Here is a 49,141-nt window from a genome sequence, read left to right as displayed (position 1 = left end):
GCGCTGACCCGTCCTGCGCTGACCCGTCCTGCGCTGACCCGTCCTGCGCTGACCCGTCCTGCGCTGACCCGTCCTGCCCGACAAGGAATCGGAGCATTTCGGGCATGACCGTAAAGAGTTGGTCAGGAGATGTCCTGACCGACAACCGTCGCCGGGGCGCGGCGGTCTAGTGGAGTGAGGCGCTCAACGGGGAGCGCCTACAGGGATAGGTGATCATCCATGAGAGCTCCACGCCTTCTCGTCGCCCTCGCCGCGGCCGCCCTCCTCGGGCCTCTCGGCGCCACGACGGCCTCTGCCGCGCCGACCAACGACACCTCCGCCGGGGCCACGGCCGTCACGTCGCTGCCGACCACCGTCACCCAGGACACGAGCACGGCGACGACCGATGCGCTTGACGCCACCCTCAACGAGCAGTGTGGCGCTCCGGCGACGAACGGCAGCGTCTGGTTCACCTACACCGACCCCACCGGCGACGGGCTCCTCGTCGACCTGGCGCAGTCCGACTTCACCGCCGGCGTCATGATCGTCCAGGGCGATCCGACCGCGGGCGGCTTCCTCGTCGCGTGCGGTCCGGAGGCGGTGGCGGTCCGTGGCGAGGCAGGCACGACCTACTACGTCATGGCCTTCTCGGACACGCCGGAGAGGATCGGCGGCACCCTCGTCGCCTCGTTCGAGCCGCTCCCGCCGGCCCCGGTCTCGACGCTCACCGTCGACCCACGTGCCACGGCCTACAAGGACGGCTCGTTGAAGCTGACCGGCTCGTACTCGTGCTCGAACGCCAACGGCTTCTTCAGCGACATCGAGGGCCAGGTCGTCCAGCGCGTCGGTCGCGTCAAGATCGCCGGCTTCTTCTTCACGTCGCCGCTCGAGTGCGACGGTGCGGTCCACCCGTGGGAGGCGTTCGCGTTCAGCGACAACGGTCTCTTCGCCGGCGGCAAGGCCGCGAACGTGAGCATCGTCTTCGCGTGCGGTGACTTCGACTGCGCGACCACCGCCGTCGAGCAGTCCGTCCAGGTCAGCCGCAACGGCAAGTGACCTGACCAGAGGGGGCGGCGCGTCACGACAGGGGTCGTGACGCGCCGTACCGGTCGGTCACCAGAACCGTTGCAGCCGAAGGCCGCCGGCGTATGCCGTCAGCTCGCGACCGTGGGCGCGCCGAGCAGGCGCACGCCCGCCTCTGTGAGCTGCGCCAGGGCCGCGTCCGTGGTGGGCCGGGCCACGCCGGCGGTGAGGTCGAGCAGCACCGTCGTCTCGAAGCCCTCGCGGCGGGCGTCGAGAGCCGTCGCCCGGACGCAGTGGTCCGTGGCGATGCCCACGACGTCGACACGGGAGACTCCGCGCTCGGTGAGCCAGGTCGCGAGCGCCACCCGCTCGTCGTCGGCGGAGCGACCCTCGAAACCGCTGTACGCCGCGGCGTGCTCGCCCTTGCGGAAGACCGCCTCAACGTTGTCGAAGGCCCCGACGAGGTTGGGGTGCAGGTCGGCCCCGTCGCTGTCGGCGACGCAGTGCACCGGCCACGAGTCGACGTAGTCGGGGGTGGACGAGAAGTGGTCGCCCGGGTCGATGTGCCAGTCCGCCGTCGCCACGACGTGGTCGTAGTCGGCCACGTGCGCGTTGACGTGGTCGCCGATGCGGCGGGCGACGTCTGCGCCGCCCCCGACGGCGAGGGATCCGCCCTCGCAGAAGTCGTTCTGCACGTCGACGATGATCAAGGCCCGCCCACCGTCCGGCTGCGTCGATGTGACCGATGTGACCATGGCTCAGTCCTCCTCGTAGATGGTGGGGATCACGGGCTCGCCGCGCGAGAGCTGTGCCGCCGCCCGGGGCAGCTCGGCCCGCGACGCCTCGTGGCGGGCGCGCGCCTCGTGGATGTCCTGGTGGTCGACGACCTCCCCGTCGCGGACGAGGTCGATCATGAGCGGGCGGTCGTTGCCGTCGTCGCGGGGGCGCTCGCCGATGCCGATGACCTCGGCCTGCGCCACGCCGGACGGGCTGAGCCGTCGCAGGGCCCACTTGCGGCCTCCGACCGACGTCTTGTCCTTGCTCTTCTTCGCGACGCCCTGCATGTGCCCGGACGCGTCCTCGCGTTGGACGAGCTTGTAGACCATGGAGGCGGTCGGCGCGCCCGAGCCGGTCACGAGCGCCGTGCCGACCCCGTATCCGCTGACGGGACCGGCCGCGAGCCCGGCGATGGCGTACTCGTCGAGGTCGGAGGTCACGATGATGCGCGTGTCGGTGTTGCCGGCCGCGTCGAGCTGGGCGCGCACCTCGGTGGCCTGGATGAGGAGGTCTCCCGAGTCGAGCCGGACCGCCCCGAGCTCCGGGCCGGCGATCTCCATCGCGAGCTCGACGGCAGTCCTGACGTCGTAGGTGTCGACGAGGAGCGTCGTGCCCTTGCCGAGCGACTCGACCTGCGCCGTGAACGCCTCCTTCTCCGAGTCGTAGAGGAGGGTGAAGGCGTGGGCCGCGGTGCCGGTCGTCGGCACGCCGTAGCGCCGGCCGGCCTCGAGGTTGCTCGTCGCCTCGAAGCCGGCGACGTAGGCCGCGCGGGCCGCCGCGACGGCCGACTCCTCGTGCGTGCGCCTCGAGCCCATCTCGATGCACGGCCTGCCGATGGCGGCCGTCGTCATGCGCGAGGCGGCGGACGCGATCGCGGTGTCGTGGTTGAGGATCGAGAGCACGAGCGTCTCGAGGATGACGCCCTCCGCGAAGGTCGACTCCACGACGAGCACCGGGGACTGCGGGAAGTAGCACTCACCCTCCGCGTAGCCACTGACGTGACCGGAGAAGCGGTAGCTCTCCAGCCAGTCGACGGTCTGCCGGTCGACGACCTCGTGGTCGGAGAGGAAGCGCAGCTCGTCGTCGCCGAAGCGGAACTGCTCGAGTGCCTCGAGCACCCGGCCCGTGCCGGCGATGACGCCGTAGCGCCGCCCGTCCGGCAGTCGACGGGCGAAGGCCTCGAAGACGCACCGTCGGTGCGCCTCGCCCGAGGCGAGCGCGGCCTGCAGCATCGTCAGCTCGTAGTGGTCGGTCAGCAGCGCCGTGCTCGCGGCGCGGGGGCTCGTCGGGCTCACGAGCCCCACCCTAGGCGCGAACGGCGGTCGGGGACCGTCTGCCTCGCGGTCGCCGGTGGACCTAGGGTGGCCCTGTGACCGCACCCACGCTCTCCCTCGCGCCCGTCGAGCAGGAGGTGACCTCCACCGACGAGGTCGTCGCCCCCGACGTGCCGTGGGTGACGATCGTCTGGAACGACCCCGTCAACCTCATGACGTACGTGACGTGGGTCTTCGAGACGTACTTCGGCTACGCGCGAGCCAAGGCCGAGAAGCTGATGATGGACGTGCACGTCAAGGGCCGCGCCGTCGTGTCCAACGGCGCCCGCGAGACGATGGAGCGCGACGCCGAGGCGCTCCAGGGCTACGGGCTCTGGGCCACGTTCGAGAAGGACAGCTGATGGCCCGCGCCTTCCTGCGCGAGCAGGACCGCTACGTCGGCCTGCTGGAGTCGACCGAGCGCATCGTGCTGCAGGGGCTCATGCAGCAGACGCGGCTGCTGCTCTCCCCGGAGATCGAGCCCACCGGTGACGCGTTCGACGACCTCGTGGCGACGATGGGCCTGTCCCTGAGCGCTGCCGACCAGGAGCCGTCGGCTGCGAAGGACGGTGCCGCAGAGGCGGACTCGTCGTCGTTCGCCGAGCGGGACCCTGCGCTGGACCGGCTGCTGCCGACGGCCCACCGGGGCGACGACCAGATCGCCGCCGAGTTCCGCCGGCTGACGGAGGAGGGGCTGCGCCAGCGCAAGAGCGGCAACCTCGACGTCGCGCTCGAGTGCGTGGAGCAGGCCGTCGGCAACCGCGTCGTGCTCGACGAGACCCAGGCTCCAGCGTTCCTCATGGCACTCACCGACGTGCGGCTGCTGCTCGGCGAGCGCATGGGCATGCGCACCGAGGAGGACGCCGAGGCCCTGCACGACGCGATGGACGACATCGACGACGACGACCCGCTCGGCTACGCGATGGCGTGGTACGACTTCCTCACCTGGCTGCAGGAGACCCTGACGCAGGCGCTCATGGGCACCGACCTGCGCGACGTCGTGGCGGCATACGACGACGACCTCGAGGACGACTCGGACGACGAGGGTCCCCGGGACGGCTCGGTGTGACGCAACCGACGCGCGGGCGCCCGGCCGTCGTCGGCGCAGGCACCTAGGCTCGTCCCGTGGACGTCACGATCGTCGGGTGCTCGGGATCCTTCGCCGGGCCACGCTCGCCCGCCTCGTCCTACCTCGTCCGCGCCGAGCACGAGGGGCGCACGTGGAGCATCGTGCTCGACCTCGGCAACGGTGCGCTGGGAGCTCTCCAGCGCCACATCGAGCCGTATGCCGTCGACGGCGTCCTGCTCAGCCACCTGCACGTCGACCACTGCATCGACATGTGCGGGCTCTACGTCATGATGCGCTACGTCCCCGGCGGTCCGGGCCGCTCGACGATGCCGGTGTGGGGTCCGCCCGGCACCGGGGTGCACCTGGCACGCGCCTACGGCAGCGGCGAGGCCGAGGACGTCCTCGGGGTCTTCGACTTCCACGACCTGCGCCACCGCGACCCCGTCACCGTCGGGCCGTTCACGATCACCCCGGTCCGCGTCAACCACCCGGTGGAGGCCTATGGCTTCCGGGTCGAGGCCGGGGGCCGGGTGCTGGCCTACACCGGCGACACCGACACGTGCGACGAGCTCGACGAGCTGCTGACGGGCGCCGACCTCGTGCTCGCCGACTCGGCCTTCGTCGACGGTCGTGACACCGTCCCCGACATCCACCTGTCCGGTCGCCGGGCGGCCGAGGCCGCGGTGCGCGCCGGGGGAGTCCGGCGCCTCGTGCTGACCCACATCCCTGCCTGGAACGACCCCGAGGTGTGCCGGGAGCAGGCTGCCGCCGTCTGGCCGGGTGAGGTCGAGCTCGCCCAGGCCGACGCCACCTACTGCCTCTGACGTCCGGTCCGTCCTGCGGACGGGTGACGGGAGACGCCTCGCGCACCCGGGTATGGAACGTGACGGTGCGGCGCGCGCCCGGCACTCGTCGGGAGGGCGCCGGCCAGCACCGACCGAACCAAGGAGGCACCGTTGCAGCAGCGAACCATCGGATCGAGGAAGGTCAGCGCGATCGGGCTCGGGGGCATGCCGATGTCCATCGAGGGCCGGCCCGACGAGGACCGGTCGATCCGGACCATCCACGCCGCGCTCGACGCCGGCGTCACGCTCATCGACACGGCCGACGCCTACCACCGGGACGCCGGCGAGGTGGGCCACAACGAGTCCCTCATCGCCAAGGCGCTGTCGTCGTGGTCGGGCAGCGCGTCCGACGTGCTCGTGGCCACCAAGGGCGGCCACCTGCGCCCCGGCGACGGGTCGTGGACCAAGGACGGGCGTCCCGAGCACCTCAAGGAGGCGGCCAAGGCCTCGCTCCAGCGGCTCGGGGGCGACGCCATCGGTCTCTACCAGTTCCACCGTCCCGACCCGGACGTGCCCTATGCGGAGTCGGTCGGCGCCCTGGCCGACCTGCTCGACGAGGGCGTCATCGAGATGGCCGGCATCTCCAACGCGGACCCCGCCCAGATCCGCGAGGCCCAGGAGGTGCTCGGCGGACGGCTCGTGTCGGTGCAGAACCAGTTCTCACCGGCCTTCCGCAGCAGCCGTCGCGAGCTCGACCTGTGCGCCGAGCTCGGCATCGCGTTCCTGCCGTGGAGCCCGCTCGGCGGCATCAGCAAGGCCGGTGACCTCGGCAGCCGGCACGACGCGTTCGCCGAGGTGGCCAAGGCCCACGACGTGAGCCCGCAGCGGGTCGCGCTCGCCTGGGAGCTCGCCCTCGCCCCGGTCGTCGTGCCGATCCCCGGCGCGTCGCGACCGGAGAGCATCGAGGACTCGGTGCAGGCCGTCGACCTCGAGCTCTCGGCGGACGAGGTGGAGCGGCTCTCCGCCGAGACCCTGGACTGACCGACCGTCTGACCGAAGGTCTGACCGACGGTCTGACTGTCGGACGAGGCCCTCGCAGGCGCCGCGGGGACGGGTCCTTACGGTTCGCGAACGAGCGGCCCGGGCCCGTCCCCGCGACGGCGATGCAGGCCTAGCGTGGAGTCATGGCTAGCCTCGTGGGCATGACTGAACGACATGACGGCCGTGCCATCGACGAGACGCGCGAGGTGCGGATCACCCGCAACTGGCTCGACCACGCAGAGGGCAGCGTCCTCATCGAGTTCGGACGCACGCGCGTGCTGTGCGCGGCGTCCTTCACCGAGGGCGTGCCCCGCTGGCTCAAGGGCAAGGGCACCGGCTGGGTCACCGCCGAGTACGCCATGCTGCCCCGCGCCACGAACACCCGCTCCGACCGCGAGAGCGTCAAGGGCCGCATCGGCGGCCGCACCCACGAGATCAGCCGACTCATCGGCCGGAGCCTGCGAGCGGTCATCGACACCAAGGCGCTCGGTGAGAACACCATCGTCCTCGACTGCGACGTGCTCCAGGCCGACGGCGGCACCCGCACCGCTGCCATCACCGGGGCCTTCGTGGCCCTGGCCGACGCGATCGAGCACGCCCGCTCGAAGGGCCTCATCGCCAAGAAGGCCCAGCCGCTCACCGGGTCGGTCGCCGCCGTCTCCGTCGGCATCGTCGGCGGGCAAGCCGTCCTCGACCTCGACTATCCGGAGGACTCGACCGCCGAGACCGACATGAACGTCGTCATGACGGGCGACGGCCGCTTCATCGAGGTCCAGGGCACGGCCGAGGGGGAGCCGTTCGACCGCGACCTGCTGGGCCAGCTGCTCGACCTCGCGACGAAGGGCTGCGCCGACCTCACCGACCGCCAGCAGAAGGCGCTCGCCGAGGGAGTCGCACCGTGACCACGGTCGTCCTCGCCACCCGCAACGCGCACAAGGTCGAGGAGCTGCGCGAGATCCTCGCCGACGTCAGCGCCGACCTCGGGCTGGACATCGTGGGCCTCGACGGCTTCCCCGACGCGCCCGACGTCGTCGAGGACGGCGTCACGTTCGAGCAGAACGCGATCCTCAAGGCAGCGTCGGCGGCCAACGCCACCGGTCTGCCAGCCCTGGCCGACGACTCCGGCCTGGCCGTCGACGTGCTCGGCGGCGCCCCGGGCATCTTCAGCGCCCGGTGGTCCGGTGGCTGCGGTGACCGCGGCAACCTCGAGCTGCTCCTCGCCCAGCTCAGCGACGTGCGCGACGAGCACCGGGCCGCGGCCTTCGTCTGCGCCGCTGCGCTCGTGCTCCCGGACGGACGGTCCGCGGCCGAGCTCGGACGCTTCCCCGGCACCGTGGCCCGCGAGCCCCGCGGCGAGGGCGGCTTCGGCTACGACCCGATCTTCGTGCCATCCGACCAGCCGGACGGCAACGAACGCACACTGGCGGAGTACGCCCCCGACGAGAAGAACCACGTCTCGCACCGTGCTCTCGCCTTCCGCGCCCTCGCGCCACACCTGAAGGAGCACCTGAGGCCATGACCACGACCAGCCCGGCCACCCGTCCCGAGACCGCCCCCGAACCGCCGGCCCGTCCGCTGTGGTGGGGTGCGCTCGACGGGGTGGTGGCCGGACTGCTCACGGTCGGGATCGCGACCCTCGCCGCGTCGTTCCTCACGGCGGTCGGTGCGTCGACCGGCCAGCCCGCGCCGATCGCCGCGGTGAGCGGCGCCTTCATCGACCGCACGCCCCCGTGGCTCAAGGACTTCGCCATCGCGACGTTCGGCACCAACGACAAGCGTGCGCTGCTCGTCGGGACCGTCGTCGTGCTCACGCTCGCGTGCGCGGCCATCGGCGTCCTCGCCGGTCGGCGCCTCGTCGCGGGCCTCGTGGTGTTCGCGGTCGTCGGTGTCGTCGGCGCCGCCGCGGTGCTGACCCGGCCGGGTGTGAGCCCCGCCGACGTCCTGCCGACAATCATCGGCGCGGCCGTCGGCCTCTGGTTCCTCAGCCGCGCAGCGGCGCCGTCGTCGACCGCTCCCGGCGCCGCGAACCCCGGCCGACGCTGGCTCATCGGCGGAGCGGTCGGCGCCGTCGCGGCATACGCGGGCAGTGCCTTCGGAGGGGACTCGGCGGCGGCCACGGTGTCGCGGGACGCGCTGAAGAGCACGCCGCTCAAGGGCACGAAGCTCGCCATCCCCGAGGGCGCCGACCTCAAGGTCCCGGGGCTCTCGCCCTACATCGTCCCGAACGCCGACTTCTATCGCATCGACACCGCGATCGTCGTCCCGCGCATCGACGCCAACGAGTGGGAGCTCAAGGTCACCGGCATGGTCGACCACGAGGTCGAGATCGACTGGAAGACCTTGCAGGGCAAGCAGATGCAGGAGGCGCTCGTCACGCTGACCTGTGTCTCCAACGAGGTCGGCGGCGACCTCGTCGGCAATGCCGTGTGGACGGGGTGGCCGGTGCGCGAGCTGCTCGCCATGGCCGGGCCCAAGGCGGGCGCCGACATGGTGCTCCAGACGAGCATCGACGGCTTCACCGCGTCGACACCCCTCGGCGCGCTCACCGACGACCGCAACGCACTGCTCGCGATCCGGATGAACGGCGAGCCGCTGCCCTTCGAGCACGGCTTCCCCGTCCGGGTCGTCGTGCCCGGCCTCTACGGCTACGTGTCGGCGACGAAGTGGGTCACCGAGCTGAAGGTGACGACGTATGCCGCCGACGTGGCCTACTGGACGCCGCGCGGCTGGTCGGCGACCGGGCCGATCAAGACGGCCTCACGCATCGACGTCCCGCAGGCGGGTGCCGTTGTCAAGGCGGGCACCGTCGCCGTCGCCGGCGTCGCGTGGGCCCAGCACACCGGCATCTCGAAGGTCGAGGTGCAGGTCGACCAGCAGCCGTGGACCGAAGCGCGACTCGCCGCGGACGCGAGCATCGACACGTGGCGCCAGTGGGTCTACGAGTGGCAGGCGACGCCCGGCAGCCACGACATCCGCGTGCGCGCCTACGACGCCAAGGGCCAGGTGCAGTCGCCGCTCGAGGCGCCCCCGGCCCCGGACGGCGCCACCGGCATCCACGTCGTCAACGTCAGGGTGGAGTGACCTCGTCGGTTACCGAGCCGACGACGGCCTCGGCCTCGATCTCGACGAGCAGGTCGGGGTCGATGAGGGCGCTGACCTGCACCATCGTCGAGGCCGGCCGCACGTCGGAGAAGACCTCTCCGTGCGCTCGGCCCACGGCCTCCCAGTCACGGATGTCCGTGACGTACATCCGGGTCCGCACGACGTCGGCGGGGGAGGCCCCGCACTCCGCGAGCGCCTCGACGACGATCTCGAGCGCGACCCGCGCCTGGGTGTACGCGTCGCCGGGGGCAACGACGCGTCCGTCCCGGATGGCCGTGGTCCCGGCCACGTGGACCGCGTCCCCGACGCGCACGGCTCGCGAGTAGCCGACGACGCCCTCCCACGGGCTGCCCGTGCCGACGTTCTGCCTCATGAACGCAGGCTAGCCGGAACCTCCGAGCGTGCGGACACGCTCGTCAGCGAGGCCGTGGGCAGCAGGAACCAGTGCCGTGCCAGGCAGACGACCCGGGCGTGCTCGACCGGTCCGTCGGTGCTCTCGAGCACGGCCCGCTCCGTGACCTCCGCGACCGCGCCGCACTCCGGACACGTCGTCGTGTCGAGCGCCCCTCCGGCCCCGTTGCCAGCCCTGTTGGTCATCCTGTCCATGGCACACCTCCTCGTCCGCACCTCTCAGGGACGGAGGTGCGGACGCGGCGGCTGATACCAGCGCGGCGCCAACTACAGTGGGGGCCGCGCACCCCGCGAGCGGACGTGGTGGAACTGGTAGACACGCAGGATTTAGGTTCCTGTGCCCTAGGTGTGCGGGTTCGAGTCCCGCCGTCCGCACTCGGCAGCACCCAGCCGGTCCTCCCCGCACCCGCCCGCACCATCCGCAGCCGTCGGGCGCTCGGAACGGGTACGAGCCCGGCACACCACGACGAAGGAGCCCCGCGTGACGTCCAGACTCGAGCCCGGCGAGCAGGCCCCGGCCTTCACCCTCACCGACGACGCCGGCCAGACGGTCAGCCTCGCGGACTTCGCCGGCCGCAAGGTCATCGTCTACTTCTACCCGGCCGCCATGACCCCCGGCTGCACCAAGCAGGCGTGCGACTTCAGCGAGTCCCTCGACTCGCTGAAGAAGGACGGCTACGAGGTCGTCGGGATCTCCAAGGACAAGCCGGCCAAGCTCGCGAAGTTCCGCGAGCGCGACCACCTCACCATCCCGCTGCTGAGCGACGAGGACCTCGCGGTCCACACGGCATACGGCGCCTGGGGTGAGAAGAAGCTCTACGGCCAGACCGTGGAGGGTGTCATCCGCTCGACCTTCGTCGTCGACGAGGAGGGCAAGGTCAGCCACGCGTTCTACAACGTCAAGGCGACCGGCCACGTGGCCAAGCTCCGTCGCGACCTCGGCATCGCCGACTAGAGTCGCAACCGTCCCCCGAAAGGAAGCCAGATGAGCGACACCGCACGCATCGAGAAGGACATCCAGGCCGCCCGCGCGCGCCTCGAGGGCACCGTCAACGAGCTGGCGTACCGCGCCCAGCCCCAGGTCATCGCGCAGCGCCAGCTCCAGGGCCTGCGACTGCGGCTCGACGCCGCCACGCACACCGAGGACGGCGAGCTTCGCGTCGAGCGCATCGGCGCCGTCGTCGCCGCGGCAGTCGTCGTCGTGGTGGCCATCGGGCTGCTCCGCCGGCGCCGCTGAACTCGACCGTCCCCCGACCGTCCCCCGACCGTCCCAGGGCCCGGCCACGTCTGACGTGGCCGGGTCCTGTCGTTCCCGGCGAAGGTAGGGCAGACGACAGCCCGGGGGAATGGGAGAGGCCCCCGTCCGGATCTCTCCGAACGGGGGCCTCTCTGAAGTGCGCCGCCAGGGACTCGAACCCCGAACCCAGTGATTAAGAGTCACTTGCTCTGCCAATTGAGCTAGCGGCGCAACGAGGTGAAACGTTAGCAGCCGTCCCGGGCCGGGACAAAATCGGCCGTCGCGGAGCCGTCGGGAGCCCGGCCTCGACCGCCTGCGGGCAGCTCCACGGGAGGCTGCGAAGCGCGAGCGTCCCGGTGCTGCGGGCGGATTCGCCGGCCTAGGGCGTCGCCGACGCCGACGAGATGAGCGACAGCGCGAGGCTCACCACCATGACGCCGATGATGACGCCGACCGTGATCCGCTGGGCCTTCTTGTTCCCCATGAGCATGCGCCCCATTGTGCGGCATCGGACCCGACGGGGTCGAAGCGACAGCACGGGATGAGCGGGGCCGCACATGACTGTGGCCCGGTCCCCACGAGGGGGACCGGGCCACAGTCTGCGTCCTGCGGGGCAGGACCATGGGGTGAGTGACGGGACTTGAACCCGCGGCCACCTGGACCACAACCAGGTGCTCTACCAGCTGAGCTACACCCACCATGCACAACACGAGCCGGGCCCGAGGGCTCGGCGCCGTGTCACGGCGTCGACAATGCTACAGGCTCTCGTCAGGTGCTCGTGACCACCCCGGCCGGACGGCATACGCCATGCGTGGTCGTATGCCGTCCGGCGCGGTCGGCGAGCTCAGTGCTCGATGACGTGGGGCGACGCGAGCGCCTTGGCGGTGGCGCTGTCGGGCCCGGGCTGCGGCACGAAAACCGCCTCGCGGTAGTAGCGCAGCTCGGCGATCGACTCGCGGATGTCGGCCAGGGCGCGGTGGCCGCCGGACTTCTTCGGGGCGTTGAAGTAGACGCGGGGGTACCAGCGGCGCGACAGCTCCTTGATCGAGCTGACGTCGATGATCCGGTAGTGCAGGTAGGACTCCAGCACCGGCATGTCGCGCGAGAGGAAGCCGCGGTCGGTCGCCACGGTGTTGCCGCCGAGCGGAGCCTTGCGCGGCTCGGGGACGAACGTGCGGATGTAGTCGAGGACGATGTGCTCGGCCTCCTGCAGCGTCACGCCGGAGTCGAGCTCGGTGATGAGGCCGGAGCTCGTGTGCATGTCGCGGACGAAGTCGTCCATCTGCTCGAGGGCCTCGTCCGGCGGCTTGACGACGACGTCGATGCCGTCGCCGAGCTGGTTCAGCTCGAAGTCGGTGACGAGGGCCGCCACCTCCACCAGGGCATCGGACTTCAGGGACAGGCCGGTCATCTCGCAGTCGATCCAGATGATCCGGTCGGCGATGGCTCGGTGGTTGGTGTCGCTCACCGGTCCACCATAGAGGCTGCGGGGGAGGCGCCCCCGCGAGTCGCACACGCACGGGCACGCACAGGCGGGTGCGCAGCCGCCCTGCTGCACTAGCCTGCCGTCATGACTTCAGGGGACGTGACGACGCAGGGTCCAGGCTCGAGCCCGGGCGGTCAGGCGCAGCAATGGAGTCCGGTGCGCAACCCGACCCGGCGACCGCTGCTGCGCACGGCCCTGACGATCGGCGTCGCCGCCTCGGTCTTCCTCGTCTGCCTGCTCATCCTGCTCGGCATCCTCGGCGAGCGGCTGACGACGCAGACGCTCGTCACGTCGGCACTCATGGCGATCATCCCGGTGCTCGTCATCGTCCCGACCTTCCTCTGGCTCGACCGCTACGAGGCCGAGCCGGTGCGCTACATCGTCTTCGCGTTCCTCTGGGGCGCGCTCGTGGCCGTCGTCGGCGCCTTCTTCCTCAACACCTTCGGGCTCAAGCTGCTCGTCGAGTCGCGCTGGACCGACCCGCTCGAGACGGGCGCGGTCTACCTCGCGCCGGTCACCGAGGAGACCCTCAAGGGCCTCGGCATCCTGCTCATCTACCTGCTGCGTCGCCGCGAGTTCGACGGAATCATCGACGGCATCGTCTACGCCGGGCTCATCGGCGCCGGCTTCGCGTTCAGCGAGAACATCCTCTACCTCGGCCAGGCCTACAACGAGTACGGCAGCGAGGGCCTGACCTCGACCTTCCTCGTCCGGGGCCTCATGGGCCCGTTCGGTCACCCGCTCTTCACCTCGTTCACCGGGATCGGCATCGGCATCGCCGTGACCGCCCGCCGCCCGGCGGTGCGCGTCCTCGCCATCCTCGTCGGGTGGGTCTGCGCGATGCTGCTCCACGGCTTGTGGAACCTCTCGGCCCTCGCCGGGATGGACGGCTTCTTCGCGGCCTACGTGACCTACCAGGTGCCGCTGTTCCTCGCGTTCATCGGCTTCCTCGTCTGGCTCCGGCGCCGTGAGGGCCGGCTCATCGGGCGCTACCTCTCGCCGTACGCCGACGCCGGGTGGCTGACGCACGCCGAGGTCGCGATGCTCTCCAACCTCCGGCTGCGCCGGGCGGCGCGGTCCTGGGCCCGGCAGACCGGCGGACGGGTCGCGAAGCAGTCGATGGACGCCTTCCAGGACAGCGCGAGCGACCTTGCCCTGCTGCGTTCCCGGCTCGTCCACGGGACGGCGGAGGACGAAGCCTCGGAGCGGGAGATGGTGCTGCTCGAGTCGATCACGGCCCACCGCCGCGACTTCATCGGCTCTCCCGTGACGTGATCGGCCCGCCCGCCGGAGGTGCCTATCATTGGACGGCGCCCGGATCGGGCGACGGCCCCTGTAGCTCAGCGGATAGAGCAAGAGCCTTCTAATCTCTTGGTCGCAGGTTCGATTCCTGCCGGGGGCGCCTGCAGGACCGTGCCGGTGGGAGGCTGCGAAGCGCGTCCGACGGGACGGTCAGCGAGGCGGCCGGGCAGGAATCGGGAGGAGCGTGCGACGGATCCTGCCGGGGGCGCCAACGGAGAAGGCCGATCCGATGGCGCGAAGCGCCGCTCGGTTCGGCCTTGTCCATTGCGCTCCCCGAGGGACTCGGGGAGGCGTCCTCCGAGGGACGAGGAGGACGCCGGAGTCCTTCCGGGGTGCCGGCCGGTCCCAGCGGAGCCGCGCCGTCGGCGTGGTGACGTTGAAGGCTGACCCGGCCACACGGCATACGTCGTCGGGAAACCCCCGTGACGCAGGGTCGTTCGAGGACCGACGCGGTATGCCGTGACCCACCCTCGGCGCGCAGGTGCAGGCCGCGCGGGGGACCGTCAGGTCACGACTCGGGGTACGTCGTGGGGGCGCGCCGCCTTTCGGTTTGGTTGTGCCAACGCGACACGAAAGGATACGGGCGTGACAGGTGATTCAGGGGTGGGCAACGCCCGGCTCCTCGCGGGCGTGCAGGCACTTCGGGCTGCCGTCGCCGAGACGACCCTGCCGCTCGACCTCGCCGCTGCTCCATCGGCTCGGACGGCTCGAGCCCGGCTGCTCGCCCAGCTCGACGACTACGTCATCCCGCGGCTGACGTCGCTGGACGCGCCGCTGCTCGCCGTCGTCGGCGGATCCACCGGCGCGGGCAAGTCCACGCTCGTCAACTCCGTCGTGGGGCGCGAGGTGACGCTGCCCGGCGTCCTGCGCCCGACCACGCGCTCGCCGGTGCTCATCCACCACCCGTCGGACGCCGCCTGGTTCTCCGGGCCGCGCATCCTGCCGGGGCTCGCCCGCATCACCGGACGGCACTCCTCGTCCGACGGCCCGGGCGCCGTGCGCCTCGTCTCGACGGACGAGGTGGCCGCCGGCCTGGCCCTGCTGGATGCGCCGGACATCGACAGCGTCGTCGAGGCGAACCGCGACCTCGCGGCGCAGCTGCTCGCCGCCGCGGACCTCTGGGTCTTCGTGACGACGGCCGCCCGCTACGCGGACGCGGTGCCGTGGGAGCTGCTGCGCGACGCGTCCGAGCGCGGCACGGCCGTCGCGGTCGTCCTCGACCGAGTGCCCCCGGCCGCCGTCGACGAGATCCGCACGCACTTCGCCTCGATGCTGCGCGAGCAGGGTCTCGACCAGTCGCCGATCTTCACCGTCGTCGAGTCCGAGCTCGAGGACGGGCTCCTGCCCGCCGAGCAGACCCAGCGGCTGCGCGGGTGGCTCGCGGCGCTCGCCGGTGACGCCCAGGCGCGCGCCGACGTCGTGCGCCAGACGCTCCAGGGTGCGCTCGTCTCCCTCGACGCCCGCACCGCGTCACTGGTCGATGCCTCCAAGGAGCAGACCGCCGCAGGGCAGGCGCTCGTCGACACCGCCGCGGACGCCTACGCCCAGGCCAAGGAGCAGGTGCACGAGGGCATGCTCGACGGCACGCTGCTGCGCGGCGAGGTGCTCGCTCGCTGGCAGGAGTTCGTCGGCACGGGCGAGTTCTTCCGCCAGGTCGAGTCCACCGTCTCGCGGGTGCGCGACCGCTTCACCTCCTTCCTCCGGGGCGAGCCGGCCCGCGCCGACCACCTCGGCGAGGCACTCCAGTCCGGCGTCGAGTCGCTCGTCGTCAACCACGCCGAGCTCGCAGCGGGCTCGATCGCGCGGGCCTGGCGCACGCTGCCCGGCGGCGACCAGCTGCTGACGGCCGACCCGTCGCTCGGGCGCTCCGGCGCCGACGTCGACCGGCGCATCCAGCGCCTCGTGCGCGACTGGCAGGGAGACATCCTGCAGATGGTCCGCGACGAGGGCCGCGACCGCCGCACGACGGCGCGGATCATGGCCTACGGCGTCAACGGCCTCGGCGTCGTCCTCATGCTCGTGACGTTCGCGAGCACCGCCGGCATCACCGGTGCCGAGGTCGGCATCGCCGGCGGTACCGCCGTCGTCGGCCAGAAGCTGCTCGAGGCGGTCTTCGGCGACCAGGCCGTCCGCGAGCTCGCCCGGAAGGCGCGCGAGCAGCTGACCGACCGCGTCGACGAGCTGTATGCCGCCGAGCTCGCCCGCTACCAAGGAGCTGTCACGACGTTGCAGGTCGACACCGACCAGACCGAGCGCCTGACCACGGCCGCCGCTGCGGTGAGGGACGCGCGATGAGCCCCATCAGGATGGGCCGCGCCACGGTCACCCCGGTCTCGGCCGCCGAGCTCGGCAGCCGCACCACGGAGCTGTCGATGGCGCTCGTCTCCGGCGCCGACGAGCTCGACCCGTCGGGCGTCGCGGTCGCGCGGCGCGTCGTCGACAAGGCGGTCGAGCGGTCCGGGATCGCCGGCGACCACACGGTCGTGGCGCTCGCCGGCGCGACCGGCAGCGGCAAGTCCTCGCTCTTCAACGCCCTCGTCGGGGCCGACGTCGCGACGATCGGTGCGCGCCGGCCGACGACGTCGCGGCCGACCGCCGGCCTGTGGGGCGACTCCGACCCGTCCGAGCTGCTCGACTGGCTCGGCGTGGCCGCCCGCCATGTCGTCGAGCTGCCCGGCACTGCCCCGAAGGGTGAGGGCGGCAAGGCGGCGCCTGCCGCATCGACCAAGCCAGCGGCGGCAGGTCAGGTCGTGGGCTCGCTCGACGGCCTGGTGCTCCTCGACCTCCCCGACTTCGACTCCCGTGAGCTGGAGCACCGGCGCGAGGCCGAGCGGGTGCTCGAGCTCGTGGACGTCTTCGTCTGGGTGACCGACCCCCAGAAGTACGCCGACGCGCGGCTGCACGACGAGTTCGTCAGCCTGCTCTCGCAGCACGACGCCGTCACCCTCGCGGTGCTCAACCAGTCGGACCGGCTGGCGCCCGACGCCGTCAAGACCCTGACCCAGGACCTCGGCAAGCTCCTCGTCGCCGACGGCGTGACCGACGCCAAGGTGCTCGCGACGTCGACCGTGACCGGTCAGGGCATCCCCGAGCTCAAGCAGCGTCTGGCCAATGCCGTTGCGGGACACGCCGCTTCGCGCCAACGACTCAAGGCGGACATCGTCGGTGCGTCGTTGCGACTGCGCCCCGGCGTCGCCGACTCCGAGGCCGACGTGGGTCGGGTGCCGCGCGACGAGCTCGACGCCTCGCTGGCCCGCGCGGCCGGCGTGCCGATCGTGCTCGACGCCGTCGCGCGCGACTACCGCCGCGAGGCGTTCGCGCACACCGGTTGGCTCTTCGCCCGGTGGACCAAGGGCTTCGCCGCCGACCCGCTCCGACGTCTGCGCCTCGACCGCACCGGCGGTCGACCGCCCATCCACGTCGAGATCGACGGGGCCGACGTGCGCGCCGTGCTCGGTCGGTCCTCCATCCCGGCGCCGACGGTCTCGACCGTGTCGGCGGTCGACCTCGCGACTCGTAGCTTCGTGCGCGAGGCGTCCGAGGGCCTGCCGGTGCGCTGGGCCCAGGCCGCCGAGGAGGCCGTCGACCGTGGTGACGGCGCCCTGACCGACTCGCTCGACCGTGCGGTCATCGGCACGTCCCTGCGGGCACGCCGACCGGTCTGGTGGTTCGTCGTCAACATCCTGCAGTGGGTGCTCGGGCTCGTGGCCCTCGCCGGCCTCGTCTGGTATGCCGTCCTGTGGGGTTTCGCGCTCCTGCAGCTCCCGCGTCCGGAGACCCCGTCGGTCGGCATCCTGCCGTTGCCCCTGGTCATGCTCGTCGTCGGAGTCCTCATCGGCATCGGGCTCGGCGTGCTGTCCCGGTGGTGGGCACGCATCGGAGCCCGGCACCGCAGGACCGTCGTCGGCAAGCGGCTCACCGAGTCGGTGGCCACGGTCGCCGACGAGCACGTCCTCATCCCGGTCGACGAGGTGCTCCTGCGCCACCGTGAGACCCGCGAGCACCTCGACGCCGCTGCCGGCTGACGTCGGCTGACGTCGGCTGACGTCGGCCGCTGCCGGCTGACGCCGGGAATCACGCGGCTCCACGCTCTTCGTCCACATCCCCGCGGCGAGACGTGGCGGTGTCCACAGGCTGGGGTCGGGCCCTGTCGGGAGCGACGGCTGGGTTCGAAGGTGGGTCCAGGCGGCGCGAGGCCGCCTCTGGAACCTCCCTGAGGAGCACCGATGAACGAGATCCGCATCACCCTCCACGGCAACGTCGTGAGCGAGCCCGTCGAGCGACAGGCCCGCAACGGCAGCCCCTACACGACCTTCCGCGTCGCCACGACGCCCTACCGCCGCACGGCCGACGGCCGTTTCGTCGACGGTGACACGAGCTTCTACGACGTCATCGCGTTCAACGCGCTCGCCGCCAACGCCGCCTCGGCCCTGCGCAAGGGGCAGCCCGTCCTCATCGAGGGCACCCTGGCCATCAAGACGTACGTCGGCAACGACGGGACGCCCGGCAAGTCGCCCCAGATCGATGCCGCGCGCATCGGTCACGACCTCTCCTGGGGCCGGGCCAGCTTCGAGCGGGTCAGCCGTGCAGCTGCCCTCGGCCACGACCGGACGGCCGACCCCGACGTCCAGGCGACGATCCGCGCCATGGCCGAGGGCGAGTCGGCGTCCACTGGTCTGCGCCCTGCCCACGTCGACGCGGACGGCGTCGTCGACGACGACTACGACCCCGAGTCGGACGTCCTGTCGTCGGCGCACGACGGCGGCGACGCGGCGCTCGCGACCGGCGACCCCGAGACCGACGACTACGAGGTGGTCGAGCGGGTTTCGGCCTGACGGCGGCGGTGGTCGGCGGGTGCGGACACCGATTCGGTGCCGCGCTCGCCGACAGATAGCCTTCTGCGCATGGCCGAGTACATCTACACCATGACCCGTGCGCGCAAGGCACACAACGAGAAGGTCATCCTCGATGACGTCTCGATGTCCTTCTACCCCGGCGCGAAGATCGGCATGGTCGGCCCGAACGGCGCCGGCAAGTCGACGATCCTCAAGATCATGGCCGGGCTCGACCAGCCGAGCAACGGCGAGGCTCGTCTGGCCCCGGGCGCTACGGTCGGCATCCTGCTCCAGGAGCCGCCGCTCAACGAGGACAAGACCGTCCTCGGCAACGTCGAGGAGGGCGCCGGCGAGATCAAGGCGAAGCTCGACCGCTACAACGAGATCTCGGCCGAGATGGCCGACCCCGACGCCGACTACGACGCGCTGCTCGCCGAGATGGGCAAGCTGCAGGAGGACATCGACCACGCCGACGCGTGGGACCTCGACAGCCAGCTCGAGCAGGCGATGGACGCCCTGCGCTGCCCGCCGCCGGACTCCCCGGTGACCAACCTCTCCGGTGGTGAGCGCCGCCGCGTGGCCCTGTGCAAGCTGCTCCTGCAGAAGCCGGACCTGCTGCTGCTCGACGAGCCCACCAACCACCTCGACGCCGAGTCGGTGCTCTGGCTCGAGCAGCACCTCGAGACCTACCCCGGCGCCGTCATCGCAGTCACCCACGACCGCTACTTCCTCGACAACGTCGCGCAGTGGATCGCCGAGGTCGACCGTGGCCGGCTCTACCCCTACGAGGGCAACTACTCGACCTACCTCGAGAAGAAGGCCGAGCGCCTGACGATCCAGGGCAAGAAGGACGCCAAGCTGGCCAAGCGTCTCAAGACCGAGCTCGAGTGGGTCCGTAGCAACGCCAAGGGTCGTCAGGTCAAGAGCAAGGCGCGTCTGGCCCGCTACGAGGAGATGGCGGCCGAGGCCGAGCGCACCCGCAAGCTCGACTTCGAGGAGCTGCAGATCCCGCCGGGCCCGCGTCTGGGCTCGACGGTCATCGAGGTCAAGAACCTCAAGAAGGGCTTCGGCGACCGCGTCCTCATCGACAACCTCTCGTTCTCGCTGCCGCGCAACGGCATCGTCGGCGTCATCGGCCCCAACGGTGTCGGCAAGTCGACGCTCTTCAAGACCATCGTGGGCTTCGAGCAGCCCGACGGCGGCGAGGTCAAGATCGGCGAGACCGTCAAGATCTCCTACGTCGACCAGGGCCGCGAGGGCCTGGACCCGAAGAAGAACCTCTGGGAGATCGTCTCCGACGGCCTCGACCACATGAAGGTCGGCAACGTCGAGATCCCGTCGCGCGCCTACGTGTCGCAGTTCGGCTTCAAGGGCCCCGACCAGCAGAAGCTCTCGGGCGTCCTCTCCGGTGGCGAGCGCAACCGTCTCAACCTCGCGCTGACCCTCAAGCAGGGCGGCAACCTGCTGCTCCTCGACGAGCCCACCAACGACCTCGACGTCGAGACCCTCGGCTCGCTCGAGAACGCGCTGCTCGAGTTCTCCGGCTGCGCCGTCGTCATCACCCACGACCGGTGGTTCCTCGACCGGGTCGCGACGCACATCCTCGCCTACGAGGGCACCGAGGAGAACCCCGCGAGCTGGTACTGGTTCGAGGGCAACTTCGAGTCCTACGAGGCCAACAAGGTCGAGCGCCTCGGCCCCGAGGCCGCGCGGCCGCATCGCGTCACCTACCGCAAGCTGACGCGCGACTGACGGACCGGTCCCGACCGGCCGACGGTGGGGCGACACGGCACGAGCAGGAGGGCCGGGGTGCATCGCACCCCGGCCCTCCTGCGTCAGATCCAGCCGTCGGATCCAGCCGTCAGACCCAGCCGTCAGACCTAGCCGTCAGACCTAGCCGTCAGATCCAGCCCTTGCGCCGGAAGACGCCGTAGAGGGTGACCGCCACCGCGGCGATGACGGCCGCGCTGAAGAGCACGCCCCACGGCCGGCCGAACCCGGGATAGGGCACGTTCTGACCGAACCAGCCGGTCACGGCGGTCGGCACCGCGATGATGGCGGCCCACCCGGTGAGCTTCTTCATCACGGTGTTGAGGCGCGCGTCCTGCAGTGACAGGTTCGTCTCGAAGATCGTCGTGACCATGTCACGCAGCGACTCGGTCCACTCGGCGGCGCGCAGGACGTGGTCGTAGAGGTCGTCGTAGAAGCCGTCGAGCGCGGTGTGCCGCTGGTCGAGCTCGCCGCGGTGCCGCAGCACGGCGTTGACGACGTCGCGCATCGGCAGCACGACGCGGCGTAGCTCGACGAGCTCCTTGCGCAGGCGGTAGGTGCGCACCTGGACGGTGTGGACCTGCCCGCGCTCGTCGAAGAGCAGGTCCTCGAGCCCCTCGATGGCGTCGTCGAGCTGCTGGATGGAGTCGAAGTGCCCGTCGACGACGGCGTCGAGCAGCCCGTGCACGAGCGCCCCCACCCCGAGCTGGAGCAGCTCGGGGTCGTCGTTCCACCGCTCGAGCACCTGTCCCATGTCGACGTCGTCGTCCCCGCGGACGGTGATGACGCCCCGGGGCAGGACGAACGCCGAGATCCGGCTCGTGCGCAGGCGGGACTCGCGACCCGACGCTTCAGGATCGGCGGCACTCACCGACGGGTCGTCGGACGGCACGAGGCGGGTCGCGTAGACGGTGAGGAAGGTGTGGTTGGCGTGCCGCGTGGCCTTGGGGCGCTCGCCGGCGGACACCGCATCCTCGACGGCGTGCGGGTCGAGGCCGAGCTCGTCGGCGAGGGCGCGCAGGCCGGCGTGGTCGGGCTCGCAGAGGTCGACCCAGATGAGGGACCCGTCCCGCTCGAGCAGCTCGGACACCTCGTCGAGGCCGAAGGCCTCGTCGACGACCTTGCCGTGCTCCCACCGGCAGGAGGTGATGCGTCCGGCTCCGTCGCTGCTCACGCCCCAAGTCTCGCAGCCCACGCCTCCTCGAGTGGCCCTCCCGTCACACCCGTCACACGTCGGCGTGTTGTGGGTGTGGCGCGTGGGACGAGGCGCTCGCTCGACGGTGGGGTGGGTGGGACGGCGGGGCCACTCGACGCGGATGTGGGGTGGGTGGGGGGACGGGGCCACTCGCGGGGGTTGCGGGGGAGAGGTGGCGTCTTGGTGTTGGGCGGGTCTGGGGCGCGTCAGGGGGCGGCGTCTGGGGCGCGGTCTGGCGGTGGGTGGTCGGGGTCAGGCGATGAGGGGGGTGACGTCGTGTGTCGTGGGGCGCTCGCCGAGCGCGAGCTGCCAGGCTGTCGCGAGCCGGCGCCCGACCTCGTCGGCCTCGTCGGGCGCGACGCAGAACGGCACGCGGACCCACCGGGCGAAGCCTCCCTCGACGCCGAACTGGCCGCCCCTTGCGAGCCGGACGCCGGCGGACTCGGCCACCCGGGCGAGCTCGTCGCCGCGGGCCTCGGGCAGCTCGCACCAGAGGTTGAGCCCGCCGGACGGGACGACGAAGCGCCAGTCGGGCACGTGGGCTCGCAGCGCCGTGACGAGGGCGTCGCGCCTCGCTCGCGCCTCGCGGCGCCGCTCGTGCAGCAGCGCGTCGCCCTGCTGGAGCAGGTCGGTGACGACGAGCTGCTCGAGGATGGCCGTGCCGAGGTCGAGGCTGTGGCGCGCCTCGATGACGGACTCTGTGCTGCCCGCGGGCGCCCGCACCCAGCCGACGCGCAGGCCGCCCCACCACGTCTTGCCGGCGCTGCCGAGGGTGTGGGCCTGCCGGGACGATGCCGCGAAGGGCGCCGGCCGCGTCGTGCCCGACGCGTCGTCGAGCCCGAGCTCCACGAACGTCTCGTCGACCACGGGCACGGCGTGGGCGCGGTGGAGCACGTCGGCGAGGCGTTCGCGTGTCGGGGTGTCCATGACGAGCCCGGTCGGGTTCTGGTGGTCGGGGATGAGGTATGCCGCCCTGGCGCCGCTCTGTCGCAGCGCCACCTCGATCGCCTCGACGTCCCAACCCGTGGCCGTGAGCTGGGCGGGCACCGCGCGGTAGGACGAGCGGCGAACTCCCACAATGGCATTCGGGTAGGTGGGGCTCTCGACGAGGACCCGGTCGCCGACGTCCAGCTGGGCTCGCAGGACCGCCGACAGGCCACCGTGCGCGCCCGACGTGACGACGACCTGCTCGGGCGACGTGGACAGGCCCCGCCCCTCGAACCAGTCGGCCACGGCGGCGCGGGTCCCGGGGAGCCCGCGCGGGTCGTAGCCGGCGGTCGCGAGGTGGCGCGGCAGCTCGGCGAGCGCCCTCTCGTAGGCTGCGGTGACCCCGGCGGCGGCCGGGAGGGCGGCATACGTCAGGTCGATGACGTCGGGTGGAACGTCGGTGGGGATGAGCCCGGCCTGGGAGAGGGCGAGCCCGGACGGCCCCGTGGGCAGGCACACGACGCTGCCGGAGCCTCGGCGGGTCGCGACGAAGCCCTCGTCGCGGAGGGCGTCGAGCGCCGCGCCCACCGTCGTGCGACTGAGGCCCAGCTCGGTCGTGAGGGACCGCTCGCTCGGCAGCCGCGTGCCGAGTAGCAGCCGCCCGTCGGAGACGAGGCGGCGGATGCCGTCGGCGAGCCCGCGGTAGGCCGGGCGGGGGAGCGGGCCGGACCCGAGGAGCAGGGCCAGTGAGCGGGCCGAGACGGTGCGCATCGGTCCACTGTCCCACGATTGGCCCTTAAAAGGGAGTCCACTGAGCCGCCATGCTGGACACCATGCGACGCCACGTCCCCCTCGCGAACCTCAGCCCCCGCCAGCAGCTCCGGGCCGGGCTGCTGCCCCGACGGATCACCCAGCTCCTCGCCGGGCTGACGCTCTACGGCGTCTCGATGGCGATGATGATCCGCTCGACGCTCGGGCTCGACCCGTGGGACGTCTTCCACGCCGGCATCGCGACCCACGTGCCGTTGTCGTTCGGCCAGGTGACGATCATCGTCGGTGCCCTCGTCCTGCTGCTCTGGGTGCCGCTGCGCCAGTGGCCCGGACTCGGCACGGTCGCCAACGTCGTCGTCATCGGCCTCGCCGCCGACGCCGGCCTCGCGCTCATCGCTGCTCCGGACGCACTGTGGGCACGGGTGCTGATGCTCGGCTCGGGCATCGTCCTCAACGGCGTCGCGGGTGGCCTCTACATCGGCAGCCAGCTCGGCCCCGGCCCGCGCGACGGCCTCATGACGGGGTTCGCGCGCCGGACGGGCCTGTCGATCCGCCTGGTGCGCACGACGATCGAGGTCGTCGTGCTGTCGGTCGGCTGGCTGCTCGGTGGCCCCGTCGGCCTCGGCACGGTGCTGTATGCCGTGTCGATCGGACCGCTCGTGCAGTTCTTCCTCCCGCGGCTGACCGTCGACCTCGACCCGCGCCGGTCGGCGTCCGTGCGCGACGTCGAGCCAGCCCAGGTGGCGCCGACCTCGGCGCTGGGTGGCGCCTGAGCGGTCAGGCGCAGCCGAGGGGCCACGAGCGCAGGATCCGGCAGGCGCCGGGCTCGTACCACGCGAGGTCGATCCGCTCAGCGCGGCACCGGGCCGGCAGGTGCGGGGCGACGAGGGAGCGGGTCGACTCCCGCGTCACGTCGTCGGACAGGGCGTCGAGCGTCAGGTGCGGGACGACGTCACCGAAGCGGCCGGCATACGGAGGGCATTGCGGGAAGGCGTCCCACAGGGTGGCGGTCAGGGTCGCGAACGGCGTCGCCGGCTCCGGGAGGAGGTGCACGATGCCGTTGGGGAACGTGTCGACCTGCTCGAGGGTGAAGTCGAAGGACGCCGTGGCGCAGGCGACCTCGGCGACTCGAGCGAGGACTCGCGGGGTGAGGAGTGGCGCGTCGAGGAACGGTGCGAGCGCCGTGACGTGGGCGTGGACGAAGCCCGGGTCGGTCGACACGTAGTCGGTGTCGTAGTGCCGCGTGCGGTCCAGCACGAACGGCTCCAGCTCGGGCACCGGCACCTGGAGGACCGAGTGACCCTTCCCGCTCGAGGGGGTCGCCGGGAGCGCGGCCGGCATCGCGGTCAGTGTCCGGCGCCCACGAGTCGCAGCGCGAGGGTGGCGTTGGTCGCGCCGATCTCGGTGGGCGTGCGGCGGATCGTCGGGGAGTACCACCGGGCCACGTCGACGACGATCGAGAGCAGGGCGAGAGCGGTGTCGGCGCTGTCGTCGACGGAGAAGGTGCCGTCGGCGACGCCGCGGTCGAGCACGTCCCGGACGAGCGAGTCCATCTCCTTGCGCAGGGCCAGGACCTCGGCGTGGTGCTCGGGGGTGAGGTGGTGGTGCTCGTACTGCACGACCCGGGCCACCTGGTACTGCTCGACGTGCCACTCGGTGAAGCGGGCCATGGCGGCGACGAGCTGCTGGCGAGGCGTCGCCCCGTCCGCGATGGCCGAGCGCAGCAGCCGCAGGGCGGACTCGTGCCCGCTGCGGCTCAGGGCGAAGAGCAGCTCCTCCTTGGAGCCGAAGTGCACGTAGACGCCGGCGGGGGACAGGCCTGCGCCCGAGGCGATGTCGCGGGTCGTCGTGGCGTGGAAGCCCTTGTCGGCGAACGCGTGCGCCGCGGCCTGCAGGAGCCGCTCGACCGTCGAGGCGTCCGGGTCGGACGTCCGGGCTCCGGAGGTCGGCGGGGTCGTGGTGGGCTGCGGCACGTTGACAGCATGCCGCAGTGGAGGGAAACTAAGCAAGCGCTTAGTTACCGATGGGTACCGGCGCGTCGCACCCGTGAGCACGCCCGATGGAGGACGCCATGCCCCGCAACATCTACGACGAGGACCACGAGGCGATGCGCGCCTCCGCCCGCGAGTTCGTCGCGCGCACCCTCGCACCCCGCGCCGAGGAGATGATCGAGGGCAAGTCGATCCCGCGCGACATCTGGCTCGAGGCCGGCAAGCAGGGCTTCTTCGGCCTCGACATCCCCGAGGAGTTCGGTGGCGCCGGCGTCGACGACTACCGTTTCAACGCCGTCGTCGCCGAGGAGATGTCGCGCTTCAACGCCGCGACGAGCTCGTGCTTCGGCATCCACTCCGACGTGTGCCCGCCCTACATCGTCGACCTCGGCACCGAGGAGCAGAAGCAGCGCTGGCTGCCCGGCATGGCGAGTGGTGAGCTGATCTGCGCCATCGCGATGACCGAGCCGTCCGGCGGCTCCGACCTCGCCGCGCTCAAGACGACCGCCGTGCGCGACGGCGACGCCTGGATCCTCAACGGCTCCAAGACCTTCATCACCAACGGCTACCAGGCCGACCTCGTCATCGTCGCGGCCAGGACCGACCCGTCCAAGGGCGCCAAGGGCATCACCCTGCTCATGGTCGAGCGCGGCATGGAGGGCTTCCAGAACGGCCGCAAGCTCGACAAGGTCGGCATGGACGAGTCCGACACCGCCGAGCTCTTCTTCGAGAACGTCCGGGTCCCCGACGAGAACCGCCTCGGGCCCGAGGGCATGGGCTTCATCTCGATGATGCAGCGCCTGCCGCAGGAGCGCGTCGGGGCCGCGGTCTCCAACGTCGCCCACGCCAAGGCGATCCTCGAGGAGACGATCCAGTACGCCAAGGACCGCAAGGCCTTCGGCCAGCCGATCGGCGCGTTCCAGCACAACAAGTTCCTCATGGCCGAGCTCGTCACCAAGATCGAGGTCGCCGAGGCCTACGTCGACGACTGCATCGCGGCCCACGCCGAGGGCAAGCTCTCGGCGGTCGACGCCGCTAAGGCGAAGTGGTGGAGCTCGGAGGTGCAGAACGATGTGCTGGACCACTGTGTGCAGCTGCACGGCGGCTACGGCTTCATGAACGAGTACCGCGTGGCCCGCGCCTGGCGCGACGCCCGCGTCACGAAGATCTGGGCCGGGTCCAACGAGATCATGAAGGAGCTCATCGGCCGGGACCTCGGCTTCTGATGGCGGCTCCCGCGAGCGGCGGACGCCACGAGGGCGCCGTCGCGATCATCACCGGTGCCAGTCGGGGGATCGGCCTCGGCATCGCCCACCGTCTCGTCGACGAGGGCGCCAAGGTCGTCATCACGGCGCGCAAGCCGGAGGCCCTTGCCGCCGCCGTCGAGGAGCTCGGCGGGGCGGCGAACGCCCTCGGGGTGGCCGGCAACGCCGCCGACGAGGCGCACCAGGACGAGGTCATCGCCAAGGCGCGTGAGACCTTCGGCGGCCTCCACCTGCTCGTCAACAACACCGGCATCAACCCGGTCTACGGGCCGATGCTCGACTCGGACCTCGACATCGCGCGCAAGGTGCTCGACGTCAACGTCGTCGCCGCCTTCTCGTGGATCAAGAAGGCCGTGGCCGCGGGGCTCGGCGACGAGACCCACCCGGGCTCGGTCGTCAACCTCGCCTCGGTCGCGGGTCAGGGCGCGAGCGGCGTCATCGGCTGGTACGGCGTGTCCAAGGCGGCGCTCATCCACCTGACGACCGAGCTGGGCTACGAGCTCGGTCCGGACGTGCGCGTCAACGCCGTCGCGCCGGCCGTCGTCAAGACGAAGTTCGCCGAGGCGCTCTACGAGGGGCGCGAGGAGAGGGTCGTGCGTGCCTACCCGATGAAGCGTCTCGGCCTGCCCGAGGACGTCGCCGGCGCCGTCAGCTTCCTGCTGAGCAGCGACGCGTCGTGGGTCACCGGTCAGACCCTCACCGTCGACGGCGGCGTGACGCTGGGCGGCTCCCTCTAGGACCATCCGAAGCCGGGCCGGGGAGGTCGTCTGCTGTGCGACGTCAGTAGCGCAGCAGGGCAGCGGCCTTCCTCGGCACCGGCAGGACGGTGAGCGGGAGGCACCGGCCACCGTGTCGGATGGTCTCCCTGACGGCACTGTCGATGAGCCCGTCGTCGTCCGGGGGCGCGGACGTCAGCATTCCGTTCGGGACTGCGCCCGCAGTGGTGTCCGTGGTGGCGTCCGTGGCCAGGAAGAGCGTGTCGACGCGACCGTCACGGGCTGCGGCGAGCAGCTGCTCCGGGTCGCTCGCGGTCAGCCCCGTCCCATCGGCCTCGCGGAAGCGGTTCTGCAGCATTTGCTCCCGTTCGGCGATGTCGGCGGCGACGAGCTCCCACGCTGCAGCGTGCAGCTCACCCGCCGTGCGGTGCTCGGGGTTGCCCTCGACCGCCCGGTCCACGAGCGCCGGGTAGCGACTCACCTGCCGGTAGATCGGCAGGTAGTAGCCGACGCAGGCCAGCACGAGGGGTTCGCCCCGACGGCCGAACCGCTGGGTGAGCGGCTCGTCCACGGCCCGGAAGAAGCGCTCGAGAGCCGCCTTGTCGTAGTCGGCCTCGTTGCCCTGACCGTGCACCTGCTGCTCGGGGCGTCCGCCCGTGTGTCCGCCCGAGTGGGACTGGCCGTGTCGCTCCGTCTCCTCCTGCGGGATGGCCTCACGCATCGAGGAGGGGACCTGCGAGAGCGGCAGCTCCGCCACCGTCTCCCGGGTCCCGTGCAGCAGCCGCACCCGGTTCTGCGCCAGCGCGAGGACGAGGAAGCCGCCGGTGGGCGTCACCAGCGGGATGAGGGGACGGAGGCGGAAGGCCTCTCCCACCACCACCTGCTCGCTCGGGGCGACAGGCAGCCGTGCATGCAGCGCGAACCCCGGTGCGACGAAGAGAGCCAGACCGGGAGCGCGCACCTGCCAGAAGTCGTCGTCGCTCTCCAGGGCCCTCAGCTGGGCGAGGAGCTCGGTGGCGACCCGGTCGTCGACACCGGCCTCGGAGAGGTCTGCGGCGGCCTGCCGGACGAGGGTGCGCAGTCGCGACGGGCCGAGCCTGACGTCCGGGCCCTGCACGCTCGTCGGCAGGTAGATGCTGACGCAGGGACCGTCGGCCTCACTGAGCCGGAGCAGGCTCTCGACCGAGACGAGGTCGACCTCGTCCCATGGTGTGCTCGGTGCGGCAGCTGACAGCTGGTGGTTCATCGGACATCTCCTCTCGAGGGCTCAGCCCTCCGGCTCACCCACCTCTCATGTCACCACTCGGCGCCGGGACTTCGCAGGGTCATAGGTCCCCCGTCGGCACCGCCTGCGGCCCCCGCCCGACGTGCGCGACGGCCGGCCGGCGGCTCACTCGTGGTCGGCGAGGGTGGGATGCGCGTCCGCAGGTCGCCTGCATGGGGTACTGGAAGCAGGGACGCGCGAGCTGACCAGCGCTCTCCCTGCCACGTCCGCACGGCGCGCCACGACGCGGCGCGCCGACCGGCATACGACCGCCTTGCGCGCGACGGGCGTCGACAGGGGAGAATGCGCTGAGCGGCCACCGTCGTCCGCAGGTCGCCACGCCGTGGCGCCGCGGCTCTGCGCCGCGACCGAACGACGGAAAGTAGGTCCATGGAGATCTGGCCGGGCAAGCCCTACCCCCTCGGAGCGACGTACGACGGCTCCGGGGTCAACTTCGCGGTCTTCTCCGAGGCGGCCGAGCGAGTCGAGCTGTGCCTGCTCGACGACGACCTCACCGAGACGAGACTCGACCTGCCCGAGACGGACGGTTTCGTCTGGCACGGCTACGTGCCCTACGTGCAGCCCGGGCAGCGCTACGGCTTCCGCGTCCACGGGCCCTACGACCCGGAGAACGGTCACCGCTGCAACCCGAGCAAGTTCCTGCTCGACCCCTATGCCAAGGCGATCGAGGGCCAGGCCGAGAACGACCAGTCGCTCTACTCGTACACCTTCGGCGACCCCGAGGCCGCGACCACGACGAAGATCAACACCGACGACAACGTGCGCCACACGATGCACTCCGTCGTCATCAACCCGTTCTTCGACTGGGGCGACGACCGCCCGCCTCGCCACGAGTACCACGAGAGCATCATCTACGAGGCCCACGTCAAGGGTCTGACGATGCTCCACCCGGAGATCCCCGAGGAGATCCGCGGCACCTACGCCGGCATCTCCCATCCGGCGATGATCAAGCACCTCAGCGACCTCGGCATCACCGCCATCGAGCTGATGCCGGTCCACCAGTTCGTCCAGGACGCGCCGCTCGTGGACCGGGGGCTGTCGAACTACTGGGGCTACAACACCATCGGCTTCCTCGCACCGCACAACGAGTACGCCGCCGGCGGCCAGCGCGGGCAGCAGGTGCTCGAGTTCAAGGCCATGGTCAAGGCGCTGCACGCCGCGAACATCGAGGTCATCCTCGACGTCGTCTACAACCACACCGCCGAGGGCAACCACATGGGCCCGACGCTGGCGTTCCGTGGCCTCGACAACAACAGCTACTACCGCCTCGTCAGCGACGACCTGTCGCACTACTACGACACGACCGGCACCGGCAACAGCCTGCTCATGCGTAGCCCCCACGTGCTGCAGCTCATCATGGACTCGCTGCGCTACTGGGTCACCGAGATGCACGTCGACGGCTTCCGCTTCGACCTCGCCGCGACCCTGGCACGCCAGTTCCACGAGGTCGACAAGCTGTCGGCGTTCTTCGACCTCATCCAGCAGGACCCGGTCGTCAGCCAGGTCAAGCTCATCGCTGAGCCGTGGGACGTCGGCGAGGGGGGCTACCAGGTCGGCAACTTCCCGCCGCTGTGGACCGAGTGGAACGGCAAGTTCCGCGACACGGTGCGCGACTTCTGGCGCGGCGAGGGCGGCGCGCTCGGCGAGTTCGCCTCTCGCTTCACCGGATCCAGCGACCTCTACGAGCACTCGGGCCGCAAGCCGATCGCCTCGATCAACTTCGTCACGGCCCACGACGGCTTCACGCTGCGCGACCTCGTGTCCTACAACGAGAAGCACAACGACGCCAACGGCGAGGGCAACAACGACGGCGAGAGCCACAACCGCTCGTGGAACTGCGGCGTCGAGGGGCCGACCACCGACCCCGAGATCCGTGACCTGCGGATGCGTCAGCAGCGCAACTTCCTCACCACGCTCCTCTTCTCGCAGGGCGTGCCGATGATGCTCCACGGCGACGAGCTCGGCCGCACGCAGGGCGGCAACAACAACGGCTACTGCCAGGACAACGACATCTCGTGGATCCAGTGGGTCCTCGACGAGGACGACCAGAAGCTGCTCGTCTTCACGCAGTCGCTCGTCAAGCTGCGCCGTGAGCACCCGGTCTTCCGCCGCCGCCGCTTCTTCGCCGGCAACGCCGACCACGGCGGCGAGAGCGACCTCGGTGACATCGCCTGGTTCACGCCGGAGGCCCAGCACATGGACGAGGAGGACTGGAGCAACGGCCAGGCCAAGTCGCTCATGATCTTCCTCAACGGCTCGGCCATCCCCGAGCCGGACCCGCGCGGGCAGCAGATCCTCGACGACTCGTTCCTCGTGATGTTCAACGCCCACGACGAGCCGCTCGCCTTCACGCTGCCCGACGAGGAGTACGGCGCCCAGTGGCTCCCCGTGATCGACACCGCGCTGCACGAGGTCGAGGCCAACCCGCTCGAGCCGACGTGGCAGATCCAGGTCCAGCCGCGCAGCATCGTCGTCCTGCGGTGTCCGCGCGAGATCGTCTCGGCCATCATCCCGGGCGTCACGGAGGAGGCCACGGCGTGAGGTACTCCAGCGCACCGGTCTCGACCCACCGGCTCCAGCTCGAGCCGGACTTCACCCTCGACGACGCGGTGGCACAGGTGGATCACCTTGCGGCACTGGGGATCACGCACCTCTACCTGTCGCCGATCCTGCAGGCGACGGTCGGCTCGAAGCACGGCTACGACGTCACCGACCACACGTCGGTGGCCGAGGGTCTCGGCGGCGACGCCGGCTTCGCCCGGCTCGTCGAGGCCGCCCACGCAGCAGGGCTGGGCATCGTCGTCGACGTCGTGCCCAACCACATGACGACCCCGACGCCGCTCTCGCTCAACCGCCCGCTGTGGTCGGTGCTCCGCGAGGGCCGGCAGTCGGCATACGCCACGTGGTTCGACGTCGACTGGGACGCCCAGGACGGCCACATCCTCATGCCCGTGCTCGGCGCCCCGCTCGAGGAGGTGCTCGCCGCGGGCGAGATCTCCGTGGGTGAGCACGAGGGCGAGCCGGTCGTGCAGTACTACGACCATGTCTTCCCGCTCGCCCCGGGCACCGACGCGCGTATGCCGCTGGGTGACCTCCTCGACTGCCAGCACTACCGCCTCGCGTCGTGGACGGTCGGCGACTCCGAGCTGAACTACCGCCGCTTCTTCGACGTCACGTCCCTCATCGCGGTGCGCGTCGAGGAGCCCGAGGTGTTCGACGCGACGCACGCGCTGCTCGTCGACGGCATCCGCTCGGGCGCCATCGACGGCCTGCGGATCGACCACCCCGACGGCCTCGCCGACCCCGGGGGCTACCTCGAGCGCCTCGGCGACGCGACCGGCGACGCCTGGGTCGTCGTCGAGAAGATCCTCGAGGGCGACGAGCAGCTGCCGCACGCGTGGCGGACGGCCGGGACGACGGGCTACGACGCGCTGCTGCGCATCGGCGGCCTCTTCGTCGACCACGCCGGCGCCGCCCCGCTCGACGACCTGTCGACCGAGCTGCTCGGTGAGCGGCAGGACCTCGCCGAGATCGTCACCGAGTCCAAGCGGTGGGTGGTGCAGGTCATGCTCGCCACCGAGGTGACCCGCCTCATGCGGCTCGTGGCCCGCGCGCGCCCCGACCTCGAGGAGTCCGCGGCCCGGGAGGTGCTGGAGGCGATGCTCGTCGGGATGGACCGCTACCGCGTCTACCTGCGGCCCGGCACCCCCGCCGCGGCCGCGGACCGCGAGGAGCTCGAGGCCGCCGCGGCGCACGGGGGTGAGAGCGCAAAGGCTGCGCTCGACGCCTCCACGGTGCGCGGCGTCGTCGACCTGGCACTGGGCATGGGCGCCGTCCGGGACGAGGCCGCGCGTGACGAGTTCGTCGTGCGCTTCCAGCAGACGTGCGGGCCGGCCATGGCCAAGGCGATCGAGGACACGGCGTACTACCGCTACGTGCGGCTCGTCGGGCTCAACGAGGTGGGCGGCGACCCGACGCGGGTGGGGCTGGCGACAGCTGAGTTCCACGGGTTCGCCGAGAGCCTGCTGCGGGAGTGGCCGCAGTCCATGACCACGCTGTCGACGCACGACACGAAGCGCGCCGAGGACGTGCGGGCGCGGCTCTTCGTGCTCGCCGAGCGCCCCGACGCGTGGGCGACCTGGGTGCGCACGGCTCGAGAGCTCGCCGGCCCGGTGCGAGCGGACGAGCTCGACGCGCTGACCGAGTACTTCCTCTGGCAGACCGTCGTCGGTGCGTGGCCGATCACCGAGGAACGGCTGCAGGCCTACGCGCTCAAGGCGATTCGCGAGTCGAAGCTCCACACGCGGTGGACCGAGCCCGACGAGGCGTACGAGGCGGCCGTCAAGCGTTTCGTGTCCGGTGTCGTGACGACGCCTGAGATCGTCGCTCACGTGGAGGCCTGGGTCGAGGCGACGGGGCTCGAGACACGGACCAACGTGCTGGGCCAGAAGCTCGTGCAGCTGACGATGCCCGGCGTGCCCGACGTCTACCAGGGCACCGACCTCGTCGACCTGTCGCTCGTCGACCCCGACAACCGTCGCGCCGTCGACTACGCGGAGCGACGCGACCGCCTCGCGCGGCTCGACGGCGGCGCATCCCCGGCCGACCTCCACGACGAGAAGCTCCTCGTCACGAGTGCGGCGCTGCGCACCCGCCGCGAGCGCTCGGCGTCCTTCACCGGCGAAGCCGCGAACTACTTGCCCGTCGGCACGACGTCGCAGCACGCCGTGGCCTTCGCACGCGGCACGGGCGATGGCGTCGATGTCGTGACCGTCGTGACCCGGCTCGCCGGGAGGCTCGCTGACGCAGGCGGCTTCGGTGACGCCGAGCTCGAGCTGCCCGACGGCCGGTGGCGCGACGTGCTCTCCGATCGCGCCTTCGACGGCGGCGCGACCCGTCTCGCCGACGTGATCGGCCCGGACGGCCTGCCGGTCGCCCTGCTCGTGCGGGTAGGGGACGAGGCATGAACGCCCCCACCGCTCCCGACACCGGCACCATCCGCGTCTGGGCGCCGCTCGCGTCGCGCGTCGACGTCCTCGTGACGCCGGTCGAGGGTCGGCGCGAGCCGACATCCGCCGCCCGGTGCCACGCCATGACCGCCGAGGACGGCGGCTGGTGGTCGTGGACGAGGCCCGACGCCGGCACGCTCGACTACTCCTTCAGCCTCGACGGTGGGGACCCGCGTCCCGACCCGCGCAGTGCCTGGCTGCCCCACGGAGTCCACGGTGCGAGCCGCACCTTCGACCCCGCCGCGCACACCTGGGGCGACGGGGACTGGCGCGGCACCCGCGACGGCCGCGGCGTGCTGGGCGGGGTCGTCTACGAGTTGCACGTCGGCACCTTCACCCCCGAGGGCACCCTCGACGCCGCCATCGGCCACCTCGGGCACCTCGTCGACCTCGGGGTCGACGTCGTCGAGGTCATGCCGGTCGCGGCCTTCGGCGGCACGCACGGCTGGGGGTACGACGGCGTTGCGCCGTATGCCGTCCAGCAGGCCTACGGGGGCCCGGCCGCGTTCCAGCGCTTCGTCGACGCGTGCCACGCGCGCGGTCTCGGGGTGTGCCTCGACGTCGTCTACAACCACCTCGGACCCACGGGCAACTACCTCGCCGAGTTCGGGCCCTACTTCACCGCCACGCACACGACCCCCTGGGGGCCGGCCGTCAACCTCGACGCCGACGGCAGCACCGAGGTCCGCCGCTGGGTGATCGACAACGCGCTCCGGTGGTTCCGCGACTTCCACGTCGACGCGCTGCGCCTCGACGCCGTCCACGAGCTGCGCGACGAGTCCGAGCGGCACGTCCTCGCCGAGCTCTCCGACGAGACCGCCTCTCTCGCAACGCAGCTCGGTCGTCCGCTCGACCTCATCGCCGAGAGTGACCTCAACGACGCCGTCATGGTGACCCCGACTGCCGAGGGTGGCCGCGGGATGACCGCGCAGTGGGACGACGACATCCACCATGCCCTCCACGTCGCGCTGACGGGCGAGACCCAGGGCTACTACGCCGACTTCGCCGGCGGCACCGAGGCGTGGCCCGAGGGCGGACCCATCTCCGTGCTCGCCAAGACGCTCTCCGATGCCTTCTTGCACGACGGTCGGATGTCGACGTTCCGGGGCGCCGTCTGGGGCTCCCGCGTCGACCAGGAGGCGCGCTCCGGGCACGAGTTCCTCGCCTACCTCCAGACCCACGACCAGGTCGGCAACCGCGCCACCGGTGACCGCATCAGCGACCAGATCTCACCGGGACAGCAGGCCGTCGGTGCCGCGCTCTACCTGCTCTCGCCGTTCACTGCCATGGTCTTCATGGGGGAGGAGTGGCGCGCGAGCACCCCGTTCGCGTTCTTCACCTCCTTCGAGGAGGACTGGCTCGCGGACGCGGTCCGGTCGGGCCGGCGCGCGGAGTTCGCGGCCCACGGGTGGGACGAGGCCGACGTGCCCGACCCGCAGGACCCGGCGACGCGCGCCCGCAGCGTGCTCGACTGGAGCGAGCCGACCGCGCCCGGGCACAACGAGATGCTCCACTTCTACCGTGAGCTGATCAAGGTGCGCCGCACGCAGCCCGACGTCGCGTCCGGCGACCTGCGCGCCACGTCGGTTCGCTTCGACGAGGACGCGAAGTGGCTCATCCTGTCGCGTGGTGCCGTCCACGCTGTCGCCAACCTCGCGGGCCGCTCGCAGGTGATCCCCTTCGACGGCGAGGTCGAGCACATCCTCGCGTCGTGGGGCCGGGCACCGATCGTCGACAGCAACGGCGTGCGCCTCGATGGCCACGACGTCGCGGTCCTGCGCACCACCACCATCTGAGCAACCCCCACCTCAAACGCCCACTCGAGTGGCCGCTGCGTCACTCCTGCCCCAGGCGGGATGGTGCGCGTGGGGCGGGATGGCCACTCGAGTGCGCAGCACGCGTCGCCCGTCTCCTACTCGAGTGGCCGCTGCGTCACTCCTGCCCCAGGCGGGATGGTGGGCGTGGGGCCGGTGGCCGCTCGAGTGGCGGCGCGCGTCCGCCCATTGCCTACTCGAGTGGCCGCTGCGTCACTCCTGCCCCAGGCAGGGGTGGGACGCGTGGGGCCGAGCGGCCACTCGAGTGGGCGCGTGGGGCTACGGGGGCGTCAGGGTCAGGACTGCTTGACGCGGACCATGCCCTCCTGGGCCGTCGTGGCGACGAGGGTGCCGTCCTGGCTGTAGATCTCACCGATCGACAGGCCGCGTCCGCTCACGGCCGACGGCGACTGCTGGGCGTAGAGCAGCCACTCGTCGGCGCGGACGTCCCGGTGGAACCACATCGAGTGGTCCAGGCTCGCCACCCGCAGGCGCCGGTCGGTCCAGACGAGGCCGTGCCGTCGCAGCACCGGTTCGAGCAGCGAGTAGTCGCTGGAGTAGGCCAGCACGGCGGCGTGGAGCAGCGGGTCGTCGGGCAGCCGCTCGACGGCGCGCATCCACACGTGGTTGGTCGCCACCTGCTCGGGACCCGCGTCGAGGAACATGTTGCTCTCGACGGGACGCAGCTCGATCGGGCGTGACTCGGCGATGTGGCGCGCACCCGGGTGGTCGACGCCGCGGAAGGCGTCAGCCAGGGAAGCGAGCCCGTCCGGACCCGCGACGGCGGGCATCGTGTCCTGGTGGTCGAGACCGCCGGCCCGCTCCTGGAAGGAGCAGGTCATGGACATGATCGGGGCCCCCTTCTGGACGGCGTGCACCCGCCGGGTGGAGAAGGAGTTGCCGTCACGCATCTCCTCGACGGCGAACCGGATCGGCAGCGTGTCGTCACCGGGCCGCATGAAGTAGCCGTGGAGCGAGTGGATGGGGCGCGCGCCGTCGCCGTCGTTGACGTCGCGCACCGTGATGCCGGCGGCCATGACGCACTGGGCGAGCACCTGCCCGCCGAAGACCCGACCATGGGGCATCTTCTGGCTCCGGCCCTCGAAGACCCGGGCGGACGACGCCCCGATCGACTCGGCGGCGTCGCGTCCCTGGACGTCGGTGACGGCGATCTGGGCGGTCCCGACGTCTCGGAGGGTCAGCACCTCGAGGAGGTCCTCGAGCGGGGGGAGCGGGCGCGGCTCGGAGGGGGCGTCTGCAGTCACAGCACGACCCTAGTGGTCCCGTCCGAGCGGTAGTCGCGGCCCGCGACCGGGGTCACGCCTCCATGGCCAGGGTCATGGGCAGCACCGCAGGCGCACCGGCGTCTCGGAGCAGGCCGGCGCAGACCGTGAGGGTCCAGCGCGAGTCGCTCACGTCGTCGATGAGCAGCACCGGTCCCGGGATGCCACTCAGGGACGAGGCGAGCTCGGCCCCCACGGCGAGGCGACCCCAGACGTTGGCCAGCCGGAAGGCGCTGTTGCCTCCGGTCTCGCCCACGGGACCGCCCTCGACGAGGTCGAGCGCGCCGAGATAGGGCAGTCGGCCGAGCTGGCCCAGTCCCGCGGCGAGCGACCCGACGAGGAGGGGACGCCGGCGAGACGGGACCGAGACGATCGCGGCAGGACGCTCCTGCCATCCCCATCCGGCGAGGACCTCGACGCAGGCGCGCAGCACCTCGGCGGGCACCTCACGGTCCTCGCCGCGGAGCAGCTCGCGCAGCCGCTGGCCCCACCCGAGGTCGCTGAGGCGGGCCAGTGCCCGACCCTCGTCCATGGCGACCGAGGGCGCGATCTTGCCCTTCAGCGGGACGCCCAGACGGTCCATGCCCGGGGGCCACTGGGCGCGGGACTCGAGCACGACGCCGGGGCGCTGGAGTCGCGAACGGGCGGTGTTGACCGCGGCCTCGGGGATCGTCGGATCGAACCAGGGCTCGACGCACCGGTCGCAGCGCCCGCACGGCTCGGCGGAGTCGTCGTCGAGCGTCTCCTGCAGGAACGCCATGCGGCAGCGGTCGGTGCGCTCGTAGTCGACCATGAGCTGCTGCTCGCGCTCCCGTGCCTCGCTGACACGGCCGTAGCGCTCGGCGTCGTAGGTCCACGGCTCGCCCGTCGCGGTCCATCCACCCGGCACGCGATGGACGGCCCCGTCCACGTCGAGCACCTTGAGGAGCAGCTCGAGGCGGGTGCGGCGGACGTCGACGATCGTCTCGAGGGCCACGGTCGACAGCGCCTTGGGTGACTCCGACAGGGCACGGACGACGGCGTCGGCCTGGTCCTGCCGCGGCATCGAGGCCGAGGCGAAGTAGCGCCAGATGTCCTTGTCCTCGGGGCCGGGCATGAGCAGCACGTCGGCGCGCTCGGTCGCGCGACCGGCTCGACCGACCTGCTGGTAGTAGGCGACGGGGGACGAGGGCGCCCCGAGGTGCAGCACGAAGCCGAGGTCGGGCTTGTCGAAGCCCATGCCGAGCGCGGAGGTCGCCACGAGCGCCTTGACCTCGTTGTCGCGCAGTGCCTCCTCGAGCCTGATCCGCTCGGACGGCTCGGTGCGACCGGTGTAGGCGGCCACCTGGTGCCCGGCGTCGCGCAGCGCGACGGCGACGTCCTCGGCCGCGGCGACCGTCAGCGCGTAGACGATGCCCGAGCCGGGGAGCTCGTCGAGGTGGGCGATGAGCCAGGCCAGCCGCTGCTCGGGCGCGGCGAGCGGGAGCACCCCGAGTCGCAGGGACGCCCGGGCCAGCGGCCCGCGGAGCGTCAGCACGTCACGGCCGCCGGCGCCGAGCTGCTCGACGACGTCGGTGACGACTCGCGCGTTGGCGGTCGCCGTCGTCGCCAGGACCGGGGTGCGCTCGGGCAGCGTTGTGAGCAGGTCGCGGATGCGGCGGTAGTCGGGCCGGAAGTCATGGCCCCAGTCGCTGATGCAGTGCGCCTCGTCGACGACGAGCAGGCCGCACGACTCGGCGAGCGCGGGGAGCTGCTCGTCGCGGAAGCGGGGGTTGTTGAGGCGCTCGGGGCTGACGAGCAGCACGTCGACCTCACCGCGAGCGAGGGAGCCGGACACCGCACCCCACTCGTCGGCGTTCGTCGAGTTGAGCGTGACGGCCTTGATGCCGGCTCGCTCGGCGGCGGCGATCTGGTCGCGCATGAGGGCCAGGAGGGGGCTGACGATGACCGTCGGGCCGGCGCCCTCGGCGCGGCGGAGGGCGGTGGCGACGAAGTAGACGGCCGACTTGCCCCACCCCGTGCGCTGCACGACGAGCACCCGACGGCGCCCGGCGACGAGCTCGTTAATGGCCTCGAGCTGGCCGTCGCGGAAGTCGACGTCGTCACGGCCCACGAGTCGCCGCAGCGCCGTCGTGGCCCGCTCGCGCAGTCCGGGGTCGACGTCGGCGACGGACGGAGCGGTGGGTGCCGAGGTGGAGGGTGACGTCATGGCACCCAACCTACGTGGCCCCACGGACACGCCCGAACGGCATACGCAGGCTGTGGACGCCGGGGCTGTCCACGCGAGGGGATGTGGACGAGCGCGACCTGGCGAGGCTGGAAGGATGGGCCCATGACGCAGACCGAACCGCAGGCGAGCCCCTATGCCGCGCACGTGTCGCTGCGCTGGTCCGACATGGACGCGTACGCGCACATCAACAACGTGCAGTTCCTCCGGCTGCTCGAGGACGCCCGCGTCATCGCCTTCCGCGACTGGTTCGACGGCGGGGGAGCGGGTGACAAGACCCTGCTCGACGAGGGCGTGCTCGTGTCGCGTCACGAGATCGAGTACCGCCGTCCCCTCGGCTTCCGGCACGCGCCCGTCGAGATCCAGATGTGGGTCTCACGGGTCGGCGGTGCGGGCTTCGACGTCGCCTACATCGTCACCGACCCCGAGGGGGTGGGCGAGGGCGAGCGCCCGGTCTACGCGGTCGCCGAGACCGAGCTCGCGCTCTACGACTTCGCGAGCGAGTCGCCCCGCCGGATGCGCGCCGAGGAGCGCGCCTCCGTCCGTGCGCACCTCGGCGAGCCCGCTCCCTTCCGGAGGCGTCGCCGGTGAGCGCCGCCCCGCAGATCGACTTCGGCGACCCGCGCGGTCTCGCCGATCTCGGCACCTACCTCGCGCGCGCGAGCCGCGCCAACCCCGCCGGCGCCGTCCGGCTCCAGGTGCTCGGCAACCTCCTCGTCACGACGGTCGCGGTCATCGAGGGGACCGGCCTCCTGGGTGAGGGCACCGTGCTCGGGATGCGCGTCGTCACGATCGCACCGTCCGACGCCGTGGACGCGACGGTGTCGTTCGCGTCGGTGAGTGACCGGCTCGCCCGCGACGGGGCGGGGTCGGTGCTGAGCGTCCCGCCGACGACCGTCCGCGCCCCGTGGAGCGGGCTGACACCCCCGCGAGACGGCTGGGAGCCTGTTGGACAGCTCGAAGGTGAGGTCGTCGACTCCATTGCGCGACAAGGGATCTCACAGGTCGCCGAAGGCACTCCGGAGAATGCCGGCGGTCACGCAGTCGAGTCGCTCCGGAGGCGCACGTGGGGCGCCATGAGTGACACCGTCCCGCCGATCGCGGCCGGACTCGCCTTCGGGGCTCACGTGCTCGGGTTCACGGCTGCCGGGGAGCGTGCGTCGATCGCTACCCACGGTCGGTGGACCCGTCTCAGCACGTCGCGAGGTCACGTCCTCGTCCGCTGAACCGATGGCGTATGCCGTGTGGCGGGGCTGATGGTCCGTCGCCTCGGGCGCCCGTCCGTCAGGTGCGACCCGTCCAGGTCCCGCGCTCGACGAGGACCTCCTTGAGCACGTCTATCCGGTCGCTGACGAGCCCGTCGACACCGAGGTCGAGCAGGCGCCGCATCTCGTCGGCGTCGTCGATGGTCCACACGTGGACCTGCTTGCCGTAACGGTGCGCCGTCTCGACGAACTGGGCGGTGACGATGCGAACAGGCCTGCCCCGCATGGGGATCGACGGCGGGACCTGGAAGACGTCAGCCGGGGTGCGGAAGATCCTGGTGAGGGCCCCGGGGGCGAAGCGAGCGAGGGCCGTGCCGACCTCGGCGGCGGCCGTGGCGACGGTGCCGCGCGCCAGGCGACGGAACTGGGAGATGTTGCGCTGGGAGAACGAGCCGACGCACACCTGGTCGTGCAGGCCGCGCTCCTGGATCAGGCGCCAGAGGGGCTCCGCCGTGCCGGGGGCCTTGAGGTCGATGTTGAGGTTGATGTCGGGCCAGGCGTCGAGGACGTCGGTGAGCAGGGGGACGTGGCCACCGTCACCGACCTCGGCGTGCGACACCTCCGACCACGGGAGGTCGCGAATCAGGCCTCGGGCGTTGCTGACGCGGTCGAGGCGCGTGTCGTGGAAGGCGACGAGCCGACCGTCGCGGGTGAGGTGCACGTCGGTCTCGAGGTGCGTGTAGCCAAGGTCGACGGCGTTGCCGAAGGCCGTCATGGTGTTCTCGAGCCCGAGGTTCGGCGCGTAGAGCGACCCGCCCCGATGGGCCAGTGCCACGGGCGTACGAGAGAGATAGGCCCGCGTCGTCATGGCATGAGGCTAGACGAACGAGTTGGCAGGGTCCGGAGGTCAGTTCCGTGAGGTCACGCACGAGCGCGGGCGAGCAACCGTCATTCGCCGTCGGCGTGAGGAAGTGCCAGGGGGGTGCGCGACATGCGTTCCCGCCAGGAGCCGTCGTCTCCTTCGCGTGACATCACCGACTCGATGATGTCGAGGGCTCGACGAGTCGGGGCGAGCGCGGCGACCTGGAAGGGCCACAGTTCAGGGTCGGGCTCTGCGCGCCACTGGAGGTCGATGCGGGAGATGGCTTGGCTCCGGGTGCAGTCCCACGCGTGAAAGCCGTCCCGGTCGACGTCTCCGGCCGCTACGAAGCCTTCCCCGACGAGTTGCGTGATGACCTCCATGACGGCCGCGTGGAGCTCAGCGGGGTCCTCGACCCCCAGCATCTCTCGAACGGTGGACCGGACGAGCCCGAGATCGATCCAGTCGTAGATCGTTCCGAGGAGCAGGTCCTCGACGACTGACCGCTGTGGATGTTCGAGCGTCACTGGATGTGGACCTTCCGTATCTGGTCGTCGGCGTAGCGCACGTCGATCGTCGCACCGCCGCTGCGCGAGCTGGCCCGCAGGCCCACCTGGATGCCGTCAGGACGCTCGAACCATTCGCCGGCGTAGCCTGGCCGCATGCGTCGCGTGGCGCCCACGGTCAACCGGTCGAACAGATGGCGGAGCGACTGTTCGTCAGGAACCATGAGCACGCCGCGCGACCTACCGCGTGGCAGCTTTTCCAGCTCCGGAATCGTCCCCCGTGACGCGATCACGGGGACCCGGTCCGTCGGGCCCAGGCGATCTTTGAGCCGGTCGACGGCCGTGGACCCTGAGCCGGACTCGGCCTCCTGAAGGGCGGCCTCGGCAGCAGCGCGGATCTCCGCGGCCCGTGCCGTGCGCACGGCTTCGGCCGTGGGCAGCGCCGGGCCCCGCGCTGCCCCGACGGCCATGGCGGGAAGGACGGTGTCGCGGGTGCCGGTGATCGCCGCGATGCGGTTCGCCAGCTCCGAGCGACGGGTGTCGTTGCGCTCGGTCTGGGCGAGCTCGACGTTGGAGCGGACCATCGAGATGACCAGGTCGTCCAGGGCGGTGCGCAGCGTCCCGCCCTCGGCGTACGTCTGCGCCGTGGAGAACAGCCCCGTGACTCCGCCCCGGAAGATCATCGCGATGACATGCGCCGCCTCCGCGAGTCCCTGCCAGGCCCTCCGGTTGAGCACGTCCTGACGTCGAGCCACGTCGACGAGCGCGGCGGACGCGGACTGGTCGAAGAACCCGAGGCGCACCACGTCGTGGCCCACGTCGGACCCTGCCTCCACCGCCCGTCGGGTCTCGTCGAGCTCGTGCTCGACGAGGCGGTCGTAGGCCGCGCCGGTGTCCCTGGCGTGCAGGCCCATCCCGGTGTCGACGGCCAAGGCGCCGACGATTCCGGTCAGCTCGTGCGTGTCCAGCCAGGGCTGCGCTCCGGTCGAGGTGGGCGCGGCGTACCGCGCTGCCGGGGCTCCGAGGGCAGGCGTGGTCAGTGCGAGGTCGACGTTGTCGCGCATCGCGGAGAGCCACTCGACGACGAGGGTCTCCAGCGGCGCTGTGGCGCGGGAGTAGATCCGTGTGGTGGAGGCGTCGAGCATCGCGAAGCGGCTCGTGCGCGAGACCTCGAGCATGATGCGAGCCCGGGTCTCGGCCATCCCCGTCGCCTCGCCGTCTGTGCCGTCCGCCGCAGCCGATGAGGCGCTCGTCAGCAGTGATCTCAGGTCGGCGTCCGAGGCGAGCCCGAGGTCGGAATGTGTCTCGATTCCGTTGGCCTCGTGGGTGATCCACCGTCGCACAAGGTGCTCGCCGACCGTGAGCCGGTCACCGCGGGAGTTGGCGAGTGCGCGTCCGGCGACTGCGGAGTCGGGGAGCGGCTCGGCCAGCAGGGCGGCCGCGGCAGAAGGGTCATCGCCGACGTGCCCGAGCAGCACGTGGAGCGCGTCGCCGGTCTGGGCGGCGTCGTCGAACCACGACGAGAACGACTGTCCGGCGTCGGGCAGCAGGGTGCTGCCGTGGCTGAGTGCGGTGTCTGCATCACGGGTCTCGGCGATCTCCGAGGTGGCGGCCGCAGCCGCGGCTCGTCGCGCCAGTCGCGCCGGGAGAAGACGGTCATCACCCGTGGCTCGTGCGCCGGCGAGGAGCTGACCGAGCAGCCAGGCGCCCGAAGCGCGGCCGCCGCTCGGGTCGGTGTGGACGGTGTCGAGGCCGGCGACCAGCTCGTCGGCCATCAGGGCTGCACCTGAAGCCAGCTGGGCTCGCGTCCTCGGGTCGGTGCCGGTCGGCGCCGCGTGGCTCGTCGCCCTGACGACGAGCGAGCCGAGGGCGCCCAACAGGGCACGCACCCGGTCGACCTTCGTCCCGGACGCCGACTGCGCCATGCCCGCCGCCATGAGCAGCCGGGACAGCCCGTCGCCGCCGAGCTCGGACATCAGGGCCTGTGCGTAGACGGGATCCTCGCCCCGCGACCGGAGTCTGGCGGTCAGAGCGTCGATGTCGCCAGCCGAGGCCAGCCCGCCGCCGACGGGTGCGGCAGCGGCCATGAGCCGCCGCGCCAGCAACCCGTCGGCGATCGCCGCGTCTCGCGACGCCCGTGCCGCGACCGCTCCGTCGGCGAACCACAGGCCGCCGGTCACGACGGTCCGCACGGCTGCTGCGCTGGTCGCCGTGCCGGCCGGCGCCGTCGTGTCGGTGACCGCGGCCACGAGTCCCGCGCACCGCCGGGCGGTCGCGCGCAGCTCCTGGACGACGCCGGCGTAGGAACGGCTGAGCCGTGCCCGCCCCATGAGCTGGTCGGACCGTGCTCGCTCGGCACCCAGCACGCCGACGGCCCCCGTCGGGTCGGGCAGCGCAGCGAGCCGGAGGACGGCCAGGGCGTGCTCGGCATCGAGCGCGTCCCACTGCCGTTGCAGCGACCGCACTCGAGCGACGGCGTGCTCGAGTGCCGCGGCATACGTCAGCAGGGACCGGGATGCGCCCGGGAGCGCCTCCACCACCCGGCGCGCCCGGGCGCCCAGCTCGTCGGCCTCGAGCCGGGCCGCCGCAGCGGCCTCACCGGTCCAGACCGCACCGAGGCGAGGTCCCAGCGTGCCGCGGACGGTCGTGGTCGCGCGGGCGCGTGCGGCTGTACGGTCGAGCGACCGCGCAGCGGCGCGCAAGGAGGCGACGTCACCGGACGGCAGCGGAAGGGCGAGCTCTCCAGCGATCGCTGCGGCCGAGTGCCCGGCCTCGGGTGCCCGGCTCACCGCAGTTCCGGCCGAGTCGAATCGCCATGTGCGGCAGGCACGTCCGTCGTGACAGCTGAAAAACCCGCGGTGACGAGCAGCTCGACGGAGCGCATCTCCAGGGTCGATCTGTCCAGCCGGTCACCGAGGGCAGCCGCCGCGTCGGCCAGGGCGTCGAAGGCGTGCGCGTGCACGACGCGGAAACGTTCGACCGCGACCCTCAGGCCCTCGGCCCCGTCGCCCAAGGCGACCGCAGCCGCCGTGCCGGCAGACGCCACGGCCGACGCGCAGGCGCTCAGCTCGGCCGGGTCGTGCGACAGGGCCAGACGCTCGCGGGACACACCGTGGGTGTCGAAGGAGTAGCGCGTCATGCACCGACCGTAGGAGAGCCGGCCGCGTCGCCCTGGCCGTCATCCACAGGCCTTGGTATGCCGTGAGGCCCCCGTCCCGAGGGACAGGGGCCTCACCTGCGGGTGGCCGTTCAGGCAGCCACCTTCAGATGCGTCAGGACCAGCGGGCCCACACCGTCGTGTCGGTCGGGACGAGGCCGGCCTCGAGCGGACCCGAGGCGACGATGACCTCGGCGCCCTCGGGCAGCGCTACGGGCTCTGCACCGAGGTTCGCCACGACGAGCACCCGGCCGTGCTGGGACGAGCCGTTGGTCAGCGCGACGACGTCAGCGGCATACCCCAGCACCCACGTGAGCGAGCCCGTGCCGAGGGACAGCTCGCGGCGCGCGGCGAGGAGCGAGCGGTAGAGCTCGAGCGTCGACCCGGCCACGCCCTCCTGCCGGTCGACGGCGTAGTCGGCGTAGACGTCGGGCTGGGGGAGCCAGGTGCTGGCACTCGGACCGAAGCCCAGCGACGGCCCGTCGGCCGACCAGGGGATCGGCACGCGGCAGCCGTCGCGGCCCGTCTCGGCGCCGGCCGTGCGGGCGAAGGTCGGGTCCTGGCGGAACTCGGCCGGCATGTCGGTCGAGTCCGGCAGACCGAGCTCCTCACCCTGGTAGATGTAGGCGCCTCCGGGCAGCGCGAGCATCAGGGCCGTGGCCGCGCGGGCGCGGCGCAGGCCGAGCGCGCGGTCGGGCTGCGGGTCGGTGGCCGAGATGCCGTTCATGCGCGGCGTGCCGGGGGCGTAGCCCAGACGCGACGCGTGGCGCACGACGTCGTGGTTGGACAGCACCCAGGTCGAGGGCGCGCCCACCGAGTCGGCGGCGTGCAGCGAAGAGGTGATGACCGCACGCAGGTCCTCGGCGATCCACGAGGCCGTGAGGAAGTCGAAGTTGAACGCCTGGTGCATCTCGTCGGGGCGGACGTAGGCGACGGCGCGCTCCTGCGGCTCGACCCAGGCCTCGGCGCACAGGATGCGGTCAGGAGTGCCGTAGGACTCGAGGATCTTGCGCCAGGCGCGGTAGATCTCGTGGACGCCGTCCTGGTCCCACATCGGGCTGCGCTTCGTGTGGTCGATGCGCGGCGCCTCCTCGGCCGGGACGTGCTCGCCCTCAGCGTGCTCGTGCTCGGCGTGGCCGAGCATCGTCGTGCGCTCCTCCTCGGTGTCGGGCAGGCCCTGCTCCTTGATGAGGCCGTGCGCGACGTCGACACGGAAGCCGTCGACACCCCGGTCGAGCCAGAAGCGCAGGATCGACTCGAACTCGGCGCGCACCTCGGGGTGCTCCCAGTTGAAGTCGGGCTGCTTCGTGTCGAAGATGTGCAGGTACCACTGGCCCGGCGTGCCGTCGGCCTCGGTGACCCGCGTCCAGGCGGCGCCGCCGAAGACGGACTCCCAGTTGTTCGGGGGCAGCTCGCCGTGCTCGCCGCGGCCCTCGCGGAACATGTAGCGCTCGCGCTCGGCCGAGCCGGGACCCGCGGCGAGGGCGGCCTTGAACCACTCGTGCTCGTCGGAGGAGTGGTTGGGCACCATGTCGACGATGACCTTGAGGCCGAGCTCGTGCGCCCGGGCGATCATCGTGTCGGCGTCGGCGAGCGAGCCGAAGATGGGGTCGATGTCGCGGTAGTCGGCGACGTCGTAGCCGGCGTCGGCCTGCGGCGAGGTGTAGAACGGCGAGAGCCAGATCGCGTCGACGCCGAGAGCGCGCAGGTGCGGCAGCCGGGAGGTGATCCCGGGCAGGTCACCGATGCCGTCACCGTCGGCGTCGGCCCACGAGCGCGGGTAGATCTGGTAGATGACCGCGTGCCGCCACCAGGCGGCGTCCGGGCGGTCCGCGGCGTGCACGGGGGTCGCGTCCTCGCGAATCACCACGTCGTGCGTCGAGTCGAGCGCCGACACGAGCTCGGAGTCGTTCAGGGTCTGGGTTGCTGATGGCGTCACGGGCCACCATCGTTCCTCATCGGACCGAAAACTCAAAGAAATTTCTGCAACTTCTTGCAACGCGTCGCTCGTGGACCGCCGTCGAGCGCCTGGGCCCACCGTCGAGCGCTTGGGCCCGCGGTCGCGGGTGCCCTCCGAGCCCACTCCCGCCCGGCACTACGGTCGGGTGCATGACGACCTTTGTGACCGCTGCGTTCTGCCTCGTGCGTGACGGGCGCCTGCTCACCGTCCGCAAGTCCGGGTCGAGCCGGTTCATGCTGCCCGGCGGCAAGATCGACCCGGGGGAGAGCGCTCGAGAGGCAGCCGTCCGCGAGGTCATGGAGGAGGTCGGTGTCGACGTCTCGGCGGTCGGCGAGCCCTTGGGACAGTTTCGCGACATCGCCGCCAACGAGCCGGACGCGTGGGTCGACGCGACCGTCTACGTCACGCACCTGCGGCCCGAGGACGCCCCGGAGCCCCTCGCCGAGATCGCCGAGCAGCGCTGGTTGGGTCTCGACGACGACCTGCCCGCCGACCTGGCGCCGTTGCTGCGCAACCACGTCGTGCCCTCGCTCCGAGCGCACCTCGCCACACGCTGAAAGGCGCTCCCGCCGAGACGGGGACGCCCTCGTCGGAAGGCTCGGTCAGCGGGGTCCGTCGTGCATGCCGATGACTCCGGCCTTGGCCGCCTTCTTCACGGCGTCGGCCTCGGCCTGGGTCAGCTTGCCGTCCTTGACGGCTTGCGCGAGCCGGTCGTCGAACGCCTTCTGCTCGTCGGCCTCGTGGGCGGCCCGGAGGTCTGCGAAGGCCGCCTTGACCTTGGCGGCGTCGATGCCGAGCTTGCTCGCGAGCTTCGTGGCCAGCTCGTCCTGCATCGTCGCCGGGTCCGGTTTGGTCGTCGGGGGCTTGCCGGGAGTGCGGCCGGCCCGCAGCTCGTCGCGGACGGCCTTGAGGGCGTCCTCGAGCTTGCTCTGGTCGACGCCGAGCTTCGTGGCGAGGGCGGAGAGGTCCGCACCCTTGCCCATCCCCATGCCCATCCCCATCCCCGGGCCGCCGTGGCGACCGCCGGGGCCCCAGCCCCTGCCGTTGCCGGGCATGCCGGGGGCGCTGTCGGTCGTGCCCTTGTTGGGGTCGCCCTGGGTCGAGGTCGCCGAAGGCGTGGGGGTCGTCGTGGTCGCGTCGTCGGCGCGGGCCACCTGGCTGACGCCGAGCCCGATGACGGCCGCGGCCGCACCGACGGCGGCGATGCCGGCCGCCTTCCTGTTGAGCGACTTGCCGTTGATCGACACCATGTGCGTCCCTCCGTCGTGGTCGCCGGGCGCTCGCCCGACCGTGAGTTCACCTAGGTCCAGAGAACACCCCGGCCAGCACCGCCGAGCCGTGAATGGGCTGTGAGTTGCTGTGAGTCCCTGGAGCGGCTCGACGTCAGCTCGACGTCAGAAGGTGCCGTCCGGGCCGGGCGCGTTAACGAGGGAGTATGCCGCCCGCGTGAGGTAGTCGCGCAGGCGGTCGTCGTTCTCGGCTGAGAGCTCGAGGGTGTCGACGGCGTTCATCATGTGCAGCAGCCAGCGGTCGCGCATGTCGGGCGTGACCTGGAACGGCATGTGACGCATCCGCAACCGCGGGTGGCCCCGCTGCTCGGAGTAGGTCGTCGGGCCGCCCCAGTACTGCTCGAAGAACATCCGCAGACGCTCCTGTGCCGGCCCGAGGTCCTCCTCGGGATAGAGCGCGCGCAGCGGCTCGTCCTCGGCGACGCCTCGGTAGAACTCGCGCACGAGCTTGTCGAAGGTCTCGTGTCCGCCGAAGTCGTCGTAGTACGTCACGCCGGACAGTCTCCCAGAGCGGCGGTCGCGCTCACTTCGCGCCCGTCCCGCCGTAGGGCGGCATCATGGGCATCGGGCTGCGCACCCCGGCCCGGTCGAAGGCCATCTTGACGCGCTCGCGGATCTCGCGCTGCACGCCGAACTGCTCGTTGGCGATCGTCTTGGCGATGACGCGCAGGGTGATGGCGCCGTTGGCGATCGACTCGACCCCGACGACGTTGGGCTCCTCGAGCAGGATGTCCTTGAACGCGTCGTCGTCGTCCATGACGCTGACGACCTCACGGATGACGGAGATCGCCTTCTCGACGTCCTGGTCGTAGGCGACCGGGATGTCGACGATGGCGGTCGACCAGCCCTGCGTCTTGTTGCCGATGCGGATGATCTCGCCGTTGCGGACGTACCACGTCATGCCGCCGGCATCGCGCAGCTGGGTGACGCGCAGCGACACGTTCTCGACGGTGCCGACGACCTCGCCGGTGTCGATGACGTCGCCGACGCCGTACTGGTCCTCGACGATCATGAAGACGCCGGACAGGAAGTCCTTGACGAGGCTCTGCGCGCCGAACGCGAGCGCGACGCCGCCGACGCTCGCCGAGGCGAGCATCGGACCGAGGGGGATGCCGACGAGCGAGAGGATCGTCAGGGCGGTGATGCCGAGCACGATGAACGTCGTGATGCTCTTGAGCAGGGCGCCCATCGTCTGGGTGCGCTGGACGTGGCGGACGTTGGCAACCCCGACCGCCTGCAGCGCGCGGCCGGCGCCGGGGATGGCCGCGAGGCGTTCGGCCCGCCGCGAGGTGGCCGTCGTGACGACCCGGTCGATGAGCCGGTGCAGCACGAAGCGGGCGACGAGTCCGACGACGAGCACGGTGAGGACGAGCAGCGGGGTGCCCACGAGCCAGTCGCCGACGCCTGCCCACGTGAGGCCGGTCAGGTCGGGCATCGAGAGGTTCACGGGCAGCTCCTGCGAGGGAGACGGACTCGGCGTCGGGTTCGGCGTCGGGGTGGACGTCCTCGGGGCGAGGGCGCGGGGCAGGGAAGCGGTCAGGTTCGTGAAGGCGTCGATCACAGGGTCTCAGTC

The 49,141-nt window shown here is 71.6% G+C and carries 44 protein-coding genes and 4 tRNA genes; 26 read left to right on the top strand and 22 right to left on the bottom strand.

What is annotated here, in order from left to right:
- Positions 1-219 precede the first annotated feature (219 nt).
- Positions 220-1,035: a DUF6299 family protein gene (locus IEY30_RS16660; RefSeq protein WP_030202869.1), complete on the top strand. Its 816-nt coding sequence runs from the start codon at positions 220-222 to the stop codon at positions 1,033-1,035.
- A 98-nt stretch (positions 1,036-1,133) separates the two neighbouring features.
- On the opposite strand, the gene IEY30_RS16655 is transcribed toward IEY30_RS16660, so the two are convergent.
- Positions 1,134-1,757 (bottom strand): isochorismatase family protein, encoded by a 624-nt coding sequence (locus tag IEY30_RS16655; protein WP_052358994.1) that lies wholly within the window; start codon positions 1,755-1,757, stop codon positions 1,134-1,136.
- A 3-nt stretch (positions 1,758-1,760) separates the two neighbouring features.
- Positions 1,761-3,074, bottom strand: a complete 1,314-nt coding sequence (locus tag IEY30_RS16650; protein ID WP_030202853.1) for a nicotinate phosphoribosyltransferase — start codon at positions 3,072-3,074, stop codon at positions 1,761-1,763.
- Positions 3,075-3,148: 74 nt separating this feature from the next.
- Between IEY30_RS16650 and clpS the strand changes: the two genes are divergently transcribed.
- The 7 genes from clpS (at position 3,149) to IEY30_RS16615 (ending at position 9,068) form a co-directional block, all read left to right on the top strand.
- The gene (gene clpS, locus IEY30_RS16645) at positions 3,149-3,454 is read left to right on the top strand and encodes an ATP-dependent Clp protease adapter ClpS (protein ID WP_030202841.1); all 306 of its coding nucleotides are present in this window, start codon (positions 3,149-3,151) and stop codon (positions 3,452-3,454) included.
- Complete coding sequence (locus IEY30_RS16640; protein ID WP_030202838.1) at positions 3,454-4,161, top strand: DUF2017 domain-containing protein; 708 nt, start codon at positions 3,454-3,456, stop codon at positions 4,159-4,161. Before clpS ends, IEY30_RS16640 begins: the two co-directional genes overlap by 1 nt.
- Before the next feature lie 56 nt (positions 4,162-4,217).
- Positions 4,218-4,985 (top strand): MBL fold metallo-hydrolase, encoded by a 768-nt coding sequence (locus IEY30_RS16635; protein WP_030202835.1) that lies wholly within the window; start codon positions 4,218-4,220, stop codon positions 4,983-4,985.
- Positions 4,986-5,117: 132 nt separating this feature from the next.
- Positions 5,118-5,987 carry an aldo/keto reductase gene (locus tag IEY30_RS16630; RefSeq protein ID WP_030202833.1) on the top strand — a complete coding sequence of 290 codons (870 nt, stop codon included), beginning with the start codon at positions 5,118-5,120 and terminating at the stop codon, positions 5,985-5,987.
- Between the two features lie 161 nt (positions 5,988-6,148).
- The gene (gene rph, locus IEY30_RS16625) at positions 6,149-6,889 is read left to right on the top strand and encodes a ribonuclease PH (protein WP_052359017.1); all 741 of its coding nucleotides are present in this window, start codon (positions 6,149-6,151) and stop codon (positions 6,887-6,889) included.
- Positions 6,886-7,506, top strand: coding sequence for an RdgB/HAM1 family non-canonical purine NTP pyrophosphatase (gene rdgB / locus IEY30_RS16620; protein ID WP_030202827.1), 621 nt, complete (start codon positions 6,886-6,888; stop codon positions 7,504-7,506). The genes rph and rdgB overlap by 4 nt, the downstream gene beginning before the upstream one ends.
- Positions 7,503-9,068: a molybdopterin-dependent oxidoreductase gene (locus tag IEY30_RS16615; RefSeq protein WP_030202824.1), complete on the top strand. Its 1,566-nt coding sequence runs from the start codon at positions 7,503-7,505 to the stop codon at positions 9,066-9,068. Before rdgB ends, IEY30_RS16615 begins: the two co-directional genes overlap by 4 nt.
- Here the strand turns inward: IEY30_RS16615 and IEY30_RS16610 are convergent.
- A complete protein-coding gene (locus IEY30_RS16610) occupies positions 9,055-9,462 on the bottom strand; it encodes a RidA family protein (protein ID WP_030202821.1) in 408 nt (135 codons plus the stop codon). The two genes, IEY30_RS16615 and IEY30_RS16610, sit on opposite strands and share 14 nt — an antisense overlap.
- On the bottom strand, positions 9,459-9,695 hold the full coding sequence (locus IEY30_RS16605; RefSeq protein WP_030202818.1) for a hypothetical protein: 237 nt from the start codon (positions 9,693-9,695) through the stop codon (positions 9,459-9,461). The genes IEY30_RS16610 and IEY30_RS16605 overlap by 4 nt, the downstream gene beginning before the upstream one ends.
- 99 nt (positions 9,696-9,794) lie before the next feature.
- On the opposite strand from IEY30_RS16605, the gene IEY30_RS16600 reads away from it, so the two are divergent.
- From IEY30_RS16600 to IEY30_RS16590, 3 genes are all read left to right on the top strand, one after another.
- Positions 9,795-9,875, top strand: a tRNA-Leu gene (locus tag IEY30_RS16600).
- Positions 9,876-9,981: 106 nt separating this feature from the next.
- A complete protein-coding gene (bcp, locus tag IEY30_RS16595; RefSeq protein WP_030202816.1) occupies positions 9,982-10,455 on the top strand; it encodes a thioredoxin-dependent thiol peroxidase in 474 nt (157 codons plus the stop codon).
- 30 nt (positions 10,456-10,485) lie between these two features.
- Positions 10,486-10,737: a DUF3618 domain-containing protein gene (locus tag IEY30_RS16590; protein WP_030202814.1), complete on the top strand. Its 252-nt coding sequence runs from the start codon at positions 10,486-10,488 to the stop codon at positions 10,735-10,737.
- A 158-nt stretch (positions 10,738-10,895) separates the two neighbouring features.
- Here IEY30_RS16590 and IEY30_RS16585 read toward each other — a convergent pair.
- The 3 genes from IEY30_RS16585 to orn form a co-directional block, all read right to left on the bottom strand.
- A tRNA-Lys gene (locus IEY30_RS16585) sits at positions 10,896-10,968 on the bottom strand.
- Positions 10,969-11,359: 391 nt separating this feature from the next.
- Positions 11,360-11,435, bottom strand: a tRNA-His gene (locus IEY30_RS16580).
- Between the two features lie 146 nt (positions 11,436-11,581).
- Positions 11,582-12,205, bottom strand: a complete 624-nt coding sequence (gene orn, locus IEY30_RS16575) for an oligoribonuclease (protein ID WP_268240977.1) — start codon at positions 12,203-12,205, stop codon at positions 11,582-11,584.
- 102 nt (positions 12,206-12,307) lie between these two features.
- Here orn and IEY30_RS16570 point away from each other — a divergent pair, with 102 nt between their 5' ends.
- From IEY30_RS16570 to ettA, 6 genes are all read left to right on the top strand, one after another.
- A complete protein-coding gene (locus tag IEY30_RS16570) occupies positions 12,308-13,498 on the top strand; it encodes a PrsW family intramembrane metalloprotease (RefSeq protein WP_229675051.1) in 1,191 nt (396 codons plus the stop codon).
- A 54-nt stretch (positions 13,499-13,552) separates the two neighbouring features.
- Positions 13,553-13,625: transfer RNA gene (locus IEY30_RS16565), tRNA-Arg, on the top strand.
- Between the two features lie 485 nt (positions 13,626-14,110).
- Positions 14,111-15,820 (top strand): GTPase family protein, encoded by a 1,710-nt coding sequence (locus IEY30_RS16560; RefSeq protein ID WP_229675050.1) that lies wholly within the window; start codon positions 14,111-14,113, stop codon positions 15,818-15,820.
- A complete protein-coding gene (locus tag IEY30_RS16555; RefSeq protein ID WP_043417366.1) occupies positions 15,817-17,550 on the top strand; it encodes a GTPase in 1,734 nt (577 codons plus the stop codon). Before IEY30_RS16560 ends, IEY30_RS16555 begins: the two co-directional genes overlap by 4 nt.
- Before the next feature lie 201 nt (positions 17,551-17,751).
- The gene (locus tag IEY30_RS16550; RefSeq protein WP_030202803.1) at positions 17,752-18,360 is read left to right on the top strand and encodes a single-stranded DNA-binding protein; all 609 of its coding nucleotides are present in this window, start codon (positions 17,752-17,754) and stop codon (positions 18,358-18,360) included.
- 69 nt (positions 18,361-18,429) lie between these two features.
- Positions 18,430-20,112: an energy-dependent translational throttle protein EttA gene (gene ettA / locus IEY30_RS16545; protein WP_030202800.1), complete on the top strand. Its 1,683-nt coding sequence runs from the start codon at positions 18,430-18,432 to the stop codon at positions 20,110-20,112.
- Positions 20,113-20,260: 148 nt separating this feature from the next.
- Here ettA and IEY30_RS16540 read toward each other — a convergent pair whose 3' ends face one another.
- Both IEY30_RS16540 and yczR read right to left on the bottom strand, forming a co-directional pair.
- Positions 20,261-21,304 carry a magnesium transporter CorA family protein gene (locus IEY30_RS16540; protein WP_030202798.1) on the bottom strand — a complete coding sequence of 348 codons (1,044 nt, stop codon included), beginning with the start codon at positions 21,302-21,304 and terminating at the stop codon, positions 20,261-20,263.
- 273 nt (positions 21,305-21,577) lie between these two features.
- Positions 21,578-23,023 (bottom strand): MocR-like transcription factor YczR, encoded by a 1,446-nt coding sequence (gene yczR, locus IEY30_RS16535; protein WP_030202796.1) that lies wholly within the window; start codon positions 23,021-23,023, stop codon positions 21,578-21,580.
- Between the two features lie 62 nt (positions 23,024-23,085).
- On the opposite strand from yczR, the gene yczE reads away from it, so the two are divergent.
- Entirely contained in the window at positions 23,086-23,796 is a 711-nt protein-coding gene (gene yczE, locus IEY30_RS16530) for a membrane protein YczE (protein WP_030202793.1), read from the top strand.
- 4 nt (positions 23,797-23,800) lie between these two features.
- On the opposite strand, the gene IEY30_RS16525 is transcribed toward yczE, so the two are convergent.
- Together IEY30_RS16525 and IEY30_RS16520 are read right to left on the bottom strand one after the other, a co-directional pair.
- Positions 23,801-24,364, bottom strand: a complete 564-nt coding sequence (locus IEY30_RS16525) for a 2'-5' RNA ligase family protein (protein ID WP_052358992.1) — start codon at positions 24,362-24,364, stop codon at positions 23,801-23,803.
- 5 nt (positions 24,365-24,369) lie between these two features.
- Positions 24,370-24,996 (bottom strand): TetR/AcrR family transcriptional regulator, encoded by a 627-nt coding sequence (locus IEY30_RS16520; RefSeq protein WP_030202791.1) that lies wholly within the window; start codon positions 24,994-24,996, stop codon positions 24,370-24,372.
- Positions 24,997-25,094: 98 nt separating this feature from the next.
- Here IEY30_RS16520 and IEY30_RS16515 point away from each other — a divergent pair, with 98 nt between their 5' ends.
- Together IEY30_RS16515 and IEY30_RS16510 are read left to right on the top strand one after the other, a co-directional pair.
- The gene (locus tag IEY30_RS16515) at positions 25,095-26,240 is read left to right on the top strand and encodes an acyl-CoA dehydrogenase family protein (RefSeq protein WP_030202789.1); all 1,146 of its coding nucleotides are present in this window, start codon (positions 25,095-25,097) and stop codon (positions 26,238-26,240) included.
- The gene (locus IEY30_RS16510; protein ID WP_030202787.1) at positions 26,240-27,016 is read left to right on the top strand and encodes an SDR family oxidoreductase; all 777 of its coding nucleotides are present in this window, start codon (positions 26,240-26,242) and stop codon (positions 27,014-27,016) included. The genes IEY30_RS16515 and IEY30_RS16510 overlap by 1 nt, the downstream gene beginning before the upstream one ends.
- A gap of 43 nt (positions 27,017-27,059) precedes the next feature.
- On the opposite strand, the gene IEY30_RS16505 is transcribed toward IEY30_RS16510, so the two are convergent.
- Positions 27,060-28,241: a baeRF3 domain-containing protein gene (locus IEY30_RS16505; protein WP_052358990.1), complete on the bottom strand. Its 1,182-nt coding sequence runs from the start codon at positions 28,239-28,241 to the stop codon at positions 27,060-27,062.
- A gap of 408 nt (positions 28,242-28,649) precedes the next feature.
- On the opposite strand from IEY30_RS16505, the gene glgX reads away from it, so the two are divergent.
- Genes glgX through treZ form a run of 3 tightly spaced genes read left to right on the top strand, consistent with a single transcriptional unit; the run spans position 28,650 to position 35,085 of the window.
- Complete coding sequence (gene glgX / locus IEY30_RS16500) at positions 28,650-30,821, top strand: glycogen debranching protein GlgX (RefSeq protein WP_030202783.1); 2,172 nt, start codon at positions 28,650-28,652, stop codon at positions 30,819-30,821.
- Positions 30,818-33,247, top strand: a complete 2,430-nt coding sequence (gene treY / locus IEY30_RS16495) for a malto-oligosyltrehalose synthase (protein ID WP_188960159.1) — start codon at positions 30,818-30,820, stop codon at positions 33,245-33,247. The genes glgX and treY overlap by 4 nt, the downstream gene beginning before the upstream one ends.
- Positions 33,244-35,085, top strand: a complete 1,842-nt coding sequence (gene treZ / locus IEY30_RS16490; RefSeq protein WP_030202780.1) for a malto-oligosyltrehalose trehalohydrolase — start codon at positions 33,244-33,246, stop codon at positions 35,083-35,085. The genes treY and treZ overlap by 4 nt, the downstream gene beginning before the upstream one ends.
- A gap of 314 nt (positions 35,086-35,399) precedes the next feature.
- On the opposite strand, the gene IEY30_RS16485 is transcribed toward treZ, so the two are convergent.
- The gene (locus IEY30_RS16485) at positions 35,400-36,368 is read right to left on the bottom strand and encodes an acyl-CoA thioesterase (protein WP_030202778.1); all 969 of its coding nucleotides are present in this window, start codon (positions 36,366-36,368) and stop codon (positions 35,400-35,402) included.
- Between the two features lie 52 nt (positions 36,369-36,420).
- Entirely contained in the window at positions 36,421-38,574 is a 2,154-nt protein-coding gene (locus IEY30_RS16480) for a RecQ family ATP-dependent DNA helicase (protein ID WP_052358988.1), read from the bottom strand.
- Positions 38,575-38,697: 123 nt separating this feature from the next.
- Between IEY30_RS16480 and IEY30_RS16475 the strand changes: the two genes are divergently transcribed.
- Entirely contained in the window at positions 38,698-39,183 is a 486-nt protein-coding gene (locus IEY30_RS16475) for an acyl-CoA thioesterase (RefSeq protein WP_030202776.1), read from the top strand.
- On the top strand, positions 39,180-39,818 hold the full coding sequence (locus tag IEY30_RS16470) for a DUF8185 domain-containing protein (protein WP_052358987.1): 639 nt from the start codon (positions 39,180-39,182) through the stop codon (positions 39,816-39,818). Before IEY30_RS16475 ends, IEY30_RS16470 begins: the two co-directional genes overlap by 4 nt.
- 58 nt (positions 39,819-39,876) lie before the next feature.
- On the opposite strand, the gene IEY30_RS16465 is transcribed toward IEY30_RS16470, so the two are convergent.
- From IEY30_RS16465 to IEY30_RS16445, 5 genes are all read right to left on the bottom strand, one after another.
- A complete protein-coding gene (locus tag IEY30_RS16465) occupies positions 39,877-40,665 on the bottom strand; it encodes a glycerophosphodiester phosphodiesterase family protein (RefSeq protein ID WP_030202761.1) in 789 nt (262 codons plus the stop codon).
- An 80-nt stretch (positions 40,666-40,745) separates the two neighbouring features.
- Positions 40,746-41,183: a hypothetical protein gene (locus tag IEY30_RS16460; protein ID WP_030202758.1), complete on the bottom strand. Its 438-nt coding sequence runs from the start codon at positions 41,181-41,183 to the stop codon at positions 40,746-40,748.
- Positions 41,180-43,951, bottom strand: coding sequence for a hypothetical protein (locus tag IEY30_RS16455; protein ID WP_030202757.1), 2,772 nt, complete (start codon positions 43,949-43,951; stop codon positions 41,180-41,182). Before IEY30_RS16455 ends, IEY30_RS16460 begins: the two co-directional genes overlap by 4 nt.
- Positions 43,948-44,301, bottom strand: a complete 354-nt coding sequence (locus IEY30_RS16450; protein ID WP_030202756.1) for a hypothetical protein — start codon at positions 44,299-44,301, stop codon at positions 43,948-43,950. The genes IEY30_RS16455 and IEY30_RS16450 overlap by 4 nt, the downstream gene beginning before the upstream one ends.
- A 133-nt stretch (positions 44,302-44,434) precedes the next feature.
- Positions 44,435-46,189, bottom strand: coding sequence for a glycoside hydrolase family 13 protein (locus IEY30_RS16445; protein ID WP_043417387.1), 1,755 nt, complete (start codon positions 46,187-46,189; stop codon positions 44,435-44,437).
- 239 nt (positions 46,190-46,428) lie between these two features.
- On the opposite strand from IEY30_RS16445, the gene IEY30_RS16440 reads away from it, so the two are divergent.
- A complete protein-coding gene (locus tag IEY30_RS16440) occupies positions 46,429-46,836 on the top strand; it encodes an NUDIX hydrolase (RefSeq protein WP_030202744.1) in 408 nt (135 codons plus the stop codon).
- Between the two features lie 45 nt (positions 46,837-46,881).
- Here IEY30_RS16440 and IEY30_RS16435 read toward each other — a convergent pair whose 3' ends face one another.
- The 3 genes from IEY30_RS16435 to IEY30_RS16425 form a co-directional block, all read right to left on the bottom strand.
- Positions 46,882-47,529, bottom strand: coding sequence for a hypothetical protein (locus IEY30_RS16435; protein WP_030202733.1), 648 nt, complete (start codon positions 47,527-47,529; stop codon positions 46,882-46,884).
- A gap of 144 nt (positions 47,530-47,673) precedes the next feature.
- The gene (locus IEY30_RS16430; protein WP_052358985.1) at positions 47,674-48,060 is read right to left on the bottom strand and encodes a globin; all 387 of its coding nucleotides are present in this window, start codon (positions 48,058-48,060) and stop codon (positions 47,674-47,676) included.
- Positions 48,061-48,091: 31 nt separating this feature from the next.
- Complete coding sequence (locus tag IEY30_RS16425; RefSeq protein WP_308423765.1) at positions 48,092-49,015, bottom strand: mechanosensitive ion channel family protein; 924 nt, start codon at positions 49,013-49,015, stop codon at positions 48,092-48,094.
- Between the last annotated feature and the right edge of the window lie 126 nt (positions 49,016-49,141).

The organism is Terrabacter tumescens, from assembly GCF_014646815.1.
Classification (GTDB): Bacteria; Actinomycetota; Actinomycetes; order Actinomycetales; family Dermatophilaceae; genus Terrabacter; species Terrabacter tumescens.
The sequence above is the reverse complement of the archived record's forward strand: the minus strand, read 5'-3'. Positions and strand labels throughout refer to the sequence as shown.

What these genes read in the sequence shown, in the direction of transcription:
- IEY30_RS16570 (WP_229675051.1), top strand. Translation starts at nt 12,308, where the DNA reads ATGACTTCAGGGGACGTGACGACGCAGGGTCCAGGCTCGAGCCCGGGC.
- rph (WP_052359017.1), top strand. Translation starts at nt 6,149, where the DNA reads ATGACTGAACGACATGACGGCCGTGCCATCGACGAGACGCGCGAGGTG.
- IEY30_RS16660 (WP_030202869.1), top strand. Translation starts at nt 220, where the DNA reads ATGAGAGCTCCACGCCTTCTCGTCGCCCTCGCCGCGGCCGCCCTCCTC.
- IEY30_RS16655 (WP_052358994.1), bottom strand. Translation starts at nt 1,757, where the DNA reads ATGGTCACATCGGTCACATCGACGCAGCCGGACGGTGGGCGGGCCTTG.
- ettA (WP_030202800.1), top strand. Translation starts at nt 18,430, where the DNA reads ATGGCCGAGTACATCTACACCATGACCCGTGCGCGCAAGGCACACAAC.
- glgX (WP_030202783.1), top strand. Translation starts at nt 28,650, where the DNA reads ATGGAGATCTGGCCGGGCAAGCCCTACCCCCTCGGAGCGACGTACGAC.
- IEY30_RS16525 (WP_052358992.1), bottom strand. Translation starts at nt 24,364, where the DNA reads ATGCCGGCCGCGCTCCCGGCGACCCCCTCGAGCGGGAAGGGTCACTCG.
- IEY30_RS16435 (WP_030202733.1), bottom strand. Translation starts at nt 47,529, where the DNA reads ATGGTGTCGATCAACGGCAAGTCGCTCAACAGGAAGGCGGCCGGCATC.
- IEY30_RS16510 (WP_030202787.1), top strand. Translation starts at nt 26,240, where the DNA reads ATGGCGGCTCCCGCGAGCGGCGGACGCCACGAGGGCGCCGTCGCGATC.
- IEY30_RS16640 (WP_030202838.1), top strand. Translation starts at nt 3,454, where the DNA reads ATGGCCCGCGCCTTCCTGCGCGAGCAGGACCGCTACGTCGGCCTGCTG.
- IEY30_RS16480 (WP_052358988.1), bottom strand. Translation starts at nt 38,574, where the DNA reads ATGACGTCACCCTCCACCTCGGCACCCACCGCTCCGTCCGTCGCCGAC.
- IEY30_RS16555 (WP_043417366.1), top strand. Translation starts at nt 15,817, where the DNA reads ATGAGCCCCATCAGGATGGGCCGCGCCACGGTCACCCCGGTCTCGGCC.
- IEY30_RS16475 (WP_030202776.1), top strand. Translation starts at nt 38,698, where the DNA reads ATGACGCAGACCGAACCGCAGGCGAGCCCCTATGCCGCGCACGTGTCG.
- IEY30_RS16610 (WP_030202821.1), bottom strand. Translation starts at nt 9,462, where the DNA reads ATGAGGCAGAACGTCGGCACGGGCAGCCCGTGGGAGGGCGTCGTCGGC.
- IEY30_RS16605 (WP_030202818.1), bottom strand. Translation starts at nt 9,695, where the DNA reads ATGGACAGGATGACCAACAGGGCTGGCAACGGGGCCGGAGGGGCGCTC.
- IEY30_RS16515 (WP_030202789.1), top strand. Translation starts at nt 25,095, where the DNA reads ATGCCCCGCAACATCTACGACGAGGACCACGAGGCGATGCGCGCCTCC.
- treZ (WP_030202780.1), top strand. Translation starts at nt 33,244, where the DNA reads ATGAACGCCCCCACCGCTCCCGACACCGGCACCATCCGCGTCTGGGCG.
- IEY30_RS16440 (WP_030202744.1), top strand. Translation starts at nt 46,429, where the DNA reads ATGACGACCTTTGTGACCGCTGCGTTCTGCCTCGTGCGTGACGGGCGC.
- IEY30_RS16615 (WP_030202824.1), top strand. Translation starts at nt 7,503, where the DNA reads ATGACCACGACCAGCCCGGCCACCCGTCCCGAGACCGCCCCCGAACCG.
- IEY30_RS16550 (WP_030202803.1), top strand. Translation starts at nt 17,752, where the DNA reads ATGAACGAGATCCGCATCACCCTCCACGGCAACGTCGTGAGCGAGCCC.
- yczR (WP_030202796.1), bottom strand. Translation starts at nt 23,023, where the DNA reads ATGCGCACCGTCTCGGCCCGCTCACTGGCCCTGCTCCTCGGGTCCGGC.
- IEY30_RS16465 (WP_030202761.1), bottom strand. Translation starts at nt 40,665, where the DNA reads ATGACGACGCGGGCCTATCTCTCTCGTACGCCCGTGGCACTGGCCCAT.
- IEY30_RS16450 (WP_030202756.1), bottom strand. Translation starts at nt 44,301, where the DNA reads ATGACGCGCTACTCCTTCGACACCCACGGTGTGTCCCGCGAGCGTCTG.
- IEY30_RS16590 (WP_030202814.1), top strand. Translation starts at nt 10,486, where the DNA reads ATGAGCGACACCGCACGCATCGAGAAGGACATCCAGGCCGCCCGCGCG.
- IEY30_RS16505 (WP_052358990.1), bottom strand. Translation starts at nt 28,241, where the DNA reads ATGAACCACCAGCTGTCAGCTGCCGCACCGAGCACACCATGGGACGAG.
- yczE (WP_030202793.1), top strand. Translation starts at nt 23,086, where the DNA reads ATGCGACGCCACGTCCCCCTCGCGAACCTCAGCCCCCGCCAGCAGCTC.